Annotated in this window: 51 protein-coding genes, 1 tRNA gene and 1 pseudogene (1 of these 53 running past the window's edge); 35 read left to right on the forward strand and 18 right to left on the reverse strand. The window is 49.1% G+C overall.

Annotated elements, in window-relative coordinates:
* The 10 genes and pseudogenes from B3A20_RS03235 to B3A20_RS03280 form a co-directional block, all read left to right on the forward strand.
* Window positions 1-236: pseudogene (locus tag B3A20_RS03235) on the forward strand (hypothetical protein); the annotation flags it as partial.
* 36 nt (window positions 237-272) lie between these two features.
* A complete protein-coding gene (locus tag B3A20_RS03240) occupies window positions 273-2006 on the forward strand; it encodes an alginate O-acetyltransferase AlgX-related protein (protein ID WP_290761757.1) in 1734 nt (577 codons plus the stop codon).
* 67 nt (window positions 2007-2073) lie between these two features.
* Window positions 2074-2310, forward strand: coding sequence for a helix-turn-helix transcriptional regulator (locus B3A20_RS03245; protein WP_290761758.1), 237 nt, complete (start codon window positions 2074-2076; stop codon window positions 2308-2310).
* Window positions 2311-2411: 101 nt separating this feature from the next.
* The gene (locus B3A20_RS03250; RefSeq protein WP_290761759.1) at window positions 2412-3740 is read left to right on the forward strand and encodes a TldD/PmbA family protein; all 1329 of its coding nucleotides are present in this window, start codon (window positions 2412-2414) and stop codon (window positions 3738-3740) included.
* Between the two features lie 51 nt (window positions 3741-3791).
* Window positions 3792-4388 carry an adenylate kinase family protein gene (locus tag B3A20_RS03255; RefSeq protein WP_014547240.1) on the forward strand — a complete coding sequence of 199 codons (597 nt, stop codon included), beginning with the start codon at window positions 3792-3794 and terminating at the stop codon, window positions 4386-4388.
* Between the two features lie 115 nt (window positions 4389-4503).
* Window positions 4504-6495, forward strand: coding sequence for a hypothetical protein (locus B3A20_RS03260; RefSeq protein WP_290761761.1), 1992 nt, complete (start codon window positions 4504-4506; stop codon window positions 6493-6495).
* Between the two features lie 102 nt (window positions 6496-6597).
* Entirely contained in the window at window positions 6598-7731 is a 1134-nt protein-coding gene (locus B3A20_RS03265) for a hypothetical protein (RefSeq protein WP_290761763.1), read from the forward strand.
* 193 nt (window positions 7732-7924) lie between these two features.
* Entirely contained in the window at window positions 7925-8758 is an 834-nt protein-coding gene (locus B3A20_RS03270) for a TIGR02147 family protein (protein ID WP_290761765.1), read from the forward strand.
* A gap of 1 nt (window position 8759) precedes the next feature.
* Window positions 8760-10067, forward strand: coding sequence for a hypothetical protein (locus tag B3A20_RS03275; RefSeq protein ID WP_290761767.1), 1308 nt, complete (start codon window positions 8760-8762; stop codon window positions 10065-10067).
* A gap of 36 nt (window positions 10068-10103) precedes the next feature.
* On the forward strand, window positions 10104-10982 hold the full coding sequence (locus B3A20_RS03280) for a hypothetical protein (RefSeq protein WP_290761769.1): 879 nt from the start codon (window positions 10104-10106) through the stop codon (window positions 10980-10982).
* A 179-nt stretch (window positions 10983-11161) separates the two neighbouring features.
* Here B3A20_RS03280 and leuB read toward each other — a convergent pair whose 3' ends face one another.
* Entirely contained in the window at window positions 11162-12253 is a 1092-nt protein-coding gene (gene leuB, locus B3A20_RS03285) for a 3-isopropylmalate dehydrogenase (protein WP_073424356.1), read from the reverse strand.
* Window positions 12254-12355: 102 nt separating this feature from the next.
* Here leuB and B3A20_RS03290 point away from each other — a divergent pair, with 102 nt between their 5' ends.
* Complete coding sequence (locus B3A20_RS03290; protein WP_290761773.1) at window positions 12356-13621, forward strand: polysaccharide deacetylase family protein; 1266 nt, start codon at window positions 12356-12358, stop codon at window positions 13619-13621.
* Between the two features lie 39 nt (window positions 13622-13660).
* Here the strand turns inward: B3A20_RS03290 and ruvB are convergent, their stop codons facing one another.
* The 3 genes from ruvB to B3A20_RS03305 form a co-directional block, all read right to left on the reverse strand.
* Complete coding sequence (ruvB, locus tag B3A20_RS03295) at window positions 13661-14698, reverse strand: Holliday junction branch migration DNA helicase RuvB (RefSeq protein WP_349680061.1); 1038 nt, start codon at window positions 14696-14698, stop codon at window positions 13661-13663.
* Window positions 14699-14759: 61 nt separating this feature from the next.
* Window positions 14760-15368: a Holliday junction branch migration protein RuvA gene (gene ruvA / locus B3A20_RS03300; RefSeq protein ID WP_290761777.1), complete on the reverse strand. Its 609-nt coding sequence runs from the start codon at window positions 15366-15368 to the stop codon at window positions 14760-14762.
* A gap of 188 nt (window positions 15369-15556) precedes the next feature.
* Window positions 15557-18700: a GH116 family glycosyl hydrolase gene (locus B3A20_RS03305; RefSeq protein ID WP_290761779.1), complete on the reverse strand. Its 3144-nt coding sequence runs from the start codon at window positions 18698-18700 to the stop codon at window positions 15557-15559.
* Between the two features lie 231 nt (window positions 18701-18931).
* On the opposite strand from B3A20_RS03305, the gene B3A20_RS03310 reads away from it, so the two are divergent.
* From B3A20_RS03310 to B3A20_RS03320, 3 genes are all read left to right on the forward strand, one after another.
* The gene (locus tag B3A20_RS03310) at window positions 18932-19132 is read left to right on the forward strand and encodes a hypothetical protein (RefSeq protein WP_290761782.1); all 201 of its coding nucleotides are present in this window, start codon (window positions 18932-18934) and stop codon (window positions 19130-19132) included.
* A 168-nt stretch (window positions 19133-19300) separates the two neighbouring features.
* Entirely contained in the window at window positions 19301-19900 is a 600-nt protein-coding gene (gene purN / locus B3A20_RS03315; protein ID WP_290761784.1) for a phosphoribosylglycinamide formyltransferase, read from the forward strand.
* 85 nt (window positions 19901-19985) lie between these two features.
* A complete protein-coding gene (locus B3A20_RS03320; protein ID WP_290761787.1) occupies window positions 19986-20789 on the forward strand; it encodes a ribonuclease HII in 804 nt (267 codons plus the stop codon).
* A gap of 486 nt (window positions 20790-21275) precedes the next feature.
* Here the strand turns inward: B3A20_RS03320 and B3A20_RS03325 are convergent.
* Window positions 21276-21349: transfer RNA gene (locus B3A20_RS03325), tRNA-Arg, on the reverse strand.
* A 309-nt stretch (window positions 21350-21658) separates the two neighbouring features.
* Here B3A20_RS03325 and B3A20_RS03330 point away from each other — a divergent pair.
* On the forward strand, window positions 21659-24052 hold the full coding sequence (locus tag B3A20_RS03330; RefSeq protein WP_290761790.1) for a penicillin-binding protein 1A: 2394 nt from the start codon (window positions 21659-21661) through the stop codon (window positions 24050-24052).
* A gap of 483 nt (window positions 24053-24535) precedes the next feature.
* On the opposite strand, the gene groL is transcribed toward B3A20_RS03330, so the two are convergent.
* Both groL and groES read right to left on the reverse strand, forming a co-directional pair.
* On the reverse strand, window positions 24536-26170 hold the full coding sequence (groL, locus tag B3A20_RS03335; RefSeq protein WP_072828114.1) for a chaperonin GroEL: 1635 nt from the start codon (window positions 26168-26170) through the stop codon (window positions 24536-24538).
* 148 nt (window positions 26171-26318) lie between these two features.
* Window positions 26319-26600, reverse strand: a complete 282-nt coding sequence (groES, locus tag B3A20_RS03340) for a co-chaperone GroES (RefSeq protein ID WP_012819905.1) — start codon at window positions 26598-26600, stop codon at window positions 26319-26321.
* Between the two features lie 393 nt (window positions 26601-26993).
* Between groES and B3A20_RS03345 the strand changes: the two genes are divergently transcribed.
* Window positions 26994-27917, forward strand: a complete 924-nt coding sequence (locus B3A20_RS03345) for a sugar nucleotidyltransferase (RefSeq protein WP_290761801.1) — start codon at window positions 26994-26996, stop codon at window positions 27915-27917.
* Window positions 27918-28042: 125 nt separating this feature from the next.
* Here the strand turns inward: B3A20_RS03345 and B3A20_RS03350 are convergent, their stop codons facing one another.
* The gene (locus B3A20_RS03350; protein WP_290761803.1) at window positions 28043-30382 is read right to left on the reverse strand and encodes a DUF748 domain-containing protein; all 2340 of its coding nucleotides are present in this window, start codon (window positions 30380-30382) and stop codon (window positions 28043-28045) included.
* Window positions 30383-30490: 108 nt separating this feature from the next.
* Here B3A20_RS03350 and B3A20_RS03355 point away from each other — a divergent pair, with 108 nt between their 5' ends.
* Window positions 30491-32158 carry a glycoside hydrolase family 9 protein gene (locus B3A20_RS03355; protein WP_290761805.1) on the forward strand — a complete coding sequence of 556 codons (1668 nt, stop codon included), beginning with the start codon at window positions 30491-30493 and terminating at the stop codon, window positions 32156-32158.
* Window positions 32159-32196: 38 nt separating this feature from the next.
* Here B3A20_RS03355 and B3A20_RS03360 read toward each other — a convergent pair whose 3' ends face one another.
* The 4 genes from B3A20_RS03360 to B3A20_RS03375 form a co-directional block, all read right to left on the reverse strand.
* Window positions 32197-33186, reverse strand: coding sequence for an ElyC/SanA/YdcF family protein (locus B3A20_RS03360; protein WP_290761807.1), 990 nt, complete (start codon window positions 33184-33186; stop codon window positions 32197-32199).
* Window positions 33187-33191: 5 nt separating this feature from the next.
* Entirely contained in the window at window positions 33192-33647 is a 456-nt protein-coding gene (locus B3A20_RS03365) for a GNAT family N-acetyltransferase (protein ID WP_290761810.1), read from the reverse strand.
* A gap of 5 nt (window positions 33648-33652) precedes the next feature.
* Window positions 33653-34282, reverse strand: a complete 630-nt coding sequence (tsaB, locus tag B3A20_RS03370; RefSeq protein ID WP_290761813.1) for a tRNA (adenosine(37)-N6)-threonylcarbamoyltransferase complex dimerization subunit type 1 TsaB — start codon at window positions 34280-34282, stop codon at window positions 33653-33655.
* A gap of 125 nt (window positions 34283-34407) precedes the next feature.
* Window positions 34408-35442, reverse strand: a complete 1035-nt coding sequence (locus B3A20_RS03375; protein WP_290761816.1) for a D-alanine--D-alanine ligase family protein — start codon at window positions 35440-35442, stop codon at window positions 34408-34410.
* A 533-nt stretch (window positions 35443-35975) separates the two neighbouring features.
* On the opposite strand from B3A20_RS03375, the gene B3A20_RS03380 reads away from it, so the two are divergent.
* Window positions 35976-36896 carry an NAD-dependent epimerase/dehydratase family protein gene (locus B3A20_RS03380; protein WP_290761819.1) on the forward strand — a complete coding sequence of 307 codons (921 nt, stop codon included), beginning with the start codon at window positions 35976-35978 and terminating at the stop codon, window positions 36894-36896.
* A 52-nt stretch (window positions 36897-36948) separates the two neighbouring features.
* On the opposite strand, the gene B3A20_RS03385 is transcribed toward B3A20_RS03380, so the two are convergent.
* The gene (locus B3A20_RS03385; RefSeq protein WP_290761822.1) at window positions 36949-37914 is read right to left on the reverse strand and encodes a UbiA family prenyltransferase; all 966 of its coding nucleotides are present in this window, start codon (window positions 37912-37914) and stop codon (window positions 36949-36951) included.
* A 202-nt stretch (window positions 37915-38116) separates the two neighbouring features.
* On the opposite strand from B3A20_RS03385, the gene B3A20_RS03390 reads away from it, so the two are divergent.
* From B3A20_RS03390 to B3A20_RS03450, 13 genes are all read left to right on the forward strand, one after another.
* Entirely contained in the window at window positions 38117-38380 is a 264-nt protein-coding gene (locus tag B3A20_RS03390) for a hypothetical protein (RefSeq protein ID WP_290761825.1), read from the forward strand.
* Window positions 38367-39632, forward strand: a complete 1266-nt coding sequence (gene rsgA, locus B3A20_RS03395) for a ribosome small subunit-dependent GTPase A (protein WP_290761829.1) — start codon at window positions 38367-38369, stop codon at window positions 39630-39632. Before B3A20_RS03390 ends, rsgA begins: the two co-directional genes overlap by 14 nt.
* A 4-nt stretch (window positions 39633-39636) precedes the next feature.
* Window positions 39637-40047, forward strand: a complete 411-nt coding sequence (locus B3A20_RS03400) for a hypothetical protein (protein ID WP_290761832.1) — start codon at window positions 39637-39639, stop codon at window positions 40045-40047.
* Window position 40048: 1 nt separating this feature from the next.
* On the forward strand, window positions 40049-40678 hold the full coding sequence (locus B3A20_RS03405) for a hypothetical protein (protein ID WP_290761835.1): 630 nt from the start codon (window positions 40049-40051) through the stop codon (window positions 40676-40678).
* 25 nt (window positions 40679-40703) lie between these two features.
* Window positions 40704-41333, forward strand: a complete 630-nt coding sequence (locus B3A20_RS03410) for a nicotinate-nicotinamide nucleotide adenylyltransferase (RefSeq protein ID WP_290761838.1) — start codon at window positions 40704-40706, stop codon at window positions 41331-41333.
* 1 nt (window position 41334) lies between these two features.
* Window positions 41335-42303: an RluA family pseudouridine synthase gene (locus tag B3A20_RS03415; RefSeq protein ID WP_290761841.1), complete on the forward strand. Its 969-nt coding sequence runs from the start codon at window positions 41335-41337 to the stop codon at window positions 42301-42303.
* A gap of 315 nt (window positions 42304-42618) precedes the next feature.
* On the forward strand, window positions 42619-43410 hold the full coding sequence (locus B3A20_RS03420; RefSeq protein ID WP_290761844.1) for a DUF3450 family protein: 792 nt from the start codon (window positions 42619-42621) through the stop codon (window positions 43408-43410).
* Window positions 43410-44906 (forward strand): MotA/TolQ/ExbB proton channel family protein, encoded by a 1497-nt coding sequence (locus B3A20_RS03425; RefSeq protein ID WP_290761847.1) that lies wholly within the window; start codon window positions 43410-43412, stop codon window positions 44904-44906. The genes B3A20_RS03420 and B3A20_RS03425 overlap by 1 nt, the downstream gene beginning before the upstream one ends.
* Entirely contained in the window at window positions 44906-45538 is a 633-nt protein-coding gene (locus B3A20_RS03430) for a MotA/TolQ/ExbB proton channel family protein (RefSeq protein ID WP_290761849.1), read from the forward strand. Before B3A20_RS03425 ends, B3A20_RS03430 begins: the two co-directional genes overlap by 1 nt.
* Window positions 45535-45939, forward strand: a complete 405-nt coding sequence (locus B3A20_RS03435) for an ExbD/TolR family protein (RefSeq protein ID WP_012819885.1) — start codon at window positions 45535-45537, stop codon at window positions 45937-45939. Before B3A20_RS03430 ends, B3A20_RS03435 begins: the two co-directional genes overlap by 4 nt.
* Before the next feature lie 210 nt (window positions 45940-46149).
* Window positions 46150-46791, forward strand: coding sequence for an energy transducer TonB (locus B3A20_RS03440; protein ID WP_290761854.1), 642 nt, complete (start codon window positions 46150-46152; stop codon window positions 46789-46791).
* 124 nt (window positions 46792-46915) lie between these two features.
* Window positions 46916-47854 (forward strand): tetratricopeptide repeat protein, encoded by a 939-nt coding sequence (locus B3A20_RS03445; protein ID WP_290761856.1) that lies wholly within the window; start codon window positions 46916-46918, stop codon window positions 47852-47854.
* Window positions 47855-48184, forward strand: coding sequence for a hypothetical protein (locus tag B3A20_RS03450; RefSeq protein ID WP_290761859.1), 330 nt, complete (start codon window positions 47855-47857; stop codon window positions 48182-48184).
* Window positions 48185-48201: 17 nt separating this feature from the next.
* On the opposite strand, the gene B3A20_RS03455 is transcribed toward B3A20_RS03450, so the two are convergent.
* The gene (locus tag B3A20_RS03455) at window positions 48202-50901 is read right to left on the reverse strand and encodes a U32 family peptidase (protein ID WP_290761862.1); all 2700 of its coding nucleotides are present in this window, start codon (window positions 50899-50901) and stop codon (window positions 48202-48204) included.
* A gap of 219 nt (window positions 50902-51120) precedes the next feature.
* Window positions 51121-51447, reverse strand: coding sequence for a hypothetical protein (locus B3A20_RS03460; protein WP_290761864.1), 327 nt, complete (start codon window positions 51445-51447; stop codon window positions 51121-51123).
* A 53-nt stretch (window positions 51448-51500) separates the two neighbouring features.
* Between B3A20_RS03460 and B3A20_RS03465 the strand changes: the two genes are divergently transcribed.
* From B3A20_RS03465 to B3A20_RS03480, 4 genes are all read left to right on the forward strand, one after another.
* Window positions 51501-51719 (forward strand): hypothetical protein, encoded by a 219-nt coding sequence (locus B3A20_RS03465; protein WP_290761866.1) that lies wholly within the window; start codon window positions 51501-51503, stop codon window positions 51717-51719.
* A 292-nt stretch (window positions 51720-52011) separates the two neighbouring features.
* A complete protein-coding gene (locus B3A20_RS03470; RefSeq protein ID WP_290761868.1) occupies window positions 52012-52635 on the forward strand; it encodes a hypothetical protein in 624 nt (207 codons plus the stop codon).
* Between the two features lie 455 nt (window positions 52636-53090).
* Window positions 53091-53840 (forward strand): HD domain-containing protein, encoded by a 750-nt coding sequence (locus B3A20_RS03475; RefSeq protein WP_290761870.1) that lies wholly within the window; start codon window positions 53091-53093, stop codon window positions 53838-53840.
* Window positions 53833-54486, forward strand: coding sequence for a hypothetical protein (locus B3A20_RS03480; RefSeq protein WP_290761872.1), 654 nt, complete (start codon window positions 53833-53835; stop codon window positions 54484-54486). Before B3A20_RS03475 ends, B3A20_RS03480 begins: the two co-directional genes overlap by 8 nt.
* 150 nt (window positions 54487-54636) lie before the next feature.
* On the opposite strand, the gene B3A20_RS03485 is transcribed toward B3A20_RS03480, so the two are convergent.
* From B3A20_RS03485 to rpiA, 3 genes are all read right to left on the reverse strand, one after another.
* Window positions 54637-55956 (reverse strand): SPFH domain-containing protein, encoded by a 1320-nt coding sequence (locus B3A20_RS03485; RefSeq protein WP_073424490.1) that lies wholly within the window; start codon window positions 55954-55956, stop codon window positions 54637-54639.
* Between the two features lie 36 nt (window positions 55957-55992).
* Window positions 55993-56847, reverse strand: a complete 855-nt coding sequence (locus tag B3A20_RS03490; protein WP_290761876.1) for an alpha/beta hydrolase — start codon at window positions 56845-56847, stop codon at window positions 55993-55995.
* Window positions 56848-57094: 247 nt separating this feature from the next.
* Window positions 57095-57671, reverse strand: partial view of a ribose-5-phosphate isomerase RpiA gene (gene rpiA / locus B3A20_RS03495; RefSeq protein ID WP_012819869.1) — the 3' portion only. Its footprint extends 113 nt past the window's final position; the window shows 577 of its 690 coding nt (coding positions 114-690); the start codon falls outside the window, past its right edge; its stop codon occupies window positions 57095-57097.

Here is a 57671-nt window from a genome sequence, read left to right on the forward strand (position 1 = left end):
TCGAAGTCGAAAAGAACGAAATCGTCAAAATTTGTGTTGACGTGCCTGTTGTCGCATGGGAAACTTCCTTAAAAGCGATTATATCTAGCGATTCGTGCCTGACATTCGAAACACCGACGCTTGTTGGAGTTGAAACACTTAGGGTGCATTTCTATAAAGAATACATGCCTTACTACATCAACTTCTATAACGACATATATTCCTACGATATATCACTAGAAACTACTAACTATTAACTAGTAACTACTTCACAAAATTCTATCTTATCTCCCGTGAATAAGAAATATTTAATATCCGTTATTGTATTTTCTGTCCTTTTGCTGGTTCCGTTTGGCGTGCAAGCGGTTGCCGACTTGCGTGGCGAAAAGCGCTTCCAGCCGTTTGACATTTTCAAGGACGTGGTTTACACTCCGATTGTGCGCGAGAAAAAGGTCGCTGCGGCTGCGGACTCGCTCGATGCCAAGTGGCGTGCGGCTCGCGAGGCGATTGCGGCTGGAGCAGAGACGGCGGATGCGTTAGAGCCTGTGGTTTCTTCGCTTTCGGATTTGGAAGCTGCGGTGCTTTCGGTGAATACGTATGCCGAACTTGATACCGCTGAAGCTCGTTTCAAGAGTCTCAAGTTGGCGGATACGCTCCTCTCAAAGCTGGAGGACGAACCGGAATCGTTCCCGCAGGCAGATTCTTGCATCAAGTCGCTTGTGGCGGATCTTGGTCATGTGTCGCTGTGGCGTGCGTTCTTGGATGTGAAGCATTACGGCGTGTGGACGAGCCGCTATTTGCGTGCTTTCGAAAATAAGATTGATGACGAGAGCGCTATTGTGTTGGCTCTGCGCCCCAAGTACCAGCTTGCGGTGTGGAACCTCTTTAGCGATCCGGGCGAGAAGGTCGTTCTCGGCGCTGCTGGCAATTGCATCGGCAAGTCGTGCGGCAGGGAAGAGGCAAAGCCCGAAGACAAGTGGCTTTTCTACCGCCAGGATGTGGAATTCCTGGTGCAGCCGTCTCCGCTTGATGTGCGCAGTGCAAAGCTCGACAATCCGGTGAAGGCGATTGAAAAGTTCCGTGATCAGCTCAAGGCGAAGGGCGTGGAACTCTTGGTGGTGATTACGCCGGGCAAGCCGAGCATCTATACCGAACGCTTGACGGGGCGCGATTCTCGAGTCGCAGGTGCTGCGGGTGCTGGAAATGCAGCCGCAGTCGGGAATGCCGCCGGGCTCCAGTCGCATGGCAAGAAGATTCTTGATTCCCTCACGCGAGCTGGCTTTAATACTGTAGATTTATATACGCCATTGCTTGCGGCGAAGTCCCGCGATTCCGAAGAAGGTCCGTTGTACCTGAATGACGACACGCACTGGACCCCGCGCGGGGCGGAACTTGCGGCTGACGTGATTGCGAAGAAAGTCCGTGAAATGGTGGATGCAGGAATTGTCAAATTCCGCGGAAAGGATGATGCGCGCTATATTGCTTCTGATTCCGTGGCAGACCGCATGGGCGATGTGGGCGAGATGAGCGGACTCAACAAGTTTGGTGTGTTCAAGGTGCAGAAGGTGACGGGACATGTGGTTTCTCAGCAGAATATCAAGGAACGCACCGAAAAGCTCCCGGTGGATTCGACTTGTGTTGAAGCGGCAAAGAATGCTTGCAAAAAGAACGATTCTTGCTTTACGGCTCAGTCTGCGCTTTGCGAACGAGACACTGTGCTTTACGACACCACAATCACTCCTTTCAAAGACGATTTCCGCAAGTCCGAAATCTTGATTCTCGGTGACAGCTTCAGCCGTATTTACCAGACCGATTCGCCGGTGAACGCCGGATGGATTGCGCACTTTGCGAAGAACGTAAACCGCCCGGTTGCATCCATCGTAAGCGATGGCGGCGCCTCGACGCTCGTTCGCGAAAAGCTAGCCCGCAAGGCTAGCGTGCTCAAGGGCAAAAAGCTCCTCATCTGGGAATTCGTGGAACGTGACCTCCGCTTCGGCGCTGAAGGCTGGAAAGATGTAAATTTTTAGAACTTAGAGCTTAGATTTTCTAAGTTCTGCCAACTAAGTTCTGCCAACTGCGCTGGAGGCGCAAAATATGCCAAGACATGGAACCCCGACGCCGGGACAGGCGATCCTCGAAGGAATTGAATGGCTTAAGATTGGTAAGCCGGAATTTGCCCGTAGGGTGGGCGTTTCTGTAGAAATGCTCGACCAGCTCATTGCGGGTGAAATCAGCATCTCGACCGAGATGGCGAATGCGCTTGAATCGGTAACGGGAAGCCCCGCCGCCTATTGGAAAATGCTCGAACGCAAAAGCCGCGCTTCTCGATAAATGGGAGATGCCCTGCTTACTTCGACTTCGCTCAGCACAGGCTCTGGCGGGCATTACTAATTACTAATGACCAATGACTATATAATTATTATACTTGCGATATGAATATTAAAGATGCCGTTTCTTTTATGTGTGACCTCGCCAAGGGCGAAGCCGAACAGTTTGATGTCATCGCTTCTAACACCCATTCCGAAGGCTTGTCCGTCTTTCAGGGCCAGGTGCAGAATACCGAAATCTCGGATTCCGTAGGTCTCGGTGTCCGCGTCATCAAGGATGGCCGTCCGGGTTACGCGCATACAGAACGCCTCACCGACGAAGCCTTGCGCCAGACGCTCAAGGACGCTCTTTGTCACACGCAGTGGACTGAAAAAATCGACATTACGCTCCCGCAGGCCGTTGAACTCCCGAAGGGCGAACCGAATTACAATCCGGCGCTTGAATCGCTCGACCTTGCTACGATGAAGGACTTCTGCATAGAGCTTGAAAAGGCGACTTTTGCAAAGTCTAAGGAAATCGAGAATATCCCGTACCTCGGTGGCGATATCGAAAAGGATTATTCCATCGTCGCAAACAACACGGGACTTTTCTACGAAGCCCGCTCGAACTGCGCTTCTGCGGGTGCCGGTGCAGTCGCAAGCCGGGGTGGCGTCAAGAAGCTTGGCAACTTTGTCAAGAATGGCCGCGACTGGAACGAATTCTCTGTCGATGAAATTGCAAGCAAGACTGCCGAATATGCAACGGAACTTTTTGGCGCCCAGAAAATCGAAAGCGGCAAGATTCCGGTGATTCTTTCGGAACGCATTTCCGCACGTTTCCTCGGCATGTACAGCCAGCCGTTCTTCGCCGAAACGATGCAGAAGGGCCAGTCCCGTCTCGACGGCAAGGAAGGCGAAAAAATTGCCAGTGATGTGTTCTCGTTGTGGAACGATCCGACAGGCGAAATGTTTGAACACAAGTTCTATTTCGACTCCGAAGGTTGCCTCACCAAACGCGTGAAGGTCGTTGAAAACGGTGTCTTCAATTCGGCTCTTTACAACCTTGAAACGGCTGCCAAGGCGGGCCGCGAAACGACAGGCAATGGCGCTCGCAGCTTCGGTAGCAAGATGTCCACGAGTTTCTACAACATGCTCGTGCCGCCTGGAAGCATGACGACCATGGAACTTTTGAAGCTCTTCCCGAAGTGCTTGCTCGTTGTACGCCTGGAAGGCAATTCCGGTTGCAATTCCGTGAGCGGTGAACTCAGCATCGGGGCGCACGGTTTCTGGTGCGAGAACGGGGCTATTAAACATCCGGTCGATGGAGTGACGCTCAGCGGCAATTACTTCGACATCATCAAGAACATCGTGGCGGTCGGCAACGAATACCGCGATCCGTTTGCAAGCTACAAAGTGCCCGCACTTGCCATCAGTGAGTTAAGCGTGAGCGCCTAATTTTTCTAAATTTGCGGTGAAAATTTTAACAATCAACCTATGAGGTTATAAATGTCTCAGATTTCTGCAGTTCTTATCTTCGGTGCTCCGGGTTCTGGCAAGGGCACTGTGGGCGCAAAGCTCGCCGCTACGACCGCTCTCAAGCACCTCTCCACGGGAGACATCTTCCGTGGCATCGCTCCGTCTAGCGAATCCGGCAAGCTCCTTGCTTCTTACTCCAGCAAGGGCCTCCTCGTCCCGGACGAAGCTACCGTTGAAATCTTCGGCCGCTTTGTTGAAGGTCTCGTGAATACGAACAAGCTTAACCCGGAAAAGGACACCCTCCTCCTCGACGGTATTCCTCGCACGGTTGCACAGGTCGATCTCATCAAGCCGATCGTCGACGTGAAGCACATCTTCGTTCTCGACATCAAGGACGAAGCTACTATCGTTGCACGCCTCCTCAACCGCGCTAAGATCGAAGGCCGTAAGGACGACGCTGACGAAAACGTCATCAAGAACCGTCTCAAGGTTTACAAGGAATCCACCGCTAAGGTTCTCGAAAAGTACGATCCGAAGATCATCAGCCACATCGTTGGCGACAACACTCCGGACGAAGTCTTCCTCGACGTGCTCAAGGCATACGTGGACTTCACGAAGAACGCTTAATTACTTGTCATTCCCGCCTCCGAGCGGGAATCGCCTTTAGGCAATCTCCCAGCTCTTTTCGAGTTGGGCTTTTTTGTATATTGCGAAAATTAGATGAATTTATGAGGATTGGAAAATGAGATTGATGATGTGTATGGATTCGTGGAAAACGCGGGGCTTAAATGTTCTTGTAATGCTGTTGCTGGCATTAGCGTTTTCCGCATGCAATGAAGATAAGGATATAGCCAAAAATCATCGTGAGAATGTTGTGGAACCTTCTGTGATAGAGGTTCACCCAAAACCACGTGTACACCCACATCCCAAACCTGGTGTACGTATTCATCCATCGCAATTTAGTTGGAGATTCCGTCCTGCTGATCGTCCTAAGATAAATTATCTTTTCCCGAAAGGCTCCATTGAAGATACTGTAAATTATACTCCTGAAGAAAAAGCAAAGAATTATCAAAATAGTTTCAAAATTTGGAGTGGAGTTTATAGGCTTAAATCACAAAAAACAGCTTTTGATACGTCATCTCTTAAATTAGATGAAAATTATGAAATCCCATTTGTCGGGAAAAAATTGAAAATAGGGGATAACGAGTATAGCACTTTTGAAATGGTTGAACTCGTACAAAAAGAAAAAACGGCTTTGTTGAATGTAATCGCCTCGAAAATTAAGTGGAGCAACCTTTCTTTCCGATTGGATTTAAACGAATTGCGAAAAAGTATTGATTCTTTACAAACTATTAAAGAATTGTTTTCTGAAATAGATTTTAAGATGGGTATAAGTGGTTATATCATTTCTAATAGATCAGAAATAAAATCTCATTCAATAGATCTTTTGAATTTGGATACAAATGATCAATTTGTTGAATTTCCACTTTATAACAAGTTTTTTATAGAATATACTCCTAAAATAAAAAATCAGAAAGTTAAATTAGGCAACCTTAGAACAGAAACCGAAGTGGATGCATCTATTTTGACGGAAAATACAATGCATTATGAAAATGAAAAGATTTTATTTTCATCTAACGTGATATCGGTTGTTTTGGATTTTCCGGGCATAACAGATGAAAAAACAGAGTCTTTGCCGATTGGTGTTAAATGGGATTTTTTGAATGCTTCTATAACGAAAAATGGAATTGAAGATAACGTAGGCCCGATAGAAAAAGTCAAAAAGGTCAAAAGAGTCGATTTCCCTGTAAAAGATTATTTGGAACAATACTATGATAAAAATTTTTATCTGTCTATAGAAGAATATTTCGGTGCGTTTGAAGAATTAGAAATTCCTTTTTTAGATAATCCTGTTTTTTCATTTGGAAGAGATTTTTTTAGTCTGAAAAACTTAATCGAAACCATTGATAATTATGACCGATTTGTTCTGTATGCTACTACGGAGGCTACAGAATTGAAGGAAGGCGTTGAAGGCGGAAAAATTAAAATAAAAGAGATAACCGATTCGCTTAAGCGACATATTCGCAAAAACATGACATTACGGAATGTCTCGATGTATAATAAATCCTTTGAAGATTTGGATGATGTCTATAATAAAAGTGGACTGATTAATTTAATGAGCTATTCGAAGGTAAAAAAGAATCGAACGATTCGACTTCGGGATCAAGAAAATGTTTTGGTTTATAAAATAACGCTTAAACCACTTGAACTTACTAAGAATATTGATTTTGGCTTGTTTAAAACTGAAAATTTTGATGTTGATTTTGTTGCTTATATCCAGCATCGTATTTATCTTTTGTTGGGTTACATGGTTCTTGATAACAGCTATGTTGACGCTGCTGATTTAAAGCTATCTGCTCGCGTGAATGAAATTAATCTTGGCGATAAAAAGATTTTGTTTGGCGATGGTTCTTCGAAAAATAATGGAAGACTTGATTATTTTATACGTATAAGCCCGGATGCCGAGGATTCATCTAAAATTGTAAAACCTGCATTGAATTTAGATTACGAATCATTGACGGTTAAGGATGGTGACCGGATTGTAGCGACAGTGAATAACCAGAATCATAAAGAGCGTTTTAGCTATGATTTTAATCGCGACAAATGGATAATTCCAAGTTCCCTGAAGCCATACGTAACGCTATCTAAACGCAATATGAAATTTGACGAGTGATGATAACTCTTGTTTTGTTTCAAAATTTTTTTTCATGTATTTTGATTTTTCTGTTTGGGGCTATTTGTATATTGCGATTACATATAAAAAAAGGAGTTATTTATGAATTATAAAAAAGTTGGTTTGGGTATTGCTCTTTCGACAGCGATGAACTTTATGGCTTGCGGAGATGATTCTTCAAATCCTATATCCAATAATATGAATAACATAGAATCGTCTTCTAGCGTGAACGGCGGCGCTCCGAAATCTAGTCCGTCTGAAAAAAGCTCTTCAAGTGTTTCTGATGCAAATTCTAGTTCTTCTGCAACAGTTTCTAGTTCTTCCGTTGCTAAAGCTGAACCTTGCACTTTTGCGGCAGCAGACAATGTTTGGGAAATGTCTTACAAGGCAAGCAACAGCAAGGGTAACGCCAATGTCAAGACTATCTATAAAATTGATGGCGAAAACCTTGTTATTCTCGATACGATCCGCTATACGGGTAACCAGGCTAGTATGATTTGCAGGATCGCTGATGGCGCTTCTGATTTTAGTTCCAGTGATGGTCAATTTGTTGGCGTGCAGTATTGCGACGGTAGCACGGTTGTCATTGCCGGTACGGTTACACAAAAGGGTTTCTTTGCAGCTAACGCTCGCGAAACTGTTCATGCCGCCGTGCAGAAAGCTTGTGGCGTAGCGGTTAACGGCGGATCCTATGATAGGATCCCTCTTGCAACAAAGACGACTTGCGATTTCAAGGCCGAAGACAACGAATGGTCTTATTCCTATCTCGATGAAGGCTGGCGCGGTCAGGACAGTGTTGTTGTAATTCAGTCGTTCCTTTTTGATAAGAAGTTGCGTGTGAAGGCCGAACAGCATCCGTTGCAGCATGTAGAATGCATCGCGAAGAACTTCACGGATATTTCTGGAAACAATTACTGCTCTGCTGAGGGCTTGATGGATGTTTCTTCTTCGGGCATTACGTCTGAAAAGGAATCTATGTACAATAGCGAACTCCGCATGTGCAAAGACAAGATTCCGGCTGGCAGCGAAACCGAAACCAGCTCCAGCTCTGTAACGAGTTCTGAAACGAGCTCCAGCTCTGCAACCGCAGCTGCGGGAGGTATGGTTTCGTGCGATGTTCCGGGAGTAATGGGCGGCTGCGAAGAAGCTCTTGCCGGTAGTGAACAGGCCAACTTCTATCTTTCTTCCTGTGTATCGATGCTCGAAGGTACGCTCGGCACTGGCTGCGCAAAGTAAGTTCATAAAATTACGCTATTTGATGGCCTCGGGTTAATTCCGGGTTTTTTTGTGTGTGCAAAACGCGTCATGCTCGCGTAGGCGGGAATCCTATTGTGTCATATACGAAAAATATTTATTTTTAATGTTGATTTTTAACTAAAAACATGTGTTTTGTGTCATTGGCAACCGTAAATAGGGTATATTTGATAATATGAAACCGATAACAGAATACAAAGATTACCATCCCTTAATCAAGGATTTTTACGAAGCGCAAAAGCGGACTTCGTATTTCTCCTGGCGGGAATTTGCGAAACTTGCGGGGTTTTCTTCACCGACTTACTTGCGACTTGTGAGTGAAGGCAAGAGCAATTTGAGCCGAGTGTCGATGAACCGCATGATTTCGGCAATGGGGCTTGCGGGCTATGAAGCGAACTACTTCATTGCGCTCGTCAATTTTTGCAATGCCAAGGATGACGATTCCAAAAAGCCGTATTGGAAAGAAATGCGCCAGATTGCGCTTGAATTTAAAGTACGCGTCGTCGATAAGGAGGCTGTTGAATATTTCGATGGCTGGAAAAATCAGGTCGTTCGCGAACTTGCACCGATGATGAATGGGGCCACCCCAGGGCAGATGGCGAAAACGTGCTGCAACGAAATCTCCGCTGCCGAAGTCAGCAAGTCGCTAGAGTTCCTGACGAAAGCGGGATTCCTGAAAAAAGGTGCGGACGGCTCGTATCGCCAAACCGAAAAGAACGTGACCGCGTCAAAGGAAGGCATGACCTATGCCGTACACTCGATGCAACGCCAAATGTTGCGACTTGCCAGTGAATCTATTGAACGCTTTGAACCGCAAGAGCGCAGCGTGTCGAGCGTGACCCTTACGGTCAATCGCGAATGTTACGAGCGCATTGCTCAAGAAATCGATGCGTTCCGCAAAAAGATTGCCGCAATGGCTTCGGAAACAGAAAAAGCCGATCAAATCTATCATTTGAATATGCAACTGTTCCCGCTAACTTGGAAATTAAATAAAGATGAGGTGGCTTAATATGAAAAAGCTTTATAGTTTGTTTGCTCTTGGGACAGTTTTGTTTGCCGCATGCTCCGACAATGCATTGCCGGTTTCGGGCTCGACGAGTGTCCCAAATATGGAAAATAATTTAATGCCGAAATCGCCTGTGCTGTGCAGTGTGATGGGCGTGACGGATTTCTTGGAAGCCATTGAAAAAGGCTGCATCTGGTCGCCTGAAATGTGGGGCCCGACAACGGGCTATCGCGTCCGCACTGGTTATGATAATGGGACGAATACTTCGGGTATTTGGACTGTGAGTACATATCCTGAAAATGCTGAAATTGAAGTGGAATGGCCTGGGAACGCGACTGCTGAATATGATTCAATGGCGCTTGCTGATGCTATAGACAAGTGTGGTGGTATTTTGTGCGGAACCGTATTATTTAAGGGTACAAATAATATTCCTGATCATCCTATTTATCAGTCGCCTCATAGATTTCTCTATATTGATTTTTATCTTGCCGGTAAAGATGCTTCGGGAAAGTTTGAAGGTGTTGATGCTCGCGATATGGGCGGCATTTGTGTTTCGTATTCAGGCGGTTTTTATGTGTTAGAACTTATCCCTGATGATTCGTTAGCAGCGTTGATGGATCATACAACTTATGATGATTATATATGTAATATGGGGGCTGTTTCTAAGACTGATTCAAGTGTTAAGGAACTTTGTTTTTCATGGGACAATTTCTCGTTTGATTATATGTTTGGAAAGGTCCCTGGGAAAATTTATCCATCAAAGTATGATGTTATTTCTCATTTAAAGGGCTTCCGTTTTGTGTTAGACGGATCTTATAGTCAAAATGATTATAGAGAAGAGTTTAAAATTGCAGGGATAAGTCGCTATAATACGCCTAAAGTTCCTACGAATAACCTTCATCCTGTCAGAATTGATTGTGAACCTGTTGCCGTTATGAGTTCATTCTGTGAATGTGATTATACAGATGATAGAATAGATATTTTAAAAGGAGATAGTGTTTTCAGCAGTTATTATTACTTAATGCAAAATCTTGGCGATGGTGTTGATTCCCTTTCCGAACCTGCGAAGGCTTGTTTTGGTAGTACTACAAAAGAACTGGTTTCTTTCTTTAACAAGAAAATGTCCATAAGGGAAAAACCTTGCGACAACCCGCTTCCTCATGAGATTATGTGTACTGACGGTACGACAAGTGAAACGCTTGAGTATACTGAATTGATGACTGAATTCAATGATAGGCTTGCAATGTCCTACCAGGATGCTAGCGCAATCGCTGATTCTCTATATGCTCATTGCATGTCATTAAATAATTGAATTGTAATTGAATCATAAAAACGAGTTGGGGTGAAAATGAAGGTTTCTAAAATTGCTTATGCCATGTTGATGGCTGCTGCGTTGACAGCTTGCTCGGATGTCGGTGATTCGGTGACGGATCCTGCCCTGAGTGAACAAGATAATCGCGTAGCTCTTGACAATATCACGGTCGAAGGCCATGCCTCGCATCTATCTGCATCGACCGCAACAAATTCAACGATGTTGCGACGTGTGGCGGATGCGGGTACCATGGTAAGGATGGCGGAACTAGATTCCGTTACCTTGGATACAACGGGAGTGGTGTTCTATAGCCGCTGCGATGGCTCTACAGGTGAGTTTGCGTTTGACCATGTCTCACTGCGTGGCCCGTATGTGAAAATTGAAATTGCTCCGTATGCAGAAAGCGATTCTTGGCAATGGGACGGTTCCTGGTCTTTTGACTTGTATGATCATGAAAAGGACCGTTTTGTGGCGACGTATAGCGTGATTGTCGATTTGAGAAAATCGAGAACCGTCGACATAAACGCAATGACATTTTTGGAAACTTTTCGTTTGCACCGTTTAGCTCGCTCGGGTCGCAGTTTGGCCGATGCCAAGGAACGTGCCGATAAAGAAATCATGAGCGCAGTTGGGCTTTCTGGCGAAACTTTTGATTTTGACAAAAGAGAATATGTTCGTAACCGAGGCCACTTGATTGTCAATAATCTTTTAGAGGATTTGATTATTGAGTGGTCGTCCTATGCTTCTCCATTGCAGGTTGCAAATGCTTTTGGCAATAAGGGCTCGTTTTCAACGAATACTCCGATTAGGGAATTCTTTGTTGATGAACTAAACGTGTGGAAAGGACAAAAATCTAATAGCGACAGCGCCATTGATTATATAAACAGGTTTATAGACGCTCTTCAAGAAAAATAAAATCGATAGGAGGAATAAAAAAGCGACCGGAGAAATCCGGTCGCTTTTTGCGCTGTGGTGCGCATTGTCGCAAAAATGCGAGTGATTAAGCGAGAGCCTTAATCTGTGAGCCTCAAGCGACTCATATTAACGAGTCGTGGAGGTGAGAGCACTTGCCTGTCGTAGGTTCTTAGTTACACTTAGGCAAGTGCGGCTATAATAGCGTCGCCCATACCAGTCGTACCGACCTTGGTGCAGCCTTCCTGGTAGATATCGCCAGTGCGGTAGCCCTGAGCGATGACCTTTTCGCAAGCAGCTTCGATAGCCTTTGCAGCTTCTTCTTCCTTGAAGGTGTAGCGGAGCATGAGGGCCACAGAGAGAATCTGTGCGAGCGGGTTTGCAATACCCTTGCCTGCGATGTCCGGAGCGGAGCCACCTGCCGGTTCATAGAGACCGAAGGAGCCTTCGGCGATAGAAGCGGACGGGAGGAGACCCATGGAACCGGTGAGCATTGCGCATTCGTCGGTGAGGATGTCGCCGAAGAGGTTCGGGCAGAGGAGCACGTCGAATTCACGCGGGCGCTTCAGGAGCTGCATGGCGGCGTTGTCCACGTAGAGGTGTTCGAGAGTGAGTTCCGGATAGTCCTTGATGACTTCGTTCACGACTTCGCGCCAGAGAACGCTCGTGGTGAGCACGTTGGCCTTATCGATAGAAGCGACCTTCTTGTTGCGGAGCATAGCGGCGTCGAAAGCGAAGCGGGCAATGCGTTCAACTTCGTAGCGGCTGTACTTCATGGTATCGAAACCGATTTCTTCCTTGGAGCCCGGAACGCCTTCGCGGCCCTTCGGCTGGCCAAAGTAAACGTCACCCGTCAGTTCGCGGACGGTGAGGATGTTGAAACCATCGCCAACGATGTCAGCGCGGAGCGGGCATGCGCCTGCGAGTTCCTTATAAACGCGGGCCGGGCGGAGGTTGCAGAAAAGCTTGAAGTGCTTACGGAGCGGCAGCAGTGCGCCGCGTTCCGGCTGCAGGTTCGGGGGGAGGTGTTCCCACTTCGGGCCACCCACGGAACCGAAAAGAATACAGTCAGAAGCTTCACCGAGCTTGAGGGTGCTTTCCGGAAGCGGAGAACCGCTTTCGTCATAGGCGGCACCACCGACGTTTGCCCATTCGGCGTTCACGTCGAAACCGAACTTCTTAGAAACGACGTCCAGCACGCGGACAGCTTCTTTCATGACTTCGGGGCCGATACCGTCGCCCGGAAGCACAGCAATCTTGTAATTCTTGCTCATTGTTAATCCTTGTTTAAATTTGAACAGGTGAAATTTAGTAAAATTATGAGAGAGGCGCACTTTGGCCTAATTAAATAAAGTGTTTGTTGTTGGATTCGGATTATGAAAAATTGTAAAAACGGAATGCGTGCCGCAGTTGTGGCTAGCTGTGTTTCCCTTTGCTTGACGGGGCTTGGTATGGCAGAAACTCCCATTAAGACGGTCCCTTGGAATGGTTGTGTCGGTGCTGTAAGTTTTACTTTCGATGATGCTTACGCAAATCAGGTGCAGAACCTTAAGCCGATTCTGGATGACCTGCCGGATGTCCACGTGACGTTTTTTCTTACGAGCATGGGAAATGGCTTGAAGCAGAATGCCTCGGGTTTTGCCGCGCTTGCGAAAGCGGGGAATGAAATGGGGAACCATACGCAGTCGCATCCGCATTTGACCGGAGTTGGTGATAGCGAACTTGAAGAAGAAATTGTCAAGTTTGCAAATACGATTGAAAGTACGCTTGCAGAGCAGGGCGCCGATGTGAAGGTGACTTCTCTTGCGACACCGTTCTGTGAAAATAACGACAAAATCAAAAGCGTGATTGCCTCAAGGCATTTTATCAATCGTGATTGCGGTTGGCATGGACGCAACGATTGGGATACGGAGCCGGACTGGATGAGTCTTCGGGCAAAAATTTGGACGCGCTCGGGGGCGACTGTCGCCGAAATGCTTTCGGCGCTTGATACGGCGGCCTTCATCGGAAATTTCGAAGGAGCAAACCCTTGGGATGTGCAAGTGAAGGATGGTTCATGGCTTGTGGTGCTGAATCATGGCGTCACGGACGATGTGGGGGATGACTACGCCATTAACCCGTCGGACATCAAGAAGATTTTTGAACATGCCGTCGAAAATAAATTGTGGGTTGCGCCTTTTGGAACTGTTGGTGCCTACTATCGAGCTCATTTTGTCGTGGATGCTGCAACTGCAAAAAAGACGGATGATGGCTTTTGGGTGACCTGGGAAATTCCGAATGAACACATGCCGAAAAGCGTGCCGTTGCGTGTGAAAATCGATACGCAGAGCGTTGGCGAAAATGCGGTTGTGGAACAGGCTGGCAAGAAGCTTACTCCTGAAAGAGATGGCTCCTACATCATTGAGTTCATGGCGAAAGAACTCAAGGTGCGCAAGTCTAGCTCAAATGACGAGACGATGGCGCTACCGAAATCGGCTTTTGTGAAACATGCTTACTCGAAATATACCGTATTCGATATGAACGGTAATTGCCTTGGCGAGACTAATGGTTGGAGTGTTCCCGCAAATTATCCCAAGGGAACATACTTTATCCGCGCCGAAGCAGCAGGGGGTAAAGCAGAGACAAAAAAACTGGTGAAGTAAATCGTCTTTTTCCTCAAAGCTTTTGTAGGCGTAAGTGCTTTACAGCTCTAGTTCGGTCTGCTCGCTAAACATGGACTTAGGAATCGGCTTGTGGAGCATTCTGTAGGCATTCTGCGTGGCGATGCGGCCGCGCGGGGTGCGAGAAATTAGCCCCTTTTGGAGCAGGTATGGTTCGTAGACTTCTTCGAGCGTGTCCGGTTCTTCGCCCATGGCTGCGCTGATGGTGCCAAGCCCGACGGGCCCGCCATTGAACTTGTCTATCATCATGGCTAAAATCTTGCGGTCGGTCGGGTCGAGCCCCTCGCTGTCGATGCCGAGCATTTTGAGCGTCTTGAGTGCTGCGCGTTCGTCAATGATTCCTGTGCCGCGCACCTGAGCCACGTCTCGGCATCGCCTGAGCACGCGGTTCGCCACACGTGGCGTCCCGCGGCACCGCCCGCCAAGAATCTTGGCTGCTTCTTCCGAGAGTTCTACGCCTAAAATGTGTGCGCTACGCATTAAAATCTTGACAATGTCTTTTTCGTTATAAAGTTCCAGGCGGTATTGCAACCCGAAACGGTCACGGAGCGGTCCGGTCAAAAGCCCGCTGCGGGTGGTGGCGCCTACGAGCGTAAAATGCTTGAGCGGGAGGTTCACGCTTCTTGCCGCAGGGCCAGAATCCAGCATAATGTCGAGGCGGAAATCTTCCATAGCGGGGTAGAGGTATTCCTCGACCACGCGGTTCAATCGATGAATCTCATCGATGAACAAAATATCGTTTTCTTGTAAACTTGTGAGGAGTCCTGCAAGGTCGCTTGCCTTCTCAAGCACAGGGCCGCTTGTGATGTGGATGTTTACGCCCATCTCTTTGGCGATAATGCTTGAAAGCGTAGTCTTGCCGAGTCCCGGAGGACCAGCAAATAAGCAATGGTCAAGCGCATCGCCGCGTTGTTTGGCGGCTTCAATGGCGATAGAAAGGCTTTCCTTGATGTCGTCCTGGCCTGTAAATTCACTCAAGCTAGGCGGTCGCAAGTTGCGGTCGGTATCGCCTTCGTCAAAAGAACACTTCTGCGGTGAAATTATACGCTGATCTTCCATATTTTCCCTGTCTCGTCCGCCGTCTATCCTTGTCATGCCCGGCTCGACCGGGCATCTCCATTTACAAATACTTTAGAGCCTCCGGAATGAGCGCGGCAGCATCCGCCCCATCTCCAAGAACCTCGACTGCCTTCACGACTGCCTTTTCTGCTGCTGGGTCCTTTACTCCAAGCGTATGCAGAGCCAAAACCGCTTCGAGCTTTGCTCCAGTCAATGCTCCGACACTTGTTATTCCACTACCTTCGACATCGCCGAGCGACTGCAACATGTTCGAGGCCTTTTCCTTGAGCGTTAATGTCATTTGCTCGCAAGTCTTTTTGCCAAGCCCCTTGATTTTGCCAAGTGCGGACTTGTTGTCGCTTGCAATCATGTTCAAAAGGTCTGCTGGCGTGCTTCCGCTCAGAATCCGCTGCGCGAGCTTCGGGCCGACTCCGTTGACCTCCAAAAGCATCAAGAACAGGTTCTTCTCTGTAGTATCCGCAAATCCAAAAAGCGTCATGGAATCTTCGCGTACGACGAGATTCGTGTGCAAAGTGACTTCGGCTCCTTCTTCGGGCAACTTGCCTGCCGTAAATGCCGAAATATTGATGCCGTAACCGATTCCTGCACATTCCACAACGACAAATGTGGGGGATTTTTGTACCAAGATGCCACGAACCCGTTCTATCATAAAATCTCCAAAATATGCACTTTTGTGCTACTGCACGAATATACACTATTTTTAAGGCTCTGTCAAGTCTTTTATGTATAAAAAAACAGGTGCTCCGCTTGGAGCACCTGTTTGAAGTTGAAGGGGATTCCCGCTCGTCCCCGTCAAGCGAGGACAGGTTGGCGGGAATGACAACTCGCAGTTTTCAATTACTTATAAAGCAGAGCGAAAACCATGCCCGGACGGAAGTACTTACCAGCGGTGTACTTGAGTGCCGTGCTGTGGAGGAGCGTGAAGAGCTCGTTCACATCGACCTTGTTGCTTTTGGCAATGGCGCCGAATGCCTTCGTGAAGGCGGCGAGATTGCGCGGGAGCTTCGGGCTGATGCGGGAGTCGGCGAGGAGTGCGCCCTTCTTCAAAAGTTCCTTGTGCATCTTGTCGGCGGCAGTTGCGCTGAGACCGAACTTTGCAACGAGAGCTTCCGGGTGGAGGCGGCAAGAACCGTTGAATCCTTCCGGTGCAGCGAACGGAACGCGAGCTTCGTCATAGAGGTTTCCGATCATGGAATCGGCGAGCACGGAGGCTTCCTTTTCCAAACCGTGGAACATCATGGCGGTCATGATGCTGTACTGAATACCAATCCAAACGTCGTGAGCCTGGAAGTTGAATTCGTCGAGCGGAGAACCGTCTTTATGGACAAGGTTTGCGGCACCGATGAGCGGGCTGTTGGCCTTATAGTTCGTATTGAAAATTCTGAGCAAGTTAGACTTGGCCTTCACGCTGTCGGTAATCGGTTCGAGGTCGAGCAAGCGGAGGTAAGTGTCTGCAAGCATCGTATCGGCAAACACGTCGTCGCAGTCGTTAGCAATCTTTGCTTCCCAGCTCTTGGTGAAGGCTTCCTTGCACTGAGCCGTAATCCAAGCCTTCTTGAGGCCGCGGAGTTCGTTCTTGGAGAGGTCTTCGCCGTCCGGGATTTCGCCTGCGCAGAGCCATTCGTTAATAGCCTTCACGCCTGCGTTCGGGTCTTCCGGGAGTTCGAGCGATATCTTCACGGCTTCGCGGAGTTCGGCATACTTTTCGACGTTCAAGTCCTTCATTTCCATCGGGGTCACGAAGAAGCGGAAGTAGCCTTCGTTTTCGTCCCAAAGGGATTCGGTGAATTCCTTGTTGGCGGCTTCGGACTTGGCGTTCCACTTGGCAGCCTGATCGTTATCGCCGAGGAGCTCAGCAATCTTTGCTGCAGCGCGGAGGCCTGCAATCCAGAGGGAACCGCAGTAAACGGAGATGCCGTAGCTGCAGAGGTTGTCGAACGTGTCGTCCGTACCGTGGGTGAGCGGGAAGTTTTCGCCCGGGTTCACCATCTTTTCGAGGTATTCCATGGCGGCGTAAACAGCTTCCTTGCAATCGGCGAGGCACTGCATGTCCTTCGTCTTGTGGTAGTGGCGGTAGACCATGAGCACGTATTTCGGGGCGAGGTCCTTCCATTCCTTAACGTTGTGCCAGTCGTAGGCATCCGGTTCGGCGTCGAAGGGGCTACCGAGGTCGTGAATCACTGCACCACGTACAGCGCGCGGGCCTTCAAGCTTCGGGTCCGGGAGGTCGGCGTAGGGGAGGTTCACAAATTCGTGGTGGCGGCGACGGTTTTCGTTCACGGCGAGGATTGCATCGCCAAAGCGCTTCATCACAACGCCATCGAGGCGTGGCATGAGGGCGAGCAAGCTAAAGCTGCCGTAGAAGTAAACGTCGAGAGAGTTGAAGAACGGATAGTCGGCGCATTCACGAACCAAGAAGCGGTCTTCCTTGTCCCACACGGTGGCTTCGGCGAGGAAGCTGAGCGTGTTGATGGCGAGGCTCTTGAATTCAGCCTGCTTGGCGGCAGTCTTGTAGAGCTTGGCAACCGGCTTCTTCGGAACAAGGTTTTCAAATGCCTTGAGGCGATCATCGAAAGTCTTGTCGGCGGCGAGAGCTTCCGTAAGGAGGGCGACCACGCGGCCGTATGCTTCCGGGTAGAATGCGGTGTACTTCTTGGCGGAGGTGAGCTTGTTCAGCTTGATTTCCGGGAAGTCGAGCACCATGTTGAACTGGAAGGAAACTTTCTGCTTCGGCTTGAGGACTGCGGTAACGGCGATGGCGCCTGCAATCGTTTCACGACCGCTGTAAACGTTCTTGACCCAGGAGTTTGCAACGCGACCGCTCTGGAGAGCGGCCTTCAAGACGGACTTGGCGTCATCCTGGTAGAACATCGGCTTCACGGAAACGTTGAGGTTATCCTTCTTGTTCCAAGCCACGCTCACGCCCATGCAACCGTTGAAATCGCTTTCGACGAGAGCCTTTTCGTTATAAAATTCGATACCGCGAACAGAGCGGCCATCTTCGAGTTCCTTGTCGAACTGTACACCCTTCGGGAAACGTGCAGACGGAACGAGCACAAAGCTGGAGTCCTGAACGCCCTGACGGTCCTTCTTCGCCATGTAGCCCGTGATGCTGTCCTGAATCTGGACAATCGTCACTTCGCGGGTTTCCTTGGTGTTGTTTTCGAGCGTAAAGACGGTGGCGTTCACCGGGAGGCTGGAGAGGCGTTCGTCGCCCGGAGTCACATAGCTGGACTGCGTCTTGGTGATGGAAACACCCTTGCCTTCGTAAACAGTTTCGCTCACCGGATAGAGGGCGGTGTACTTCATCTTGGCTGCGTCATAACCCGGTTGGCCGAGGAATTCGCTGTCGTTTGCCCAAGCGGCGGTGAGGGCGCCTTCTCGGGCGGCCTTTTCGCCAACCATGCCGTCAAAGAAGTCGATGAGCACGGCGCGGTTGATGGCGGCAGAGTCCTTGCCTGCGGCGATCAAAGCCTGAGTGCGGTCGCTGAACTGGATGTGCCAGCGTTCAAAAGCGGCCTTGTTCGTTTCGAAGAAAGTTTTGTCGGCGAGAACCTTGTTGAGCTTCGCTTCGGCCTTCTTCTGGTCCTTCATGTCGGCGTCGCCGAAAACGCGTGCGCCGCTCTCGTCGAGGAGCGGGAAGTTGTTGTTGTAAATGCCGAATGCAGTGAAGTTGCCAATCACAAGCGCAGCCTTTGCGCTGAGGACTGCTTCCTTGAAGAAGAAGTTGTTGAAGCGGAGATCTGAAGCCTTTTCGGTGCGAACCTGGACGCCCGGCATCACGTTCATCACGGGAGTCGTGCCGGCCGGCGTTGCTGTAAACGTAGAACCGATACCGCCCACGGCAATACCCGTGGTGGAAGGAGTTGTAGAAAGCGGGGTGTACCACGGCTGAATGAATTCCACAGCGAGACCCGGGGTCATCAGCTTTTGGACGGAGCCGGACATTTTTGCACCGGCAAGATATTCTTTAATGCTCATAATGAGGTCCGATATTTAAAGGTTTATACGAGTGGAAAGATAGTATTTTAGAGCTTAGAACTTAGAACTTAGAGCTTAGAAATTGGTTGTTTGTAGGCGGTAGGCAGTAGACGGTGGGCTGAATTGTCATCCTGAGCGAAGGGCGTAGCCCGAAGTCGAAGGATCTAGTAAAGTCTTGTATTTTTCACTCTTTTTACATGAAAAGTTTTTGAATTGAACTATTTTTAGAGTATGACAAAACTCATCGCACATATGCTCCCCGGCGTTTTCCTCATCGTCGTGTTTTCCCTGTTGAAAGCCTACGTTATCCCTGCCCACGTGACTTTTGAATCGTGGTTCGTCTACGTCAACTTTTTTGTCTGGATCGTCTGCATAACTGTGCCGTGCCTTATTTATTACCTCCGCACCCCGCCTGGAATCGATCATAAGTAGATTGGTTTTTAGTCTTTGGTCAATAGTCATTAGTTGTTGTAGTTGTAAAAAGTAAAAAAATACAACAAACTAATAATTTCGCCTGAGTATGGAGTTGCTGGACCTTTTTATCATGCAAATTTCTAATGACTAAAGACTAATAACTAATAACTAAACTATATTTGGCGCATGTTTAAAATTGGCGTCATGGCTTCCGGCGGTGGAAGCAACTTCAAAGCGATTATAGATCACATTGGCGAGGGAGACCTCGAAGCCCAGTGCAAGTTTTTGATTACGAACAACGCAGGTTGCGGTGCTGTGCATCATGCCGAAGAATTCGGAATTCCGGTTTACCACATTTCGGGCAAAACGCATCCGGATCAAGCTGCGTACGAAGCGGCTATGCTTGAAGTTCTCGACAAGTACGACGTGGACCTTTTGATTTTGGCGGGTTACATGAAGGCGCTCCCGCTTTGCATGCTCAAGCGCATGCCGGACCGCATTTTGAATATTCATCCGTCTCTGTTGCCGAAGTTTGGTGGTAAAGGTTTCTTTGGACATCACGTTCATGAAGCTGTGCTTGCCGCGCATGAAACGGAATCTGGCCCGACGGTGCATCTCGTGAGCGAAGAAATTGACCGCGGTCGTATCTTGGCGCAGACTAAAGTTCCTGTGATGAAAGACGATACCGCCGATACGCTTGCCGCCCGCGTTCTCGTGCAAGAACACGCTTTGTATTGGAAAACTATTCGCGACTACGCGGAGAAGGTGATAGGTGTTAGGGGTTAGGGATAAAATTCGCGGCGGAGCCGCCCTGTATAGAAGTGCGTAGCACGTGATGTAAAGCCTAAAACCTATAACCTAAGACCTAAAAATGAAATTTAAACTGCCCGCATTTTTAGAAAACATTGAATCCCCGGTAGAAGGGGAGGTGGCACTGCGCAAGTTCGCTGCTAATCCTCTCGCTTTTGGCGGTGACTTGGATTTGTTTTCTGCGGGTGCGAATGGTGCGCGTTCTGAAAACGCGTCGTATGGTTCTGCAATTGTCGTTGGTATTGACGAAGTCGGACGTGGACCGCTTGCTGGACCCGTTGTTGCTTGCGCTGCTGTGCTCAAGTCGCCCGATGCGCTCTTGACGCTGAATGATTCTAAAAAGCTTTCTCGCCCAAAACGCGAAGCGATGTTTGATGCTGTTAAGGACGTCTGTGCGTGCTATGCGATTGCAAGTGCGAGCGTCGAAGAAATTGACGAAATCAACATTCTTGAAGCGGACTTCTTGGCGATGCGCCGTGCATTGCAAGCGCTCGGATTTCCGGGCCTTAACGAAACGGCCCCCGAAATCCCCATCGAAGCCAAAGGCTCTTTCGCCGATGTATTGGGAATGCCATCTTGTCCTAAAATCCTCATTGCTGTCGATGGCAATCTCAAAATCGACAAGATGCCACAAGACATCCAAATGCCCATCGTCAAGGGCGATGGTCGCATTGCAAGTATCTCGGCTGCCTCGATCCTTGCGAAAGTATTCCGTGACCGCTATATGGATAAATTAGAGGAACTTTATCCGGGTTACGGTTTTGACAAGCACGCCGGTTACGGCACCAAGGCTCACCTCGACGCCATCCGCCGCCAAGGCTTCACGCCAGCCCACCGCAAAACTTTCCATCCCAAAAGCTTGTAACAGTTGATTACTTTGTTCTTGCTTTGCGTAAAAAGGCAAAAAAAAGAAAAAGCCAAATTTTACGTGAAAAAGAGCTTGAATCAGGCTTTTTTGACGTAATTTTTATATGTTGTTTGAAAAAAACGGGCGTGGTGGCTAAGTTTTTTAGAGAAAAAGTGTTATAAATGCCCTTTGTAGGTGCGTTGTTGTGGTGCTTTGATGTGCTAATGGGCTTTTGTTGCCGTTTTTTAGATATAAAATGATTCTTTTGTATGAAATTTTACGTCAAAAATGATGCTTATGGCATGTTTTTCACGTAAAAAATACCATATTTAAAAATTTTGGATAAAAAGGCGATTCCGGCATCCTTCGACTTTCGCTCAGGACGGGCTTCGGCCGGAATGACATAGTAATGCGCACCTTCTCATCCCGGCGCATTTTCCGTTGCAGCCTCGGCCCGGTGCACGGTATAAAAAGAAGACCAACCTTTCGGTTGGTCTTCTTTTCTGCGGGTGCCAGGACTCGAACCTGGAGCCTTTTGGTTCGTAGCCAAACGCTCTATCCAGTTGGGCTACATCCGCGTTTTGTTTTGTTGTCTTCTTTCGTTGACGGGTCCAAATATAGAATAATCGAAAATAATGTCAAGGGTAAAGGGCGAAAAAATTTAAAATTTTTGCAAAATAAGTTTTTTGTACGCTTTTGGCGCTGGTTCGGGCGTTTTTCGGTCGCTTTCGGCACATTCCTGGCCACATTTCATGCGTTTTTATTTACTTGCTATGCATTCCCATTTGCGTCCCACATCATTTTTTTCCTAATTTCATCCTCCTTGGTTTGAACAACTTTTACCATTTAGCTATTTTTGTCCGCAAACTTTTTTAGTGTGACTTAAAATGGATAAGTTCAAATCATTCATGAAGATTTTAGGCGCGGCCATCGTCAAGTATGGTTCCCTCGTTTGGCTGAAAATTTGGAGCTTGGTGAAGATTGCTTTTGCCAACAAGATTTTCCGCTGGTTCTTTATTTTCATGTGCCCGATTTTCGTGGCGTTTATCGCTGCGCTGGCCATCTACATTCATTATTCGCCGGAACTGCCGTCGCTTTCGCAGCTCGAACAGATCAATCCGCGACTTGTGACGAATATTTACGACAAGGATGGTCAAATTGCGCATGAATACTTCGTGGAACGCCGCGAATGGACTTCCATTGACTCGATCCCGCTGAACGCTATCCATGCCGTGATGGCGACCGAAGACCGTGCGTTCTACAAGCACTGGGGCATGAACGTTTGGGCGATTCCGTCTGCGCTTATCGAAAGTGCCGTCTCGGGCAACAAGCTCCGCGGTGCATCGACTTTGACACAACAGCTCACCAAGCTCTTGTTCCTCACGCCGGAACGTTCGCTTTCCCGTAAGATCAAGGAAATGATGACGGCTATCCGCATCGAACAGACCTACACGAAGGAAGAAATTCTTGAATTCTACATGAACGAAGTTTACCTCGCTGGCGGTAACTACGGTTTCCAGGCGGCAGGCAAGTACTACTTCGGCAAGCCGCTCGATAGCCTTTCTATTCCGGAATATGCTGTGCTCGCGGGTATGTTGCAGCGCCCTGAAACGTATCGCCCTGACCGTCACCCGAAGGCTTCCAAGCGCCGTCGTAACACGGTGCTCTATGCTATGCGTGATGCAGGCTATATCACGAACGAAGAATACCGCAAGTATATTGAAGAGCCGATTGTGCTCGCCAAGAAAGAAGACGTGACCGGAACGGGCTTGTATTTCTTCGAAGAAATACGCAAGTACATGGAAAAGAAGTACGGTGAAAATTCGCTCTATGCCGATGGCGTGTCCGTCTATAGTACGATTGATCCGGAAATCCAGGCGTTCCTTGACAGTGTCGCCTATGCACAGGTTGAACGTGTCCGTCGCCGCATCAAGTACCGCGCTACTCGCAGGCTCCAGCTCACCAAGAAGTACGACATGCCCGAAGATAGCGTTGTCGCTCACTTCGATAGCGTCTATACGCTCTTCAAGAAGGAATATCTCGCGGCTGATACGGTCCGCAACAGGCGTGGCCAGTTTACCCGATTCCCGGACAGTATCCGTTATCATCACGCAGAAGTAGCCGCAATTATTATTGAGAATGAGACTGGTGCTATTCGCGCTATGGTGGGCGGTAGCGACTTCAACAAGTCCAAGTGGAATCGTGCCGTGCAGTCCTTGCGTCAGCCAGGTTCTTCGTTCAAGCCGATCGTCTATTCTACCGCTATGGACAATGGCGCAAGCCCCTGCGACTCCGTGAATGACCAGCCGGTGACTATTCCGGATCCGGATGACAGGAATCCGAACAAGGTTTGGCGTCCGGGTAACTTCGAACATGACTTCGAAGGCATGATGACGCTCCGCCGCGCTTTGTACAAATCCAAGAACCTTCCCGCAATTTTGACCGGTATGAAGTATGGCCTCAGCAACGTGGTGAACTACGCTCGCAAGTTCGGCATCAAGCGTGCTCCGTTGCAGGCGGTCCCGAGCTTGGCTCTTGGTTCCGTGGGGGCAACGCTTATGGAAATGACTTCTGCTTACACTGTGTTCCCGAACGGCGGTAACCGTATCGAACCGTACATGATTGAATCTATCGTGGACCGCAATGGTGAGGTGGTGGAGAAGAATTCCAAGATTGAACATGAAGTCTTGCGCCCGGCATCAGCTTACTTGATGGTCGATATGCTCAAGGACGTGAACGTTCGCGGTACAGCAGGCCGTGTGTGGGCTTCTGGTTTCCGCCACCCGAGCGGAGGTAAGACGGGTACGACGAACGATTACACGGATACGTGGTACATCGGTTTCACGAAGCAGTACACGATGGGTGTGTGGGTCGGTTCCGATACGCCGGGGACCATGGGTGCCGGTCATACGGGTACCGAAGACGCTCTTCCGATTTGGATGGCCACGATGACTAAGTTGCACAAGGACTTGCCGAAGCTCCCGTTCCCGGTTCCGCCTGGCGTGATTAGCCGTGGCATCTGCAACCACACGGGTCTTATCGCAGGCGAGTTCTGCTCTGAAAAGACTTACTGTCTCTACACGGCGGGCTACGGTCCGACCGAAAAATGCGATGGCAACCATTTCTCGTCGCAGACAAAGTCTGCTGATGACGCTACGTTGTTCAGTAACAAGAGTGTTGTCGAAAACAACCGTTACGAAGCTCCGCAGCCCAAGAAAAAGAAAGGAAAGGGCAAGGACGAACCGCAACAGCCCAAGCGCAATACGAGAAAGATGTTCTAGCGATTGGCTGTTGGTCGTTAGTCTTTGGTTATTAGATGAAATTTAAAGGAGCCTGCGCGGGCTCCTTTTTTTTGTACATCGTCGTCCTGATTTATTTCTACCGCGTCATCCTGACGCCGAAGGCGAAAGACAACTCAGAAGGCGAGTATGCCCTAAGGCGAATGCCGCAGTTGTGCTTGCACAAATATGGCTGAGCCGTTTAGCAAGACGCGAAGCGTCAATGTTGCGACCATGTTTGCATGGGCATAACTGAGCCAAAGAGTTGGGGCGTAGCCCCATCCAGTAAAGTATTGTACAGCGTCATTCTGAGAGAACATGTTAACGTCGTCCTGAACAAAGTGAAGAACCCGGTTAAGTCTTGTACTGCAAAACGAGAAATAGCAGGCCCCTTCGTTGCGCTCAGGGTGACAAATGCATACAAAAAATCCCGAGCTCGTAAGAGTCGGGATTTTTAGTGGAGTTAGAATATGAAATTCTAGCGGATTACATCATGCCGCCCATGCCCATGGACGGATCCATAGCCGGAGCTGCCGGAGCCTTCGGTTCTTTCTTTTCGGTGATCACGCAGTCAGTTGTGAGGATCATCGAGGCGATGGAGGAGGCGTTCTTGAGAGCCGTGCGAGTCACCTTAGCCGGGTCAATGACGCCAGCCTTGATGAGGTCTTCGTAAGTATCGGTCTTAGCGTTGTAGCCAAAGCCGTCCTTGCCTTCCTTGACCTTGTTCACAACGACAGAGCCTTCAAGGCCAGCGTTCTGGACAATCTGGCGGAGCGGTTCTTCGATAGCGCGGCGGATGATTGCAGCACCAGTCTTCTGGTCGGCATTGTCGAACGTAAGAGCGTCGATAGCCTTTTCAGCACGGATGAGAGCAACACCACCACCCGGAACGATACCTTCTTCGACAGCGGCACGAGTTGCGTGCATAGCGTCGTCGACGCGGTCCTTCTTTTCCTTCATTTCGACTTCGGTAGCAGCACCGACCTTGATCACAGCAACGCCACCGGCGAGCTTTGCCAAGCGTTCCTGGAGCTTTTCACGGTCATAGTCGCTCGTGGTAGCTTCAATCTGCTTCTTGATCTGAGCGATACGGCCCTTGATAGAAGCGGCGTCACCAGCACCTTCGACGATCGTGGTGTTGTCCTTAGTGATGGTGATGGACTTTGCCTTACCAAGCACTGTCACCGGAGCGTCTTCGAGCTTTGCACCCGTGTCTTCAGAGACGAGCATACCGCCAGTGAGGATTGCGATATCTTCGAGCATGGCCTTACGACGGTCACCGAAGCCCGGAGCCTTGACTGCAGCAACCTTCAAAGTGCCGCGCATCTTGTTCACAACGAGCGTTGCGAGTGCTTCGCCATCGACGTCTTCGGCGATGATGAGGAGAGACTTGCCCTGCTTTGCAACGTGTTCGAGCATCGGGAGCAAATCCTTCATGGTAGAAATCTTCTTGTCGTACAGGAGAATGTACGGATTTTCGAGAGCGACTTCCATGCTGTCCGTGTTCGTGACGAAGTACGGAGAGAGGTAGCCACGGTCGAACTGCATACCTTCGACAACGTCGAGGACAGTTTCAGCAGTCTTGGATTCTTCGATGGTGATGACGCCATCGTTGCCGACCTTTTCCATAGCGTTGGCGAGGAGTTCGCCAATTTCCGGGTCGTTGTTTGCAGAAATCGTTGCGACCTGGGCGATGTGTTCCTTGCCGTTGATCTTGACGGCCATCTTGCCGACTTCCTTGATCACAGCTTCGACAGCAGCGTCCATACCGCGCTTGATGTCCATCGGGTTTGCACCGGCAGCGACGTTCTTCAAGCCTTCACGAGTGATTGCCTGAGCGAGAACGGTTGCAGTTGTGGTACCGTCACCAGCAGCGTCAGAAGTCTTGTTCGCGACTTCCTTAGCCATCTGTGCGCCGAGATTTTCGTATGCGTCTTCGAGTTCGACTTCCTTAGCGACAGAAACGCCGTCCTTAGTGACGTTCGGAGCACCGAAGGAGCGTGCGATCATGACGTTACGGCCCTTAGGACCGAGAGTAACCTTAACTGCATTGGCGAGCTTGTCAACGCCCTTCATGAGCGATTCGCGAGCTGCTACATCAAACTTCAATTGCTTTGCCATTTTTGTATTTCCTTTTTTAAAATTTTTTAGAGGTGTTAGGTTTTAGGTTGTAGGGGTTAGGTTATTATCGCGGCTTTGCCGCCTTCTATAGATGCGCCTTCGGCGCCATTTTTTTTCCTATAGCCTAATCCCTAATACCTATAGCCTATTACAGAGTAGCGATAACGTCGGATTCCTTGACGATGAGGAAGTTTTCGCCGTCGACGGTAACTTCAGTACCGCTATACTTGCCGTAAAGCACCACGTCGCCAACCTTGACTTCCATAGCAACGACTTCGCCCTTGTCGTTCTTGCGACCCGGACCTACGGCTACGACCTTACCCTGCATCGGCTTTTCCTTTGCATTATCCGGAATGAAGAGACCGGAGGAGGTCTTCTGTTCGGCTTCAGCCGGCTTGACAACGATTCGATCTGCTAAAGGCTTGATCATTATTTTTATCCTCTTTTGAGCTTTTGCCCAGTTAAATTGCTTGGCCCAATTGATTGTTGGAGTTGTTCCAAATTGGACCATTTCTTTTGTTACACCCATCCTAAAGCAATTTTCGTGCCAATATATAAATAAACCTTTTTGACGCGTTGTTTGGTGTGCTTTATATCGTGATTGTTTAATTTTGATACACTGCTGCTTTTACTGTTTGGATGTGCATGAAACGTGTTTTAAAATGAAACCGATGGTTTCGTGTTGTAGTTATTTTATTTGACGTAATAAACGGCTAAAGTCCACCCCAAATGACAAATTCCTTGTTTTTTTTACCACATTTTTATTATCTTGTAGTCTTACGTAAGGGTGTTTGAAAACACTAAAATAAAAAAGGGTTTTTGAATGAAAATAGTTCTTCCTGTTGCTGGCAATGGCGTTCGCCTTCGTCCGTACACAGAAAATTTGCCGAAGTGCTTGCTTCCTGTTGCTGGTAAGACAATTATAGATTGGATTGTTGATGACGCACTGTTTTTAAAACCGACCGAGACTATTTTTATTACAGGGTACAAAGCTTCTGTAGTCGATGATTTTTTGAGGCAAAAACCGGAATGGGGCGCCGTACGTACCGTGGTGCAGTCCAATCCGCAGGGCTTGGGTGAGGCTATCAGCCTTGCTCTTCCGTATGTAAACGATGAAGAACCGCTTTTGATTATCCTTGGCGATACGCTGTTCGAGGCTGATTTGTCCATTTTGGAAAGTGCAGAAGATAACATCCTTTACACGTTTAAGGTCGATGACCCGAAGCGTTTCGGTGTTGCTGTTACAGACAAGGATGGCCGTATCGAACGTCTTGTGGAAAAGCCGCAGGAATTTGTTTCGGACGAAGCTATAGTTGGTATTTATTACATCAAGGATGTCAAGGCGCTTAAGGAGGCCTTGAACTACCTCATGCAGAACGATATCCGCACGAAGGGCGAATTCCAGTTGACGGATGCGCTTGAACGCATGATCCAGGGTGGTTGCAAGTTCCGTACGGCTCCAGTCAAAAAGTGGCTGGACTGCGGCCTTGTTGAAACCTTGCTTGCTACGAACGCACATGTGCTGCAACGCAATGAAAAGTCTGCTCCGCAGAAGTTCGAAGGTTCCGAAGTTATCATGCCTTGCCACATCGGTAGAAACGTGACCATCAAGAATTCGAAGGTCGGTCCTAATGTGTCGGTTGGCGATGGATGCGTGATTGAAAATTCCGAAGTCAGTGATGCCATCCTTTGGGATTGCGTAAAGGTTGTCAACCAGAAAGTAGCTGACGCCGTGATTCACGTATAATTTTTGAAAAAGCGGAGCGCATGAATGCGCTGCACGCTTGATTTGCATTTAGAAAAGGGCATCGCTCATGCGATGCCCTTCTTTTTATTTTCGTCTGTAGCCGCAGAGCGGCGTTCTCTCGTCTATTACTGCACGTCTACAGTTACTTTGTACATAGGCTTGTCCTTGTAACTGCGGAGAGCTTCTCTCGGAGCCGTGATGACCTTCAGGTTCTTCTTCGTGATGCCTGGCTGAGCGCGTAAGACTTTGAGGAGGTCGGCGTTGCGCTTTGATGCCATTTGCGGGAGAACCTTCATCATGTAGTTCTTGTCGATTTCGGCGGAATGTTCCTTGACGTAAGCCTGGAATTCCTTGTCCTTTTCTTTAATTTCTTCGATGGCCCTGTAGTCGAGTTCGTTCAGTTCCGTCTTGTTGTTCTTTTGCTTATAGAAATCGATCTTGAGCTGCTTGACCTTGTATTCCTTGGCGGTCTTTCTCGGGTTGTAGTACTGCGTGAAGGTCAGCATCAGGTTCGGGTCCTTCTGGATCATTTCCGTCATCTTGGTGGCCTTGGCGTACTGTTCGCTGGTGAACGTATCAGTGTTTGCGTCAATCAGCACTTCGTCGTTCTTACCGAGGTCAAAGCCGAGCGCGCTTGCGCCTGCCATAGCGAGGTTTCCAACGAGTCTGAACGGAGAAATAGCGACCTTCACGAGCAGGTTCACGACGGTCTTCCAGATGATTTTGCCGTAAGAGAATTCAGGGTCATCGAGGTTGCCTTTGACCGGCACGTCGAACTGGATTTTGTCGTCCTTGTCCTTCAAAATGTAGAGACCGATTTTCATCGGGACGGTGTATTCCGGATCGATGTCGTCCACCTTGTTGCCAACGGTGATGTTGTAAATGTCAATCGTGTTCTTGCTGTCGAGGTTGCGGTCGACAATCTTGTTTTCGCTGGCGAATGCAAGTGTGCCCGCCTTGAGCGGGTAGGCGGTGTAGTGCAACGAGTAGTTCGAGAAGTGCTTGAGCACGAGGTTTTTGACGCTGATGTAGATGTCCATCGTGTTTAGGTTGCTGAGGGCTCCGTGGTACTTGAGCGAGAGACTACCGCCTTCGGGGAATGCGGCAGAAACGTTCACGTTGCAAGGCGTGTCGTAGTTGATGTTCTGGCCGGTAACGGTAATGGCGCTCACCTTGTAGTTGAACGGACGGATAATGGTGTGATCGGTGATGGTGATGTAAGTGTTCTTGACGAGGAGCTTGTTAATCTTCGCCTTGAGCTTCTTTGCGGCGGCGGGCTTTTCTGCTGTGTTTGTTGCGCTTGTCGAATCAGCGGCGACCTTCGTCGTGTCTGCGGGTTCTTGCTTTGCGGCTTCTGCAACCGTTTCTGCCTGCGTAGAATCGGCGGCGGTTGTATCCGTCATGCTTCCGGCCTTGTTCTTCGGGGTGAGGAGTACGTCAATGTTTGTCTTGCCGTCCTTGTACAGGTCGATGTGGGCGAAAGCGCCATCTACGATGACGGAGTCGATGAGGTATTCGTTGTCGACAAGGTTTGCCTTGTTGATTCCGACGGTGACGTTTTCTGCGCCCATCTTGCTTCCGCTGACTTCGGTGAGGTCAATCTTGTCGAGCGAGACCTTGCCCTTGACATTGGAGGCGAGGATGCTGTTGATGTTACCGCTGATGGAGATTTGAGCCGAGAGGTAACCCGCAAAATCCTTGTAGTTGATGGAATCGTTCAGGTACGGCTTGATGCAGGAGAGTGCAAATCTATTCAGGTTCAGGAAAATGTTGAAGTCGTAGGTGGCCATGTTGGCATCGACCTTCACGTTCAGGTCACCGCCGTCTGCAAACTTGAGGCTCACGTCGACGCCGGTCGAGTTGTCTTCGAGATAAATGGCCGGGATGTTGATGGAAAAGTCCTTGAGGTGGAACTTGGAGCCGACTTTTGTATCCTGGTAGATGATGTTGCCCTTGTCGAATACAATGTTTCTCAGGCTGAGCTTGACGGGAAGGCCTGCTGCAATTTCGGCTGCGCTCTTGCTGCTGTCCGATTCGACCTTCTTTTCTTCGGGGTGCTCGGCGTAATAGATGCTGTCCTTTTGGGCGAGGAAGTCTAGGATGTCGGAGAAGTTGAAGCGTTCTCCGTGCTGCGTGGTGCGAACATAGAGGGCCTTCATGTAGATGTCGCTGATGTCAAGCGTTCTCGTGAAGAGCTTGAGCGGGTTGATGTTCATGCTGAACTTGTCGAACGCGACAAAGCGGGTCTTGTCGTCCGCTTCCATGACCGCGAGCGTATCTACGTCCAAGACGTAGGTGAACGGGTTCAGGCTGATGTTCTTGATGGTGATGCTTCGGCCAATCATTTCCTTGGAGTGCTCTTCGATGTAGCTACGGGCAATCTTGGGCGCTACGAGAAGTGTGACGAAGTAGAGGAGGATCAGTGATCCTAATACGATGAGGGTAATTTTGAGTGGCTTTTTCATGTAGTAAAATCTAAATATAAATGAGCGAAAAGTGTAATGTTCCCTATGGTAAACACGTCTGTCATGATTTGTTTTCCGTCTTTGTCCTAAAAAAGTTATTCTTAGGGTATGGATGCGAAAATTCACTATTGTCACCCCGGTTACGTTCCCTCGGTTTCCAAGACTTTTTTGGTCGCCTTTTCGGAGGACGTTACTTTGCCTTCGGTCAAGTTCAAGATTTTGGATAGCGAAAAACACGCTGTTTACGAGGGCTTGGCTGAAAAATTGCAATGCTGCGAATACTCCGGCGAGACTCTGTTCAAGGGGGACTTTTCAACGGTTAAAACCCCAGGGCGTTACCAGATTGCTTTGGCGGACTTTGATGTGAAGTCGCGTTTATTCGAAGTCTCGGATGAATGGCTCGTTCGCGAACTCAAGGCGAATATCAAGTCGTTCTATTACCAACGGAGTGGAGTTGAATTGCCGGAACGCTTGGCAGGGAGGTGGGCACGCCCGGCGGCGCACTTGGACTCAGCTCTTGAATTCCATCCGTCGATGGAACGTGCGGGGCTTTGGAACGCCCATGGCGGCTGGTACGATGCGGGCGACTATGGCAAGTACATTGTGAATGGTGGCGTGAGTGTTGCAACACTCATGCTTGGCTGCGAACTCATGCAGGCGCATTCTCAAAAGCCTTCGATTGTTGGTGGTACTGCGTTCAAGGAAACGTACGAACTGCCGGTAAGCTTGCTCGATGAAATCCGTTTTGAACTGGAATTTTTCTTGCGCATGCAAGACGAAGATGGAGGCGTATTTTTCAAGGTGACGCCTTACCGTTGGGATGGTTTTGTGACACCTTCGGAATCGGACGCTTCTCAAAAGCGTTACATTCTTGGAAAGTCCACGTCTTCGGCTCTGAATTTTGCAGGTGCGCTTGCACAGGCGCATCACGTTTATGCCAATGTCGATTACGCATTTGCTGAAAAATGCTTGTTTGCTGCGGTTCGTGCTTACCTTTGGGCCGAGAAAAATCCCGAAGTCGACTGGCCGCAAAATACCGAGGGCAGTGGCGGCTATGGCGATTCTGATTTAGGCGATGACTTTTTCTGGGCTCGTGCAATGTTGTATCGCGAACTGAAAAACGTTGAAAGTATTGCTGATGTGAATGTTTCAGGCTTGCTTGAACGTTTGGAAAGTCAACTTCCGGTAGATATGGACACGTACTTGCCGACATACGGATTGCAATGGCGATCGACACAGAATCTAGCCTGGTTTGCGCTTGCGACAATGGATTGCAAGTGGACGGAACGCGCCCGTATGGCTTTCAAGTACACGGCCGAAGAAATCTTGCATCTGCAAAAGGAAGACCCGTATGGACTTTCAATTCGTAAGTTCATCTGGGGGAGCAATGGCGATATTGCAAACCATGCGCTGACGCTTTATTTGGCGTATGAATGGTTTAATGATTCGAAGTATCGTGATGCGGCAATGGAACAGATTGAATTTATTTACGGCAAGAATCCTGTGGATGTGAGCTTTGTGACGGGCTCTGCTTGGAGTTCCCCGAAGTTCCCGCATCACCGCATTAGCCATTCCGATGGCGTTGATGAACCGGTGCCTGGGCTTGTCGTTGGTGGCATTAATGAAGACCGCCAGGATTTGCACAGGAATCCGCATTACATGGGGGAGGCTCGTGGCATGTCTTATGCAGACGAGCAATGTTCCTTTGCCAGTAACGAAGTTGCTATCAACTGGAGTGCTCCTTTGACGGCAGCTTTGTTGCTGTTAAGCGCTTAATTTGTCATGCCCTGCTCCGACAGGGCATCTCCCTCTAGTTATTTCTTGCCTTGCTTTGCCGGCACTTTGGCGGGCGTCTTGACGTCGCCTTTCTTCTCTTTCGGCTGTTCTTTCGCTGTTGCCTTGGGCGCGTCTTTGGACGGCTCTTTGGCTTTCGTCGAAGTTTTTTCCTGCGTCTTACTTGAATCTTTTACAGTTTCTTTTGTTGTTTCTTTGGCTGTTGCTTTTACAGAATCCTTGACGGCTTCTTTTTCTGATTCGGCTTTTATCTTGTCTTCAATTTTCGGTAGGAGTTTTTGTAAGTTGACATTTGAGCGGAATTCGCGCTTGTATTCGGCGTAAGAGCGAATTGGCTTGTAGTAAGAAGAATCTACCGCTTTGAGCGTGTCTGTATTGAACAAGTCAAAATACGAGGCGAAAAGTGCAGCCCAGCTGCGAAGCCAGTCCTTGCGGGATTCTCGGTTGCTGTACCAGCAGTTTGGATTGTATGTGTAATGGTGAATGTCTTTTGTTACGTAGACAGGACTGTTGCCGGAGAGCTTTTGGAAAATTCTCTTGACTCTGTATGTCGACGAGGCTCCTGTCAAAAGAAGGACTGTATCGGCGTTGTGCTTTTTGAGCCAGGGAACGAGTGAATAGGCTTCGCTAATGGTGGAGGGGTCGTTGTGCGGAACGAGAAAAACGGCGTTGCTGTCAAATGCTCCGAGTCTCATGAAGTCGTCTGCGTAGAATTCGGAGTTGCTGCGTTCACGGTAGACTCGGCGACCAAGTAGCAATACAGAATCGGCCTTGCCTTCTTTAACAAGATTTGCCGCGTAATCGCTACGTTCTAAATCTGCGCTTTGTCCGTCAAGGACGGCGACCCATTTGACATGCTCGATTTCATCATCTTCGACGAGCCAGTGACCGCTTTTTTCAAAAATGGCGTATGTGAGGACTGCAATAGCAAATAAAATCAGCAGTGCGATGCCCACGCTGAAGTTTTTTTTCTTTTGGTTGTTCTTATCTAATTTTAAAATCTTTGACAAAATAATTACCTACAGAACTTGTACAATGCCGCATCCTCGCCATCGGAATAATATTTTTTGCGGATGCTGTATAGCTTGAAACCGTGCTTCTCGTAAAAGGCGCGAGCCTTGACGTTACCGTCGCGGACTTCCAAAAAGCATTGGTCACCATTTTCGGTGAGCTTGTCCAAACCCGCTTTCAAAAGTTGACTGCCGATGCCTTTGCGCTGTTCTGATGCGCGAGTGGCGATACTCAAGAGCTCGGAATCGGGTCCGAGTAAATGGAATATTGCGTAGCCCAAAAGTACGCGGCTCGTGTTGTTATTTGAACTGCCGCAGTTTTCTTCACAAACAACGCAGTACGCATAACTAGCGCGGATTTCCGACAGAAACTGCTTTTCGTTCCAATCCTGAAACGCAAGTTCCCGTTGCAATTCGAGAACTTGTGGCAAGTCATTTTCGGTCATCTCGCGCAGTCGCATTGTGATTACACCTTCAACTTCTCGAAGTACGAGGGCTGGATGTAGTTTGCTTCTTGAATGAGCGAAGGCTTCACGGTGTCGAAAAGTGGGCTCCACATGTTGAGCTTCTTGTCGGTGTCGAGAGTCGTTGCAATTCCCTTGTCCTTGAAAACGGCGACGAGCGCTTCGTCTGCAAGTGCGGCCGCATCAACAACGGCGTTCTTCACGGAGCTTGCCTGGAGTCGTGCAACTACATCTGCAGTTTCGATAAAGCTCTCTTCGTTGTTCAGACGCAAATACCAGAAGCCATTGCGTGCGCGAATCACGACGGCCGTATCGCTGTCGGCGGCTCCCGAAAAGCAGGCGAGGGCTTGCAATGTCGTCACGCCATACAAATGGCGTTTGCCACTAAAGCAAAGCCCTTGGCAGAATGCAACGCCCGTACGCAGTCCGCTGAACGAGCCCGGCCCGACAGTTACCATGACACGCTTCACGTCATCGAGAGTGGCGCCGACCTTAGCCAAAAGGTTATCCAAGCTTGCGCTCAAGATTTCGCCTTTGGCGGACGGATCGACTAATTCTTCATACACGGAATCCGCGCACAATGCCATCGAGATTCCCTTTCGGGATGTGTCTACTATTAAGTTATAGTTCATAGTTACTAGTTCGTAGTTACTAGAACTTAGAGTTTAGAACTTAGAGCTTAGAAAAAATGCTTGGATCAACTTGTCTAAGTTCTAAGAGCGAAGCGGTCTAAGTTCTGCCAACTGCGGCAACGCCGCTAACGTTTAATCTCCAAGCTCTTGTCGATGATGAGGTCGATGAGCTGGCTGTAGGTGATGCCAACGCAAGCTGCCTGTTGCGGCAACAGCGATGTCGGAGTCATGCCCGGGAGCGTATTCGTTTCAATTGCAAAGAGTTCTCCGTCCTTCGTGATGCGGACGTCCGTGCGACTGTAGCCTGCGCCGCCCAAAGCGTAGTGGGCTTTCTTCACAAGTTCCTGGATGCGTGCGGTAAGTTCCGGTGCAAATTCAGCCGGAGTGACTTCCTGACATTCACCGTTGTACTTCGCTTCGAAGTCAAAGTATTCGCGGGTTGTCATGCGCATTTCAGTCGGCGGGAGCGGCTTTTCACCTTCGATGTAACCGCAGCTAGCTTCGCCACCGGCGATGAACTTTTCGCAGAGCAAACGGTTAGAATCCTTGAACAAGTCCTGTGCAATCTTGCCGGCTTCGTCGAGATTCTTGGCGATGCCAATGCCGATGGAAGAGCCTCCCAGCGGGTCCTTGATAACGAGCGGGTATCCGAGTTCATCGGCAACGCTTACGAGCGTGTCGCCTGTGAAGTCATGCTTCCAGATCACGCGGTAAGGCGGAGTCGGGATGCCGTTTGCACGGTAAATTTCCTTGGACTTGATTTTGTCCATGGCGAGTGCCGATGCCAAAAGGCCGCAGCCCGTGTACGGGATGTTCCAGTTTTCGAGCATTGCCTGGATGTGTCCATCTTCGCCCCATTTGCCGTGGAGGGCGAGAAACGCAATGTCAGCAGACGGGAGTTCCGAAAGTGCCGGGGATTTCTTTTTGTTTGCCGCCGTGCCTTCGAGGCTGTGGAAATAGTTTGCCGAGAAATTTGCTTTCTGGTACGGAGAAAGTTCACGGGAAGACCAATGCCAGGTACCGTCCTTGTCAATGAGCACCGGGTGGATGTTGTACTTTTCCGGATCCATGGCGCGCACAACGCCAGTACCGCTAACGACAGAAACATCATGTTCAGTAGATGGACCACCCATCAAAACCAAAACGCGTAAACGGGACATAAAAACCTCACTAAAAATCTTTGCGGTTTAATCTAGTAAATTAGTCGTTGCTCAGTAGCTGTTGGTCTATATTTACTAGTTGATTGTTAATAGAGGGGGGAGGCAAGATGTTTAATAAAGCGTGTGGATGGGCTAAAAAACAAAAAAAGTCCGATTTTTACGTCAATAAAGCTTTAAAATGCGCTTTTTTTACGTAAAAATGTAATGTTGTATGTACTTTTTTGATGGCTTTTTCTTGAAAAATCAAATTTATTCTCTTTTGCTGATGAAAACTGTAGGTTTGGTGGCAAAAAACGGGATGAAATAGACGTGCTGAAACATAAAATTTGTTATTTTGTTCTGAAAATTACGTAAAAAAACTAAATTTCTGCATTTTTTTGACGTAAAAAACGCTGAAATTTTAAAATTTGATGCTGCGCAAGCCAAAACAAGCTTAAATAAGCCTAAAAACAACAAATATATGCCTATAAATCTTGCCGGATTGAACTGACATAATCTATATTGAAAAAGATAGGTGTTAATAAGGAGTTCTTATGCGAGTATTTGTAACGGGTGGAACTGGTTTTATTGGCCATTACGTGGTCAAAGCCCTTTTGGAAAAGGGACACGAAGTAGTTGTTGCAACGCGCCACCCGAACAAGGTGCCGACTTTAAGAGCTAATCCAAACGTCACGTTTGTTGAGGCTGCACTCACGGATTTCGAAAAGATGGGCGAAGGCCTGATTGGTTGCGATGCCTGCATTCATGTGGCTCTTGGCTGGGGTGATTCCCCGAGCGCAATGCTTATGAATGATACTCGAGCAACGGTTGCTCTCCTTGAAATGTCCGCTCGTGCAGGCTGTGAAAAGTTCATTATGACGAGTAGCACTTCGGCTATGGGTCGCGTGCGTTCCGAAATGCGCGAAACCACGAGCAATTTGCCGATAGACCTTTACGGCGCCACCAAGGCTGCTGGCGAAGCTTTTGTGCTTGGCTTTAGTCATGGCTACGGAAGCCAGTTCCCCGAAGTCAAGATGAAACGCAATATCATCCGTCCGGGGTACACGTTTGGCAATCCGGCGTTCCCCGATGGCTGCTCGCAGCCGGACCGCCGCTTCTTTGAAATGGCTTACGCTGTTAAGGAAAATCGCGATATCAACATCATCAAGAACGACGGTACGCAGTTTATCCATGCTTCCCAGCAGGCGCAAATTTATATGAAATTGCTGGAATCCGACTACAACGAAGAAATTTTCTTGGGCCTCGGATCCGAATGGATTAGCTGGAAGGAAATCGCCGAAAAGATGATCGCTCTCAAGCCTGGTTGCACTTCAAAGATTGTAGAAACCGATATGGGCTGGGGCGATGAACCGATGCTTTATGATGTCCAAAAAATCAGGGATTGCTTTGGTCTTGCGTTTGACGCTCACGAGCTCCTTGATGACCATATTCGTTGGACTTTTGAAAACGCATAGTTTACAAGTATTTTTTTAGGCAGAACAGCGCTGTGTAAACAGCGCTGTTCTTTTAATCGAGAATACTGCTGACAACCAGGGATATAAGCCCAGGAATCATTGCAAACTTTAGGATAGCTTGGGCTCGGCGGTAGTTCTCGCTGCTTGCGCTAAAAATGGCGATGGCAAAGCAAGGAGTGAGTGTCAATCCCGTCATCAGGAGGAATATCGGCGGATAATTGTGGCTGAATAGTTTGTTAAGGAAAAATACAGGGACGGGAAGAGAAATCCATGTGAATATAAGGATGTCTCCTGCGAGGCGGCGTGCAATTTTGTCTCCCGCGACAATTGGAAACGTCATGATTCCTGCTTTTAAATCGCCAGCTTTGTCTTCTAGGTCTTTGTATAATTCGCGGGCTATGGTGAGTAGGAATGCAAAGGGAATGGCGGGGATGATTGCCCAAAAGTGTTCTTCGGGGAACTCGCGATTAGAAAAGTTGAAGAAATACTGGACCGCAAAGAGTAGCGGGGTTGTGCAGAGTAAAGCCACGGTTATGTTTTTAAACGCTGGGGAGCGTTTGAGATGACGGTTGTATGCAATTAGCAGAGCGCCGAGTAAAATAAAGAACCACGCCGGGAATGTCAGGATGACGGCTCCCATCCATCCGAAATCTAGTGCGAGTTCCGGATTCTTGAGAACGTTTATAAATCTGAAACCCTGTATGACGCTATCGGTAATTCCGCAATAAAGCATGAGTATGGCGAGAAGATTGCTTGTGATGCGAGCTGCTCTCACGGAGATTTTGCCTGTAACAAGTGGACGTTCTGGACGGTTTAGCTTATCGCTTTCTAAATCGAGAATGTCATTTTGGATATTGGCAAAGCCGATTGCTGAGGCAAAACCAACGGCTTGAAGTATGAGAATTTGAATTGGAGGTTTGAATTGTAACAGTGTATAGCCCACCAAAAGCGTGATTATGGCGATTACAATATTCACGGGGCGTGTCATTTTAAAAAGTGTAAATAGCGTAGAAAACATGGATTTTCCCTTCGATTATGACCGAATAATAAACAAAAAATACGTTTGTGAAAAGAGCTTTTCTTTAAAATTACTTTAAATATGCGAAAAAGTGCATCTGTTAGTTCCATGCTTTGCCGATATCTTTCTTCTTCCTACTTCAAACTTTCTACGGTCTACTGATTACTATCTTTACACCATGCCTTTTTTTACGAAGAGTAATTTGGAAGATTTGAGGAAGGAAGCCGAACAGCTTTCTATATGCGTCGAACATTTCCTGTATGCTTCGGAACATATTCCCGAAAGCGACTGGAAGACGAAAGGGTTTTACGATAATTGCATCGAGAAGTGTAATGGTCGCCTGAAGGCGATTCATTTTCTGATGGAATCGATTCGCCGCGGACGCCCTGTGACTGAAGAGGAATTGGAAGAGGCTCGAGAGCTCGAAGACGAAAAACTTTCTAAATTGAAAAATGATGCGAAATAACGATTTTGATTCCGACGACAATGATGCTCCGTTGAAGAGTGTACGCACGTCTAGGCGCGAACACAGAAGCCGCCGTATCGACGTGATGCGTGAATTGGAATCGGGTGTCGTTGATGAACGCCCGATCAAGGAGCGTTTTAGTCGCGAATTTAAAAAGGCGAAAATCAAGCGCATCAAGAATCCGGTCGAAAACATCGGTGAAGAAAATTGCGTGGAAGGGCTTGTGCTCGAAGTCCACCGTCGCACTTGCGAAGTGAGATTAAACGAGAAGGAGGTGCCCTCCCCATACGCGGATCATGCTCACATAAGTGCTAAAGCACTAAGTGATCAAAGAGCTCAAGGCGGGCATGACAACCTTCCTACTTCCGACTTCCTACCGTCTACTGTAACTGCCATGTACCGCGCAACAACGTCCAAGACGCTCGGCGAGTTCCCGGCCGTGGGCGACCGCGTCTTGCTTGGTCTTGTGAATGATGGCGATGATGAAGGCGATGGTGTCGGTTCGCAGAAGTATTGCGTTGTGCGTGTGCTCCCGCGAAAGAGCGAACTCAAGCGTCCGGGCCCGCGTGATAGCTTCTACAAGCAGCAGACGCTTGCCGCAAATATTGACCAGGTGGTGATTGTCGCGAGCGTGACGCAGCCTGAATTCAACTACGGATTCATGGACCGCTTTTTGCTTGCCGCAAACTTGAACGATTTGCCGTTTGTGCTCGTTCTCACTAAGATGGATTTGTTGCCGAATGGTGAAGCCGACTTGTCAAATGATATCCGTGATTTCATGAAAATTGTAGACAAGGTGATTCCAGTGAGCGTTAAAAGCGGGGATGGTCTTGAAGTTTTGCGCAATGAACTCGTCGGAAAATCCTCTGTCTTTAGTGGCATGAGTGGTGTGGGCAAGTCTACATTGATTAATGAACTTGTACCGCATGCCGAACTGCGCACGGGAGATGTCCGCGAACGCGACGGCAAGGGTCGCCATACGACGACCTCTTCAAGCTTGTTCAATTTTCCGGGTGGCGGTTACGTGATTGACACGCCGGGTATCCGTAGCATTGGCCTTATGGACATGGAACCGGAAACGCTGGCAAAAATTTTCCCAGGATTTTTCGAAGATGACTTGTTTACGTGCAAGTTTAGCAACTGCAAGCACCTCAAGGAACCGGGTTGCGCTGTTCGTGCTGCCGTTGAGTCGGGAAAAATCTCCGAAGCCCGTTATGCAAGCTATGTACGAATTTTGAATTCAGGAAAGTAATTATATGTCTGATTACGTTGTGAAAATTGCCCTAGTGGCATCAATTATTTTTATGGGTTATAGCATCTCTGAATTTGCCGCAAGCTTCAAAACTGTGAGTGAAAAAATTGGTGAATTCTTGAGTCTTGCAAAAGAAAATTCTGCTACAGATTCCGATTTGCGTAGGACCAATATTTTCCTCTCTTGCCTTCTTTCTGTAGGCTACGTTGTACTGGTCTACTTTTCAAATATCGTCATTTGGATTGTAGCCCTGGTTATCTTGAAATTGGTGCTTACATTGTTTGTTTCTGATAAAGTTTTGATACAGGTTTTACGCGATGGTTCGCTTTCTAAAAAAGGTTATCTTGTCTCAAAATATGACGCCCTTTTCAATGCGATGATGGGCTTTGCTTTTGCCGTAATTCTGGTGATGTGATATGAAAATGACGATGCGTTTTGCTAAAAGTATAATCCTTGCGGTTTCGCTTGTTTTTAGTGGTGCTTCCACTTCGTTTGCTCAGTTGAATTCTGGTGGAGCAACTGCTTTTAATCCACTTAGCTCTACGGTTCCCGCTGGTGCGGGGACAAGCATGCGCTGGCCACTTATTTTGGGTGGTTCATTTGGACTTGGCGCTGGTGCGGGCGTGGGTGATGGTCACGGCGTTGGCATTTGCCAAATCAAGCCGATGATTGGCGCTTGGATGCCTGGCCTTGCCTTTGTTCGCTTGGGTTACGGTTTTTCGAGCTACGAAGAAAAGGATGATGATGGCTATAAGAGCGAAGTTGAAAGCTCTGATTTTAGCGTTGACTTGGGCGTGCATCTCCTCAGTGAATTTTTTGTGAAAGGTTCTTATTCTCGAGTGAGCGCTTTGAGTGAAAAAGGCGATGTCGCATGGAATGAATGGAGCGCTGGTTTTGGAACGTTTTGGATTGTATTCTCAAGAACGTTCCTGACATTGGATATCGGTTATCACTGGGTGCTAGAACACTATGACCCGTTCATCGATAAGGATGTCTCGGGTGGCCGTTGGCAGATGAATCTCGGATTCTCCGTGTTTGTCTATTAATTTGTAATTATTTATGAGTTGCGTAATGAAGAATGTTGCTGTTTTGGGTGGTGCTTTTGATCCGGTCCATAAAGACCACATGCGTGTGGCGCGAACTTGTTTGGACCGCGGTTTCTGTGATGAAGTCTGGTTTATGCCGAGTCCCGACCGTTGGGATAAGCAACTGAACGCTTCGCCAGAAGACCGCTTTGCGATGCTCAAACTTGCATTTTCGGGCGATAAGCGCTTATTCCTTTCTGATTTGGAAATCCAGCAGGGCGATTATCGCGGCTCGTACGTGTTCTTGATGAGCCTCAAGGAAAAATTCCCGGAAATCAATTTCCGTTTGCTCACGGGGGCCGATACTTACGAAGGCATTCCGCATTGGCGTGACCCCTTGAATTTTTACGGCACGAACTACAACGGCCATTTGCTGCTCCGCGATATTGAATTGATTGTCTTTGCCCGCAATGGTTATCCACAGCCGGATATGGAACAACATAAACGCAACGGCTACGCTCCGCTTTACTGGCTTGGTCCGGAACAGGGCTTTAACGGCGTTTATTCAAGTACCGCCATCCGCAGGTCGCTTTTGCTGAATCGGGGGGTGTGCCCGCAGGGTTTGGAACAGTCTGTTTACGATTACATTATCAAGCACGATTTGTACAGGGAATAAAATGGGCAAGGCTCCGTCAGATATGTTCTTTGAGAGCGAAGTGCGCCCGGAATACGAGGGTCGCCTTTTGCTCGATTCCCTCAGCGACCGCTTCACCTATCACAGCCGCGAAGACTGGATTGACCGCTTGTCGCGTGGACTTGTGACGATTAACGGGGCTGTAGCGAACGTGGATACGATTGCGCATCGCGGCGACAAGGTTGTGTACCATGTCGAAAATTACAGCGAGCCAGAAGTCCCGACTGATTTTGAAACGGTCTTTGAAGATGATGAATTTATTCTAGTTGCCAAGCCGGCTGGCGTGCCTGTACACCATACGGGTCGCATTTTCTACAACACGTTTGCAGCGATTATCCGTCGCGAATTTGATTCTGAGACGGCAACACCGATGCACCGCCTAGACCGCGATACGGGTGGACTTATCTTGTTTGCAAGGTATGGCGAAACGGCGGCTCGTTTCCAGAAGAATCTAGACCGCATTTTGCTCCGCAAGTTCTACCTTGCGGTTGTGCGTGGAAAGTTCCCTGAAGGCGAAATCGAATGCAAAATGCCTTTGCGCGAAGACCCGGAAGACCCGATTCGCTTGCGCATGCACCACCGTGTTGATGGCAAGGAATGCTTTACGCGCTTTAAGCTCGTGCGCCATTTGGATTGCCCTGAAATTGCTCCGGAACTATCGCTTGTCGAGGCGGAGCTCATTACGGGGCGTAAACACCAAATTCGTGCGCACCTAGCTGAAATGGGTTACCCGATTGTAGGGGACCGCCTGTATTACCGCGATGGTGAATTTTACCAGAAGCTCGCGCAGGGTGGAGAACTCACTGAGGAGGATTTGAAGGTGCTTGGGGCACGAAACCAGATGCTCTTTGCGTACAAGGTTGAACTGCAACTCCCTTACTGGAAGGAACCGCGCGTTTTTGAAAGCCACGCATACCCCGCTGACATGAAACGACTGCTGAATGGCGATTAAGTAGCTTTTTATTCTGTGAAAGCGGGATTATTATTCAAAAAAAAGATAATAGGAAGTCGTTGAGAGAATAAAGCGTCGGCCACAACCTTTAAAGGCGAGTGCCGCGACCATACTTGTATGGTCATGGTTGAGCCGTAAGGTTGGCGCTTGCGCCAGGATGGGTTTTAGATTTTTCCGAGCTTGGGCCCCGCCCGCATGAAGTTTTCGTTGCTTTTTAAAGCTTTAAATATTGATTTTATGCTAAAAATCTCGATTTTACGTTATTTTTGTAGAAATTCTAAATTTTTTAGGCTAACTTCTTTGTATTTTATGCACATGAAATTTTCATTCCTTCCTAAAGTATTGTTGTGTCTGGGGCTTTTTGGCGTTTTTGCCGTTGCCCAAGAAACGGTAGAAAGCGTTCGTCGCCAAATTAAGACGGTCGAAGCCGAAACCGCTCGCGAAAAATCTATGCACGAAGCCGAAAAGAAGCGCCATGCCGAATTCGTTGAAGTCGGTCGCAAAAAGGTGCAGAACCTCTCGGCCCAGAACAAGTCCTTGAAAGCCGAAATTGATTCGCTCAAGGTCGAACTCAAGAAAATTTCAGCGGCCCGTTCCAAGACGAACGGCTCGATCCGCTATTTCGAAAACCGCAAGACGAAGTACGCTGATTCTCTTGCGACGGTCATCGATTCTCTCGTGCCGTTCTTTGAATCGGATTTCCCGTACCGCACGGACGAAGCCGTCAAGAACATCCAGGAAATTGCAAGCATGTTGCACAAGGGCCTGATCGAAACGGACGACGCTCTGAACCGTACGATGGAAGTCTTTTACGACCGCATCCGCCTGGGTTACACCACCGAAGTTTGGAAGGGCTTCTTGCAGGTGGATGCTCGCAACGTGGCTGGAACGTATTTGCGCTACGGCGCTGTTGCCTCGATTTTCGTCAGCAATGACGGTAACGATGTCTTATTCCTCACTCGTAACGGTCTCGGCTACTCCTGGAAGAACGTCTCCGAAGACCTCACGATGCGCACAGTCCTTAAGGACGTGATGAAGGTTGCCGAAGGCAAGACCGCTCCAAGACTAGTGACTATCCCAGTATCTTTCCCGAAGGAGGCTAACTAATGAGCTTCCGTAATTTTACCGCATTTGTATTTGCCGCAAGCCTCGTGGCGCTCACGCCGACCGCAACACTTGCTCAGCAGAATATGACAGTCGATGCCGTCAAGAAGCGCGCCGAACTCAACAGCGCGAAGGCCGACCTCGAAGAAGCCCGCCGCAAGCGCGACATGGCCGTTGCCGCCCGCTGGAAGGACCGCGAAACGTTCAACAAGGAACGTGAACTCTTCAATGAAAAGTATCAGCTCGGCAAGGAACGCGTGGACGCCTTGATGTCCGAACGCACCCGCTTGCTCGAAGACGTGCGTGTGGCTCGCGAAGACTTGGCCCAGGTCAAGCTCCAGGCCGAAAAGGCCCGTGCCGAATACCTCTCGCTCGCTGCAGGTCCGGAACGCTTGGAAATGCTTGCCAAGTTCCAGGAACAGGGCGTACCGTTCAAGGTTGCTGAACGCATCGAAGCGCAGAACAAGGTCAAGAAAGAGATGGGACTTTACCGCGATGACCCGCTCCGCATTGCCCGCTCGTTGCTCGAAGTCGCGAAGAAAGAAATGAAGTTTACGCGTGAAGTTCGCACCGAAAAGGCGGACCTCATGTTCGGAAGCTCGGTTGCCGAAGGCGACCGCATGCGTTTGGGCGGCCTCTTTGCCATGCAGATGGCGAAGGTCACCGACATTAACGGTTTCCATCCGTCGGCTTTGATGCTCCCGGTTGCAGGCGAAAAGAAGCGCGTCTATAGCTGGCAAGAAAATCTTTCTCCCGAAACGCGCAAGGACGTGGCGAAGGCTTTTGCTAGCGCTAATGATTCCGCTTTCGTGATGGTGCCGGTCGATGTGCTCCTCAGCACCGAACTTTCGAGCGAACTTGCAAACCACCAGGAAACCACGTGGAAAGAAGACTTTGCTGAATTTTTCCACAACGGTGGCATTCTGATGTACCCGATTGCAACGCTCTTTATCCTCGGCCTTATTATCTTCCTCGTGCGCCTTGTTTGGCTCCTTGTGCTTGGTTTTGGTGGCCGTGGAGCCCGCAATGCGGTAAAGGCTCTCGCAAATCGCGACCTCCGTCTTGCAACTGCTGAATCCCAAAGTGCTCATGGTGAAGTGGGCAAGGTGTTGCGCTCCGTGCTTGGTAAGAATTTCAAGGACCGCGCGAGTGCCGAAAAGTCTCTCGAAGTCCTGTTCGCAGGCGAAGTGCCGAAGCTCGAAATGGGCCTCAGCTGGATTTCCGTGTTTGCATCGACTGCTCCGCTCCTCGGCCTTTTGGGTACCGTTATGGGTATGATTGAACTTTTCAATGTCATTACTATGCACGGCACGAGCGACCCGAAACTTTTGGCAGGCGGTATTTCCATTGCCCTCGTGACGACGGAAGCAGGCCTTATCGTGGCTATCCCGCTCCAGCTCTTGCACACGCTCCTCGTGAACATCTCGGATTCTGTCCGTACCCGTATGGAAAAGACGGGCCTTGCCGTTCTCAACGCTATCTGGATTAAGGAAAAGTAATGGACGAATACTCCGTCATCGAAGCGACCATGAGCATCCTGCTGCGCGGCGGCTGGGTGTTGCTCCCGCTATTCCTGATTGGGTGGCTGGGCTGGTTCTTGATGTTTGAACGATTTGGCTATTACCTTATGCTGAAAGGGCGTTCGACCACGAAGTTCTTCAAGGACTTGGACACGGTGGGCGAGGAGGCTGCATTTGCAAAACTCCGCAAGCGTCGCTTTGGCTACTTCTTGGCTCTGGTCGAAAACGTGCGCAAATACCGCAATGATGGCCCTGTGGCTGTGCGCAATGCGATGCTTGCGACGCGTCACGAACTGGACGTGAGCCTTTCCAAGTCGCTCAAGACGATTGTGACTTGTGCCTCGATTGCTCCGCTCCTCGGACTTCTGGGAACGGTATCTGGCATGGTGCATACGTTCGAGACGATTAAGCAATTTGGCTTTGGAAACCCGGTGCTCTTGGCCGATGGCATTTCCGAAGCGCTCCTCACGACGCAGGCGGGTTTGCTTGTCGCTTTCCCGTTGATGTTAGTTTATAACTATCTCGAAAGACGAGTGGATTCTATTGGTGATTTTGCCTGGGGTGAAGCGCTCAAGTTCGAAGAACGTTGCTTTGCCAAGGAGGTTGAATGAGTTTTATCCGTAAACGTTCAAGAAGCGGTGGAGGCATAGATGTCTCTCCGATGCTCGATATGGTGTTCATCCTTTTGATCTTCTTCATCGTGACTTCGACGTTCACGCGCGAAACCGGCGTGGATGTGACGAAGCCTAAAGCGAGTACCGCAAAGGAACTTGCGAAAGAAAGCATTTTGATTGGAGTCACCCGTCAGGGGACCATCCACATCAACGAGACGCAGGTGAACCTCTCGACTTTGCAGACCGTGCTCCGCCAGATGATGGCTGAAGCTCCGGATCGCCCGGTGATTATCGTGAGCGACCGTGACGCCCCCAACGGAGTCGTGGTTGATATTCTCGATGAATGTAATTTGGCGAAGGTGAGAAAAGTCTCCATTTCCGCGAATAAGGAGGAGTGATGGTTAGACGAAAGAACGGAGCTTCGCTCCTACAGACTAGAGACGAGAGAAATGGGGAAAGCTTTCCCCTCGCTCGTACTTTGTTACTCGCTACCCCTTCTAGCAGGGGCTCAATCGCCGCCCCCGCAACGCCCCGCTTTATGCATATGCAAATTTCTTTCATGAAAAAATCATCTCTCGTCCCTCGTCTCTCGTCTCTCGTCTAAATCCATGCTTGACTTTATAGCGAAATATTTCCGATTCCCGGTGGCGTTTGTGCTCTCGTTTGTTGTGGGTGCAGTATTTTTCCTTGCGATCCCGGTCATCAACGTGTTGTTCTTCGATAAAGGCGTGAAGTCCGAAAAAGTTCTCGAAGAAGTGACCGAAGTTGAAGTTCTCGTGAGTGAGAAAAAGCCCGAAGTGAAGCAGAAGGTCATCCGTACGGTGGCAACTCCGAATACGTTCAAGGTTTCGGCGCACATGGGCGTTTCTCGCAGCCAGAATTTTCAGATGGATTTATCGCTTGCCCGTGGTGCCGCTGGCGATGGTGTCGCCGTCGATGCTGGCACGATGGAAAACGTGATTTATGAGGCTGGCGAAGTGGATGAACAGGCGCAAGTGCTCCGTGAAATCCAGCCGAAGTTTCCAGAACGCGCCAAGAAAATGGGCGTCTCGGGTTACGTGAAAGTATTTATTGTGATTGATGTGAACGGCGATGTTTCGCAGGCTCAGGTGCTGACGCAGGACCCGGCAGGCTATGGCTTTGATATCGAAGCGCTCAAGGCTATTCGCCAGTGGAAGTTCTCTCCGGCGCAGTTACGCGGCTTCCCAGTAGCGCAAAAAGCTACAAAGGAGTTCCGTTTTGTTAAGTAATTTTAATTACAAATTTGGGAACTCTTTGTGTGGCTGTCATTCCCGACTCGATCGGGAATCTCCTATTTCTTTCGCAAAGAAGCTCTTCCTACTTCCTACAGTCTACTTCTTACTGCTGTTACTGTTGCCGTTAAACAGCTTTGCTGCTGATGATTTCTTCTTCAAGGCGAACGAACTTTATGACCAGGGGCGTTACAAGGAATCGGTGAAGTATTACCGTGCCGCGATTGACGATGGCCGTTACGAGCCGTTTGCATGGTTCAACTTGGGCAATGCTCTAGTGCAGCTCGGCAAAAAAGAAGTCGCGATGGTTGCGTACAAACGCACTGTCGAACTGCTCCCGGATTTTGTGAAGGCTTGGATGCTCCTTGGCGATTTGTATTACCTCGCCGAATCTCCGAGCGATGCGATTGTCGCCTACAACCGTGCGATTGAACTCGGGACGGAAACGGACCACATCCATTTTGCCCTTGCGGAATGTTATATGAAAGGCAGCGACTGGACGCTTGCCCAAAAGCATTTTGAACGCGCTTTGGCGTTGAATCCGGACCGCATGGATGCCTGGTATGGCCTTGCCGAAGTCTATGAAAAGCTTGGCGATTACGAGTATGCCGTGAAAACGCTCAAGAATGCGCTCCAGATGACAGCGACTGCTGGCGCCGACGTGCATTACACGCTCTCGTATTACTACCGCAGCATGGATTCTACGCGGCTCGCACTCAATGAAATGGAAAACGGCATCATGATGGATCCCGAAAACGTTTCCGCTCGCCGCTATCTCGCTCAGATGTACGTCAAGAATGAATCCCCGTGGATGGCTATTTTCACGCTGGAAGAAGGCCTCCGCCACAAGAAAGGGATTGCAGACTTGAATCTTGATTTAGGACAAATCTATTTCACGCAAAAGCGCTACGACGAAGCGTTTGAATGTTATATGAAAGCATGGCGTGCCGGTAATTCTCAGGGCCGCATTGGTGCCGAAAACGTCGGCCACATTTTCTCGAACGCCGGCGACACCGAAAAAGCTGAAACCCTCTACGCCCGCATCCGCGACAAGAAATAAATGAAGAAAAACTTCCCGTTTACTCTGCGAGTCTTCGTATTTTTTATTGCGTATTTGCTGTTTGCTGTTGTAGCGACTACTGTTGGAGTAACCTTTAAATTTGGGTATGCTGAAACTGCGCTGTGGCTATACCCGCCTCTTGCAGTTCCAATGCTATGGCTGCTATTAGCAGTTTTTGTAATTGAATTAATCAGGATGTTTTGGAATAAACGAAACGCTCCGAACTTGGAAGTTGAATTGCGACAAAAGCATTTTAACGCAGTCGTTGTTAAAGTACTTAATACTGTTGCCGTAGTTTTCTTTACGCTTGTTGTGGTGTTTACGTTTTAATGTTCTTTTAAGTAATTTTACCCTTTCTTTCGGTCTTGCCAGACGCTTTGGTTGAACAGCTGGCCTTCGGAGAGTCCGTACTTTTCTTCGACGCCTGCTTTTGAAATGGCGGTGTCGATGTCGAGCTTGCCGCGGATGGCTTGCGTATAAATGTCGATCTTGCGGCGGACGGATTCGGGCTCTTCATCCAAGAGTTCCAAACGGTAGCTGCTCACGTTTTGTGCGATGAGCCTTGGCAAAAGCTTGAGGGCGGATTGCGGCTTGCCGACAAAGAGCGTGTTGCGGCATTCGGCATCGGATTGCAAGAAGTGACGTTCGCCCTTGTGGTCCAAAATTTCGACTTTGTGCTGTGTGCAAATCTTTTTGCATTCGGGGAAGCGACGACCAGTCGTGAGGGCACGTGCGAAGGCGCAGTATTCCGAGTGGAATGCGGGCATGTATTGGTGCAGTGCGAGTTCGAGCTTGCTTCCGTCGATGTTCTTGAGTAAGTCAAAAAGCTGGGTGCTGTTGAGGTCCCACGACGGGTGCAATTTTTCAAGTCCTTGTGCCAAAAGCCAATCGTAGCTTGCGCTGTTGGTGGCGTTCAGGCTGTAGTCGCCGACCATCGGAATTCCGGAATCCTTGAGGAGCGCGAGCGAACCGAGGTTACGCACCAATGCAAATTCCGGCATGAGCGTGAGAATTTGTTTGATGTAATGGTTCTCGCCGGGTTTGTGGATGCGGAGCGTGGCGATGCCTGCTTCGAATCCGAGCTTGTGGATGCGTTCGAGCGGTTCGTCGTATTTCACACCCCAGTCAAAATCCATGACGACTTTGTCGATGTCGAGACCTTGCAATGCGTCGATTTGTTCGGGACGGCGAACGAGAACAGTGATGTTCATGCGGCGGGGCTTTTCTGCCGGATTCGTCTTTTCCGCTGGATTTGTCATTCCCGCGGAAGCGGGAATCTCCTTCACCGAAACATTCTGCAAAAATTCTCGACCCGCGTTTGCTGAAGGTGCAAGTTCTTTCCACTGCAATCGTTTTTCGTCCAAGGCTTGTACTGCTTCTTGGCGGAGCGTACGCAAAACTTTGCCGGGGAGGAATGCGTTTGGCGGGAGCTTGATTTCTAGCTTGTCGAGAACGTAGGCCGTAGCAGAAAGTGCCGAAAGTTCCTTCTTTGCGATGGTCTGGAGTGCGTCGGATGCGACTTCGTTGCGGGCTGCTTCGAGGATGGCACCGTTGACGGTGACCGCGCGCGTCTCGTTTGCGGTGCGTGTTTCCGAAATCGTGAGCTTGAGCGGTTCGCCGATTTTGCCTTTGAGCGTCATGCACACGGGAATGTGCTTGGCGAAACTTTTGTCGGTAAAAGTCTTGTGGAGTTCTTTTTCGAGAGCGGGGGAGTCATTGCGGTATGCCTTCATGCCGTAGCTGACTTTGCGCAAGTTGAATTCTCGACCGAATTCCAGACGAACTTGCGACTTCCCGGCGCGATTGGCGAATGTCGCTTTGTACAGTCGGCTTCCCGTTTGGCGCGGCTCCGGCTCTGCCCTATATTCCTCAAATAAAATCCCGTCGCCCGGCAACAATGTGCACGGAACAGGCTTGTCTTCAAGTTCCACAATCACGCCGCCGCGTTCCACCTGAACGACGGTTCCGATAAATTCACCATGATGGTTTGAGAACGATCCGTCGACGAGTTCCTGGTGGTTTACGCCATCGAGCCAGCCTGTATTGAGCCCGCGGGAGAAAAGCACTTCGAGCGGCTCCAAGTCCTGCGCTGTAAGGCCTAAATCAGTCGCATCGTTTTGATGGATTGCTTCGTCGCCTTCGGCTTCTCGCAATGACGTACAAGGCGAAGGCCGCGACAGGCTGCTTGCAGACTGGCATGGCTGAGCCGCAGAGTCATGCTCGGAGTGCAATGACGTATTATTTTCACTTAATGTTTCTAATGCCTTGCGGTAGGCGTGCGAAACGGCGGCCACATATTCTGGGCTTTTCAAACGCCCTTCGACCTTGAGCGATTCCACGCCGATTTCCCTAAGTTCTTCCAATTTTGGGAGGGCGCACAAGTCGCGGGTGCTGAACAAGTAACGCGCTTTCGGATCCTTCCATTCCTTGCCATCGACGAAAATGCGGTAGGGGAGGCGGCAGCTTTGAGCGCACTGTCCGCGGTTTGCGCTGCGCCCGCCAAAGTTTTCGCTGGTGAGGCACTGGCCCGAGTACGAGACGCAAAGCGCCCCGTGGATGAAAACTTCCAGTTCCAGGTCGGTGAGGCTCTTGATTTGTGCAATCTGCTTAGCCGAAAGTTCGCGTGCCAAAACTGCTCTTGAAAATCCGATGTCCTTGACCAGGTTCACGGCTTCGGAACTTGCGAGCGTCATTTGTGTACTCGCATGGATTTCCTGTTCTGGGCAAATCGCCTTGATGAGCCTTGCAAGCCCGATGTCCTGAATGATGAACGCGTCCGGCTTGAGCGCAATCAAACGTTCCAAAAATTCCGGCAATTCCTGAATCTCGCGCTCGAAGATGAGGATGTTCATCGCGAGGTACGTCTTGACGCCGCGAAGCCTTGCGTAGCGGATCATTTCTTCGACATCTTCAAATGAAAAATCTTCGGTTCGACCGCGTGCGTTCCAGTGGGGCACACCATAGTAAACTGCGTCCGCCCCGTTGTTGATGGCAGATTCCAGCATGTCGCGCGTACCGACAGGCAAAAGAAGCTCAGGATTGTTCATACCTGCAAAAATAGAATTTATTGAATGACTTTAAAAAAGTCTGAAGAATAACTTTAGAAAAGTACGTCATGCGGGCGGGGCCCCAGCTCGGAGTTGCGAAGGCCGCACGGGCCCCTCCCTGCACCCTCCCCATCCTTGGCCGACGCTTTTATTCTCTCGACGAAATTATATGCGTTACAATTGTTTTTTTGTCACGCTGTTTTCATTAGGAAATGTTAATTAAATGTCTTCTAGCTTGTAGCCGAATTGCACAATGGCGCCGGTATTGGCTTCGCGGAAAATGCGCAAGTGGGCAAGCCCATCGAGGATGGCGTTGTCGAGCGTGTCCTGATTTTGCTCCGCATCGTTCCCAAGTTCAATAGTAGGTATGTCCTGCGAGCCTTTGTAACCCTCGTGGATGACTTTTACGTAAGTGTATTCCGGATCCATTTCAAGGATGGCTTCGTGGATATGCTTGTCGTTATAGCCCGTATCGCTTTCGAATGATTGCTCTGAACGGCTACGGATCGTAAGAGAACCGCAATAGCCTTCCTGTTTAAATTTCAACCATTTTTGTCCGACTGTCATAATTCCCCCAAAAAATAATCTAATTTTGCGATATGTTCAAGAAATCCCTTATTTTGTCGTCTTTAGTTTGCATTTCAATGTTTGGTTTCTCGGGCTGCTCCAACCAGGAGGCTGAGTACAAAATTGCAACTCTTACCGAAGAAAACGCCCGTCTAGCACGTCAAGTCCTTGTTCTCAAGGCTACTTTGGATTCATTGAACGCCCACAACAAGGCTGTGGAGCACTCGCTCAAGTCTCTGGACATGAAATAAGAGAAACTTTGGACGCATGCGCCCGAAAAAACATACAATTTTCTCTCATTTTATTACAATAAACCGATTTTCTGCACGAAAAATTTGTTAAATTTGCGCTCGTGACTGGCCCCGGTTTGTCGCCACGGCGAAAACCATTTTTGCTTCCCACGTGAAGCCTTGCGACCGTCAAGTCTCCAAGGAGGCGCTAGTAAGATGGTCTTTAATTAACCCACACATTCCAGTCACCCCGCCTGCAGGTTATTTTCCAGCCTGCTCGTGTGGTTCAACCCTTACTTTATGAGGTGCCCAGATGGAAATAATCGCTCTCGCACTTTCACTCCTCGCAGTGATTCTGTGCATTGTTATCCTTGTTAAGGTTAATAAGCTTCTCACGATGCTTCGTACCCCGATTTTCAAGAAGCTCACCCCGGACATGAACTTGAAGCCGTCCGCCCGTCGCCCGATCAGCGCACAGGAAATGGCTCAGCGTGGTGGCAACAACAAGGAAAATCGCCAGAACAAGGAACGTCCGAACAATAACAATAAGGACAACCGCAATCAGCAGCAGGCTCAGGCTCATGCCCCTGCAACGCGTGATCGCAATGAACAGCAACAGCGTCCGGAACGTGGCCCGCGCCGCGAACGCCGCCCGGAACGCCCGCATCGTGAAGCTAACGCTGAAGCTCCTGTTGCAGAACAGGCCGCTCCGGTTGCACCGGCTGCTGAAGCTCCGGTCGCCGAAGCTCGTCGCCCGCTCGCTCCGCGCATTCCGGTTGAAACTCCGGCCGCTCCGGCTGTCGATGCTGCCCCGGTCGCTCCGGTTGCTGAAGCCCCGGCAGAAGCTGCTACAGAAACCACTTTTGATCCGTCCAAGGTTCGCTATGGCCGCCGCAACGTGATCAAGAAGGCTCCGGAACTCTCCGAAGAAGCTTAATTCTCACGAGAATTTGCAAAAAATCCCAGTCCAACCGGACTGGGATTTTTTTTGTATAAAAGAAAACCACCAGCTAGGTGCTTTTTATCCATTTGTAATCTCTTGAATTATGGTTAAAACGCTTTTGAGCATAAATGCTCTTTTCTCAAGAAAAAATAAAGTGTTGTGTCATAATTGTCGCTTGGACTAATGAAAAATATTTCATATGTCATAATTTGACGGTCTGTGAATCTATATTGTAAGAGAAAAAATAGGAGCAAATGATGACGGAAAAAATATTGTTCACGATTAGCTTGAATAGAAAATCTTTGTTAATAGGACCATTGTTAAAAATGGACCTGATTGCAGCTTGAATTTTATCGATGTGTCTAATGTTATGAATATGAGAGGAATTGATTACTCAATTTTGAAAATAAACGTTGTACCAGTTTGTATTGGTTTGTAAAGGAATTGTTATGCAGACAATTTTTCACCAAATAGAAAATATCCTCTCCTCGTCTAATCCCATTGCAGAAATTGAATCGCGTAAGGACGAATTTTTTGACTTTATCGATTGTTACATGGTCGGTTGCGAACATAAGAATTTCCATTGCGAAGGCGATGTTTGGGAACATACGAAACTCGTGATTCAGAATGTCGTAGCCGAAGAACACGATTGGATTGACGTGTTGGCTGTGTTGCTTCACGATGTGGGGAAGAAAAATGCACTAGAACGCAACAATGGCAAGAATATGCACGGGCATGAGATTGATGGGGCGAACATTGCTTTTGGCTGGCTTGCGAAAATGAGTTTTGACCGCGAAATTCGTGAACAGGTTCTTTGGCTCATTCGAAATCACATGAAGGCATTGGATTTAAAAGTGATGCGTTCTAAGTACGATATTTGGCAGTTGGTCAAACATCCGTTGTTTTGGCGGTTGCAACGCCTAGCTTGTGCCGATTGCAAAGCGACTTTGGATGCTGAAGGCCATCCGCGTGATGACTTTGAAGAAATCTTGAATCGCCCTATTGTTGCAGAGTGTCTTGAAAATGAAATGCCTGTCGCCATTGTCGAAGCGGATGATTTTGCTTCGCAAAAGTGGGATGATATTCGCGTGGAAAATGCTCTCGTTTTTTGCCATAAAATGCAAATCAATGGGGGCGTCCTCTCCAAAGAAAGTTTAATTCGTGCCGCCATCAAATCTATAGGAGGTAAAAATGGTTGATAACTTCAAGATTATCCGTTCGATGCTCAAATTCGAGAATCCTGGCGACTGTTATTACGTACAACTGCTCCGCAGACAAAGTGACGACCCGAAAATTGGAGGTGTTCCTGATCCGGCGTATCACGGAAATATGCATAGTCGCTCTATCAAGGACTACTTTATTTCGTCGTTAGCGCATTTTGACGATGTCGAAAAGGAAATCAAGACGATTTGCGAAGTGTTCAATGTGCGGGCTTACATTCGCTTGAACAAGCGGACGTTCAAGGATATTTCGATGGTCATTTTCAAGCACATTACCGAAGACATTTGCTCCGGTGAAACGTTTGCTTCGCCGCTTCATTTGGTGGCGCGAGCCGCGGGTCGTGCAAATGGTGCGGGTAAATCGAAAACTTGGATTGTCGATATTGATGCTGAATTCGTCCCGTATAAGCAGGCAGTTCGTGAAATGATTGAAAAGTGTGAACCTTTTCAGTCGGCAAATGATATTGTAGAAATCCAGACGAAAAACGGGTTTCACTTGATTGCGAAGCCGTTCAATACATCAAGAATGGATGAACTTTGGCAATCATTTTGCTCGGAAAATAACATCAATTTGCCGCGTTTTGACATCCATAAGGATAACCCGACGATTCTGTATGTGAAATAGTCGTCATTTGTGTAAAAACAGCCAAAAAAACAGACAGAAAAACAGCCCCTCAAAAAACACCCCCGGTACAGTTTAAATGTGCCGGGGTAATATTCTTCGCGGCGAAGCCGCCTGTCTTAAACTATTGACTAATAACCAATAACTATCTGCTTACTTCGACAGTTTCTCAGTAAGTCCCATGAGCATGTTCAAGCCTACAGCGTCCATGGCAGTGCTTGCGCCGCCCTTGGAGTCGCCGGTCATCATGATTTCCGGGACGAGCGGATGTGCAGACTTGGCGAGAGCTTCAGCGACACCGACCTTGGTCTTGTAATCCCATTCGGCGCGTTCTTGCGGTGTCAAACCGGCGCTGACGAGAGCTCTGTTGGCGGCTGCTTCAGCTTCTTTTTCGGCCTTGATTTTCTTAGCGACTTCGAGTGCTCTCAAAGCTTCGAGACGGGCGACTTCTTGTTCCTTCTGAGCCTGGAGAACGGCCACGTCGCGTTCCTTTTCGGCCTGCGTCACAGCCTTGATCTTTTCCACTTCCTGGTCGGCCTTGGCCTGGGCGATGCGAGCCTTACCTTCGGCTTCGGCGGTGATGGCGGCCTGCTTTGCGGTTTCAGCGGCGGTGGCGTTAGAGACGCGCTTCATTTCGCGGTCCTTCACGATGTCGAGCTGCTGTTGAGCTTTCTGATCGAGGCGAACGTTCTGGATTTCGAACTGCACCACTCTGATGCCGTAAAGACGGAGTGCCGAGGGTTTTGTCAAGATGCGGTTGCCGTTCTTGTCGAGTTTCAGCTTTGTGACCTTGTATTCTTGCGTTTCGGCTTTCTTGATGATTTTGCCTTCGGAATCGTATTCGTCTTCGCCGGCCTTTTCGGTAAGCACTTCGATTGTGGTGAGGTATTCGCCTTCGGTGAGCTGGTCTTCGGCGATTCTTCTGAATTCGGCAATCTTTGTCACCTTGGCTTCTTCAGCAGTGAAAAGCGGTGCGGTCTTTCTAACAGCCGAGAGCACGGAGTTACGGACAAGGTCATGCTTGAGCTTCTTGTCGGAGCGCTGTTCGCGGTGGATTTTCACGAGGTCTTCGCAGTCCGTCGGGAGCTGGTATTTGAGGTAGCCGCTGATTTCGGCGTTTGCGTTTCGGGACAAGGTAACGGAGATATCATCTTCGTCATCGTCGCCGCCTTCCCAGCCTTCGCCTTTTACCTTATCGGTAGAGGAGTTGAAGTAGAAGTCCTTGGTTCTGTCGTAAGAGTAGATGCTTGCAAATCCCTTGAAGTAAAAACCGGCGTGGTCGATGCAGGAGAGGGTACCAAACGGAGACTGCTTCACAAGAAGCTGCGTTGCACTATTGTAACCGATATTGCACTTGAGCAAAATAAGAGCGATAACAACGATGACCGCGACAATGATTGCTTTTGTGTAATTCTTTTTGGGAAGCTGTATTTTGGGTTGCACTTTGGGCTGTAATTTGGATTCTGTTTCCATTGTTTTTTCCTTCTTTAGTTTATGCAATAAATATAGTTATTGCATAAGGCTTGTCAGGGAGAGCTCCGTCGTTCTTTCGGTGCTGCTCTTGACAATGTCCGCAATCGTTTGGCGGGCTTCTTCGCCTTCGGGTGCGGGGTAGAGGGGGAACACGTGTCCCAGTTCTTCGCCAACGTGGAGCGTGACGGATACGCCTGCCGCCTTCATTCTTTCACCGCAATTGACGATGTCGGGGTAGAATACTTCCCAGGTGCCGACGAAAATGTCGGTGGGCGGGAGCCCCTGCATGTTGCCGTAGATTGGCGAAACCATCGGTGCGTGTGCATCCATGCCGTTAGCCCAAGAAAGACCAAATTGATGCAGTTCGTCAATATGAAGCCAGTTGTCGTATTCCGCAATGGATTCATCGCCGCCAGTGATGTCGACCCACGGTGAAATCAAAATGAGGTGCATGGGCGAGGGGAGCGACTGCTCTTGGATTTCTTCGGCGAGCGCAAGCGAAAATCCTCCACCGGCACTGTCACCCATGATGATGATTTTGCTGGCGGGGAAACGTTTTAAAAGTTCGCTATAGAGCTTTAATACGAGAGTGTGGGCTTCGTGCACCGTGTGCTTTGGCGCAAGAGGGTAGTCCGGCATGACCCAACCGCAGCCAGTCGCCTTTGAAATTTCAGAAAGAATCTTCCAGTGGGATGGCGTAATGCCTTGCCTGTAGGCTCCGCCGTGGAGGTAGAGGATGACGGGCTTGGTTTCGTCTGCGGCCGCCATCTCGTAAACGTGCATGCCCTCAATCTGGTATTCTTTTACGGGGCGCTTGTCGACGCTCACCAAAGAGACAATCGCTACGAGCGCGAGCAGTAAACAGGGCAAGAATATCTTTGCAAATTTCATACGAGGGGGCGATTACACCAGAGTTCTCGACAATATACTTTTTCTGTCGTGTAAACTCAAGTAAAAAAAAGAAGACCCCGCAACAGTGTGATTTTGCTTGTCATGCCGGACTCAGTTCCGGCATCGCCTTCTCGTATAAAAAGAAGACCCCGGCCCTTCGACAGGCTCAGGGACCTGGTGGGCCGGGGTGACAATTCACTGGATCCCCTCCCGCGCTATGCTTGGTCGAGGATGACAAGCCTGATTACTAGAATTCAATCAAACCCTTGGCTTCGTCAGCGAGGATGACTTTCGTTGCCATGTTGATGAACAGGCCGTGTCCGACGATACCCACGATGTGTTCCAGATCACGGGCGAGCTTGTCCGGGTCTGCGATGGGAGCGAACTTCGCATCGGCGATGAGGTTACCGCTGTCGCTAATCACCGGACCATCCTTGCCAGGAGCGCCCATGCGAACCTTGACTTCGCCACCGAGCTTTTTCACGCGTTCGGTCACGACGGCGATAGCGCCCGGGATGATTTCGAGAGGGACGGCGAACTTGGTGCCGAGCTGCTGCACGGCCTTGCCGGAGTCTGCGATAATCACGTAGTTATCCGTCATGGAGGCGACAATCTTTTCGAGGAGGTGTGCGGCTCCGCGTCCCTTGATGAGGTTGCGGTTCGGGTCGATTTCGTCGGCGCCGTCAATCACCATGTCGAGGTGGCTCACTTCGCCCATTTCCTTGAGCGGGATGCCGAGGCTACGGCATTGGAGTGTGGTGCTCCAGCTGGTCGAAACGCCCGTCACGTGGATGCCTTCGGTCTTGATGCGTTCGGCAAGGCGG

Source organism: Fibrobacter sp. UBA4297 (genome assembly GCF_002394865.1).
Classification (GTDB): Bacteria; Fibrobacterota; Fibrobacteria; order Fibrobacterales; family Fibrobacteraceae; genus Fibrobacter.

What these genes read in the sequence shown, in the direction of transcription:
- B3A20_RS03245 (WP_290761758.1), top strand. Translation starts at nt 2,074, where the DNA reads ATGCCAAGACATGGAACCCCGACGCCGGGACAGGCGATCCTCGAAGGA.
- B3A20_RS03250 (WP_290761759.1), top strand. Translation starts at nt 2,412, where the DNA reads ATGAATATTAAAGATGCCGTTTCTTTTATGTGTGACCTCGCCAAGGGC.
- B3A20_RS03255 (WP_014547240.1), top strand. Translation starts at nt 3,792, where the DNA reads ATGTCTCAGATTTCTGCAGTTCTTATCTTCGGTGCTCCGGGTTCTGGC.
- B3A20_RS03260 (WP_290761761.1), top strand. Translation starts at nt 4,504, where the DNA reads ATGAGATTGATGATGTGTATGGATTCGTGGAAAACGCGGGGCTTAAAT.
- B3A20_RS03265 (WP_290761763.1), top strand. Translation starts at nt 6,598, where the DNA reads ATGAATTATAAAAAAGTTGGTTTGGGTATTGCTCTTTCGACAGCGATG.
- B3A20_RS03270 (WP_290761765.1), top strand. Translation starts at nt 7,925, where the DNA reads ATGAAACCGATAACAGAATACAAAGATTACCATCCCTTAATCAAGGAT.
- B3A20_RS03275 (WP_290761767.1), top strand. Translation starts at nt 8,760, where the DNA reads ATGAAAAAGCTTTATAGTTTGTTTGCTCTTGGGACAGTTTTGTTTGCC.
- B3A20_RS03280 (WP_290761769.1), top strand. Translation starts at nt 10,104, where the DNA reads ATGAAGGTTTCTAAAATTGCTTATGCCATGTTGATGGCTGCTGCGTTG.
- leuB (WP_073424356.1), bottom strand. Translation starts at nt 12,253, where the DNA reads ATGAGCAAGAATTACAAGATTGCTGTGCTTCCGGGCGACGGTATCGGC.
- B3A20_RS03290 (WP_290761773.1), top strand. Translation starts at nt 12,356, where the DNA reads ATGAAAAATTGTAAAAACGGAATGCGTGCCGCAGTTGTGGCTAGCTGT.
- ruvB (WP_349680061.1), bottom strand. Translation starts at nt 14,698, where the DNA reads ATGGAAGATCAGCGTATAATTTCACCGCAGAAGTGTTCTTTTGACGAA.
- ruvA (WP_290761777.1), bottom strand. Translation starts at nt 15,368, where the DNA reads ATGATAGAACGGGTTCGTGGCATCTTGGTACAAAAATCCCCCACATTT.
- B3A20_RS03305 (WP_290761779.1), bottom strand. Translation starts at nt 18,700, where the DNA reads ATGAGCATTAAAGAATATCTTGCCGGTGCAAAAATGTCCGGCTCCGTC.
- B3A20_RS03310 (WP_290761782.1), top strand. Translation starts at nt 18,932, where the DNA reads ATGACAAAACTCATCGCACATATGCTCCCCGGCGTTTTCCTCATCGTC.
- purN (WP_290761784.1), top strand. Translation starts at nt 19,301, where the DNA reads ATGTTTAAAATTGGCGTCATGGCTTCCGGCGGTGGAAGCAACTTCAAA.
- B3A20_RS03320 (WP_290761787.1), top strand. Translation starts at nt 19,986, where the DNA reads ATGAAATTTAAACTGCCCGCATTTTTAGAAAACATTGAATCCCCGGTA.
- B3A20_RS03330 (WP_290761790.1), top strand. Translation starts at nt 21,659, where the DNA reads ATGGATAAGTTCAAATCATTCATGAAGATTTTAGGCGCGGCCATCGTC.
- groL (WP_072828114.1), bottom strand. Translation starts at nt 26,170, where the DNA reads ATGGCAAAGCAATTGAAGTTTGATGTAGCAGCTCGCGAATCGCTCATG.
- groES (WP_012819905.1), bottom strand. Translation starts at nt 26,600, where the DNA reads ATGATCAAGCCTTTAGCAGATCGAATCGTTGTCAAGCCGGCTGAAGCC.
- B3A20_RS03345 (WP_290761801.1), top strand. Translation starts at nt 26,994, where the DNA reads ATGAAAATAGTTCTTCCTGTTGCTGGCAATGGCGTTCGCCTTCGTCCG.
- B3A20_RS03350 (WP_290761803.1), bottom strand. Translation starts at nt 30,382, where the DNA reads ATGAAAAAGCCACTCAAAATTACCCTCATCGTATTAGGATCACTGATC.
- B3A20_RS03355 (WP_290761805.1), top strand. Translation starts at nt 30,491, where the DNA reads ATGGATGCGAAAATTCACTATTGTCACCCCGGTTACGTTCCCTCGGTT.
- B3A20_RS03365 (WP_290761810.1), bottom strand. Translation starts at nt 33,647, where the DNA reads ATGCGACTGCGCGAGATGACCGAAAATGACTTGCCACAAGTTCTCGAA.
- tsaB (WP_290761813.1), bottom strand. Translation starts at nt 34,282, where the DNA reads ATGAACTATAACTTAATAGTAGACACATCCCGAAAGGGAATCTCGATG.
- B3A20_RS03375 (WP_290761816.1), bottom strand. Translation starts at nt 35,442, where the DNA reads ATGTCCCGTTTACGCGTTTTGGTTTTGATGGGTGGTCCATCTACTGAA.
- B3A20_RS03380 (WP_290761819.1), top strand. Translation starts at nt 35,976, where the DNA reads ATGCGAGTATTTGTAACGGGTGGAACTGGTTTTATTGGCCATTACGTG.
- B3A20_RS03385 (WP_290761822.1), bottom strand. Translation starts at nt 37,914, where the DNA reads ATGTTTTCTACGCTATTTACACTTTTTAAAATGACACGCCCCGTGAAT.
- rsgA (WP_290761829.1), top strand. Translation starts at nt 38,367, where the DNA reads ATGATGCGAAATAACGATTTTGATTCCGACGACAATGATGCTCCGTTG.
- B3A20_RS03400 (WP_290761832.1), top strand. Translation starts at nt 39,637, where the DNA reads ATGTCTGATTACGTTGTGAAAATTGCCCTAGTGGCATCAATTATTTTT.
- B3A20_RS03405 (WP_290761835.1), top strand. Translation starts at nt 40,049, where the DNA reads ATGAAAATGACGATGCGTTTTGCTAAAAGTATAATCCTTGCGGTTTCG.
- B3A20_RS03410 (WP_290761838.1), top strand. Translation starts at nt 40,704, where the DNA reads ATGAAGAATGTTGCTGTTTTGGGTGGTGCTTTTGATCCGGTCCATAAA.
- B3A20_RS03415 (WP_290761841.1), top strand. Translation starts at nt 41,335, where the DNA reads ATGGGCAAGGCTCCGTCAGATATGTTCTTTGAGAGCGAAGTGCGCCCG.
- B3A20_RS03420 (WP_290761844.1), top strand. Translation starts at nt 42,619, where the DNA reads ATGAAATTTTCATTCCTTCCTAAAGTATTGTTGTGTCTGGGGCTTTTT.
- B3A20_RS03425 (WP_290761847.1), top strand. Translation starts at nt 43,410, where the DNA reads ATGAGCTTCCGTAATTTTACCGCATTTGTATTTGCCGCAAGCCTCGTG.
- B3A20_RS03430 (WP_290761849.1), top strand. Translation starts at nt 44,906, where the DNA reads ATGGACGAATACTCCGTCATCGAAGCGACCATGAGCATCCTGCTGCGC.
- B3A20_RS03435 (WP_012819885.1), top strand. Translation starts at nt 45,535, where the DNA reads ATGAGTTTTATCCGTAAACGTTCAAGAAGCGGTGGAGGCATAGATGTC.
- B3A20_RS03440 (WP_290761854.1), top strand. Translation starts at nt 46,150, where the DNA reads ATGCTTGACTTTATAGCGAAATATTTCCGATTCCCGGTGGCGTTTGTG.
- B3A20_RS03450 (WP_290761859.1), top strand. Translation starts at nt 47,855, where the DNA reads ATGAAGAAAAACTTCCCGTTTACTCTGCGAGTCTTCGTATTTTTTATT.
- B3A20_RS03455 (WP_290761862.1), bottom strand. Translation starts at nt 50,901, where the DNA reads ATGAACAATCCTGAGCTTCTTTTGCCTGTCGGTACGCGCGACATGCTG.
- B3A20_RS03465 (WP_290761866.1), top strand. Translation starts at nt 51,501, where the DNA reads ATGTTCAAGAAATCCCTTATTTTGTCGTCTTTAGTTTGCATTTCAATG.
- B3A20_RS03470 (WP_290761868.1), top strand. Translation starts at nt 52,012, where the DNA reads ATGGAAATAATCGCTCTCGCACTTTCACTCCTCGCAGTGATTCTGTGC.
- B3A20_RS03475 (WP_290761870.1), top strand. Translation starts at nt 53,091, where the DNA reads ATGCAGACAATTTTTCACCAAATAGAAAATATCCTCTCCTCGTCTAAT.
- B3A20_RS03480 (WP_290761872.1), top strand. Translation starts at nt 53,833, where the DNA reads ATGGTTGATAACTTCAAGATTATCCGTTCGATGCTCAAATTCGAGAAT.
- B3A20_RS03485 (WP_073424490.1), bottom strand. Translation starts at nt 55,956, where the DNA reads ATGGAAACAGAATCCAAATTACAGCCCAAAGTGCAACCCAAAATACAG.
- B3A20_RS03490 (WP_290761876.1), bottom strand. Translation starts at nt 56,847, where the DNA reads ATGAAATTTGCAAAGATATTCTTGCCCTGTTTACTGCTCGCGCTCGTA.